At 65.2% G+C, this 56759-nt stretch carries 49 protein-coding genes and 3 tRNA genes (2 of these 52 cut by a window edge); 11 read left to right on the forward strand and 41 right to left on the reverse strand.

The genetic code is table 11. The features are described 5' to 3' along the window. A protein-coding gene (locus ACWYRN_RS01775; protein ID WP_488690869.1) for an ATP-binding protein crosses the window boundary here: on the forward strand, nucleotides 1–27 show its 3' end. 2226 nt of this gene lie to the left of the window's left edge; only the last 27 of its 2253 coding nucleotides appear in the window; the start codon falls outside the window, past its left edge; its stop codon occupies nucleotides 25–27. Nucleotides 28–39: 12 nt separating this feature from the next. Next, on the forward strand, nucleotides 40–495 hold the full coding sequence (locus ACWYRN_RS01780) for a response regulator (RefSeq protein ID WP_488690870.1): 456 nt from the start codon (nucleotides 40–42) through the stop codon (nucleotides 493–495). 10 nt (nucleotides 496–505) lie between these two features. On the opposite strand, the gene ACWYRN_RS01785 is transcribed toward ACWYRN_RS01780, so the two are convergent. After that, nucleotides 506–2158 (reverse strand): response regulator, encoded by a 1653-nt coding sequence (locus tag ACWYRN_RS01785; RefSeq protein WP_488690871.1) that lies wholly within the window; start codon nucleotides 2156–2158, stop codon nucleotides 506–508. A gap of 180 nt (nucleotides 2159–2338) precedes the next feature. Between ACWYRN_RS01785 and ACWYRN_RS01790 the strand changes: the two genes are divergently transcribed. Together ACWYRN_RS01790 and ACWYRN_RS01795 are read left to right on the forward strand one after the other, a co-directional pair. After that, the gene (locus tag ACWYRN_RS01790) at nucleotides 2339–2638 is read left to right on the forward strand and encodes a hypothetical protein (protein WP_488690872.1); all 300 of its coding nucleotides are present in this window, start codon (nucleotides 2339–2341) and stop codon (nucleotides 2636–2638) included. Between the two features lie 80 nt (nucleotides 2639–2718). Continuing rightward, nucleotides 2719–4245: an amidase gene (locus tag ACWYRN_RS01795; RefSeq protein ID WP_488690873.1), complete on the forward strand. Its 1527-nt coding sequence runs from the start codon at nucleotides 2719–2721 to the stop codon at nucleotides 4243–4245. 149 nt (nucleotides 4246–4394) lie between these two features. Here ACWYRN_RS01795 and ACWYRN_RS01800 read toward each other — a convergent pair whose 3' ends face one another. Then, the gene (locus ACWYRN_RS01800) at nucleotides 4395–5489 is read right to left on the reverse strand and encodes a tartrate dehydrogenase (RefSeq protein ID WP_488690874.1); all 1095 of its coding nucleotides are present in this window, start codon (nucleotides 5487–5489) and stop codon (nucleotides 4395–4397) included. Nucleotides 5490–5614: 125 nt separating this feature from the next. Further along, a tRNA-Asn gene (locus tag ACWYRN_RS01805) sits at nucleotides 5615–5690 on the reverse strand. A 145-nt stretch (nucleotides 5691–5835) separates the two neighbouring features. On the opposite strand from ACWYRN_RS01805, the gene purT reads away from it, so the two are divergent. Further along, entirely contained in the window at nucleotides 5836–7050 is a 1215-nt protein-coding gene (purT, locus tag ACWYRN_RS01810; protein ID WP_488690875.1) for a formate-dependent phosphoribosylglycinamide formyltransferase, read from the forward strand. 204 nt (nucleotides 7051–7254) lie between these two features. Continuing rightward, the gene (locus tag ACWYRN_RS01815) at nucleotides 7255–7737 is read left to right on the forward strand and encodes a DUF2721 domain-containing protein (protein WP_488690876.1); all 483 of its coding nucleotides are present in this window, start codon (nucleotides 7255–7257) and stop codon (nucleotides 7735–7737) included. Nucleotides 7738–7821: 84 nt separating this feature from the next. On the opposite strand, the gene ACWYRN_RS01820 is transcribed toward ACWYRN_RS01815, so the two are convergent. From ACWYRN_RS01820 to ACWYRN_RS01830, 3 genes are all read right to left on the reverse strand, one after another. Beyond that, nucleotides 7822–7897, reverse strand: a tRNA-Asn gene (locus tag ACWYRN_RS01820). A gap of 397 nt (nucleotides 7898–8294) precedes the next feature. Beyond that, a tRNA-Asn gene (locus tag ACWYRN_RS01825) sits at nucleotides 8295–8370 on the reverse strand. A gap of 56 nt (nucleotides 8371–8426) precedes the next feature. Next, entirely contained in the window at nucleotides 8427–9638 is a 1212-nt protein-coding gene (locus ACWYRN_RS01830; RefSeq protein WP_488690877.1) for an amino acid aminotransferase, read from the reverse strand. Nucleotides 9639–9742: 104 nt separating this feature from the next. Here ACWYRN_RS01830 and uvrB point away from each other — a divergent pair, with 104 nt between their 5' ends. Next, nucleotides 9743–11851 carry an excinuclease ABC subunit UvrB gene (gene uvrB, locus ACWYRN_RS01835; protein ID WP_488690878.1) on the forward strand — a complete coding sequence of 703 codons (2109 nt, stop codon included), beginning with the start codon at nucleotides 9743–9745 and terminating at the stop codon, nucleotides 11849–11851. A 185-nt stretch (nucleotides 11852–12036) separates the two neighbouring features. On the opposite strand, the gene ACWYRN_RS01840 is transcribed toward uvrB, so the two are convergent. The 21 genes from ACWYRN_RS01840 to ndk form a co-directional block, all read right to left on the reverse strand. After that, a complete protein-coding gene (locus tag ACWYRN_RS01840; protein ID WP_488690879.1) occupies nucleotides 12037–12498 on the reverse strand; it encodes an RES family NAD+ phosphorylase in 462 nt (153 codons plus the stop codon). A 175-nt stretch (nucleotides 12499–12673) separates the two neighbouring features. Beyond that, on the reverse strand, nucleotides 12674–13780 hold the full coding sequence (locus ACWYRN_RS01845) for a trypsin-like serine protease (RefSeq protein WP_488690880.1): 1107 nt from the start codon (nucleotides 13778–13780) through the stop codon (nucleotides 12674–12676). Between the two features lie 188 nt (nucleotides 13781–13968). Then, complete coding sequence (locus ACWYRN_RS01850) at nucleotides 13969–14442, reverse strand: FKBP-type peptidyl-prolyl cis-trans isomerase (protein WP_488690881.1); 474 nt, start codon at nucleotides 14440–14442, stop codon at nucleotides 13969–13971. A gap of 113 nt (nucleotides 14443–14555) precedes the next feature. Next, nucleotides 14556–16613 carry a hybrid sensor histidine kinase/response regulator gene (locus tag ACWYRN_RS01855; RefSeq protein WP_488690882.1) on the reverse strand — a complete coding sequence of 686 codons (2058 nt, stop codon included), beginning with the start codon at nucleotides 16611–16613 and terminating at the stop codon, nucleotides 14556–14558. Beyond that, nucleotides 16610–17206: a MarC family protein gene (locus ACWYRN_RS01860; protein ID WP_488690883.1), complete on the reverse strand. Its 597-nt coding sequence runs from the start codon at nucleotides 17204–17206 to the stop codon at nucleotides 16610–16612. The genes ACWYRN_RS01855 and ACWYRN_RS01860 overlap by 4 nt, the downstream gene beginning before the upstream one ends. 193 nt (nucleotides 17207–17399) lie before the next feature. Beyond that, on the reverse strand, nucleotides 17400–17939 hold the full coding sequence (locus ACWYRN_RS01865; RefSeq protein ID WP_488690884.1) for a phosphoribosyltransferase: 540 nt from the start codon (nucleotides 17937–17939) through the stop codon (nucleotides 17400–17402). A 26-nt stretch (nucleotides 17940–17965) separates the two neighbouring features. After that, nucleotides 17966–19282: an adenylosuccinate synthase gene (locus tag ACWYRN_RS01870; protein WP_229438671.1), complete on the reverse strand. Its 1317-nt coding sequence runs from the start codon at nucleotides 19280–19282 to the stop codon at nucleotides 17966–17968. 3 nt (nucleotides 19283–19285) lie between these two features. Continuing rightward, on the reverse strand, nucleotides 19286–20440 hold the full coding sequence (locus ACWYRN_RS01875; protein ID WP_488690885.1) for an ATP phosphoribosyltransferase regulatory subunit: 1155 nt from the start codon (nucleotides 20438–20440) through the stop codon (nucleotides 19286–19288). A gap of 392 nt (nucleotides 20441–20832) precedes the next feature. Further along, nucleotides 20833–21705: a protease modulator HflC gene (hflC, locus tag ACWYRN_RS01880; protein ID WP_488690886.1), complete on the reverse strand. Its 873-nt coding sequence runs from the start codon at nucleotides 21703–21705 to the stop codon at nucleotides 20833–20835. Next, nucleotides 21705–23003 (reverse strand): FtsH protease activity modulator HflK, encoded by a 1299-nt coding sequence (gene hflK / locus ACWYRN_RS01885; RefSeq protein WP_229438674.1) that lies wholly within the window; start codon nucleotides 23001–23003, stop codon nucleotides 21705–21707. Before hflK ends, hflC begins: the two co-directional genes overlap by 1 nt. Before the next feature lie 5 nt (nucleotides 23004–23008). Beyond that, entirely contained in the window at nucleotides 23009–24208 is a 1200-nt protein-coding gene (gene hflX / locus ACWYRN_RS01890) for a GTPase HflX (RefSeq protein WP_488692760.1), read from the reverse strand. A 32-nt stretch (nucleotides 24209–24240) separates the two neighbouring features. Next, on the reverse strand, nucleotides 24241–24477 hold the full coding sequence (hfq, locus tag ACWYRN_RS01895; RefSeq protein WP_026354376.1) for an RNA chaperone Hfq: 237 nt from the start codon (nucleotides 24475–24477) through the stop codon (nucleotides 24241–24243). 200 nt (nucleotides 24478–24677) lie between these two features. Continuing rightward, nucleotides 24678–26021: a ribosome biogenesis GTPase Der gene (gene der, locus ACWYRN_RS01900; RefSeq protein WP_488690887.1), complete on the reverse strand. Its 1344-nt coding sequence runs from the start codon at nucleotides 26019–26021 to the stop codon at nucleotides 24678–24680. A 9-nt stretch (nucleotides 26022–26030) separates the two neighbouring features. Beyond that, the gene (bamB, locus tag ACWYRN_RS01905; protein WP_488690888.1) at nucleotides 26031–27185 is read right to left on the reverse strand and encodes an outer membrane protein assembly factor BamB; all 1155 of its coding nucleotides are present in this window, start codon (nucleotides 27183–27185) and stop codon (nucleotides 26031–26033) included. 98 nt (nucleotides 27186–27283) lie between these two features. Next, complete coding sequence (locus tag ACWYRN_RS01910) at nucleotides 27284–27940, reverse strand: YfgM family protein (RefSeq protein WP_488690889.1); 657 nt, start codon at nucleotides 27938–27940, stop codon at nucleotides 27284–27286. A 50-nt stretch (nucleotides 27941–27990) separates the two neighbouring features. After that, complete coding sequence (gene hisS / locus ACWYRN_RS01915) at nucleotides 27991–29328, reverse strand: histidine--tRNA ligase (RefSeq protein ID WP_488690890.1); 1338 nt, start codon at nucleotides 29326–29328, stop codon at nucleotides 27991–27993. A gap of 157 nt (nucleotides 29329–29485) precedes the next feature. Then, entirely contained in the window at nucleotides 29486–30751 is a 1266-nt protein-coding gene (ispG, locus tag ACWYRN_RS01920; RefSeq protein ID WP_488690891.1) for a flavodoxin-dependent (E)-4-hydroxy-3-methylbut-2-enyl-diphosphate synthase, read from the reverse strand. A 37-nt stretch (nucleotides 30752–30788) separates the two neighbouring features. Further along, nucleotides 30789–31775 (reverse strand): RodZ domain-containing protein, encoded by a 987-nt coding sequence (locus ACWYRN_RS01925; RefSeq protein ID WP_488690892.1) that lies wholly within the window; start codon nucleotides 31773–31775, stop codon nucleotides 30789–30791. Nucleotides 31776–31782: 7 nt separating this feature from the next. Beyond that, a complete protein-coding gene (gene pilW / locus ACWYRN_RS01930) occupies nucleotides 31783–32589 on the reverse strand; it encodes a type IV pilus biogenesis/stability protein PilW (protein ID WP_488690893.1) in 807 nt (268 codons plus the stop codon). Between the two features lie 23 nt (nucleotides 32590–32612). Continuing rightward, entirely contained in the window at nucleotides 32613–33782 is a 1170-nt protein-coding gene (gene rlmN, locus ACWYRN_RS01935; protein WP_229438682.1) for a dual-specificity RNA methyltransferase RlmN, read from the reverse strand. Between the two features lie 88 nt (nucleotides 33783–33870). Then, nucleotides 33871–34284 carry a nucleoside-diphosphate kinase gene (gene ndk, locus ACWYRN_RS01940; RefSeq protein WP_229438683.1) on the reverse strand — a complete coding sequence of 138 codons (414 nt, stop codon included), beginning with the start codon at nucleotides 34282–34284 and terminating at the stop codon, nucleotides 33871–33873. 269 nt (nucleotides 34285–34553) lie between these two features. On the opposite strand from ndk, the gene ACWYRN_RS01945 reads away from it, so the two are divergent. Next, nucleotides 34554–35240, forward strand: coding sequence for a Bax inhibitor-1/YccA family protein (locus ACWYRN_RS01945; RefSeq protein ID WP_488690894.1), 687 nt, complete (start codon nucleotides 34554–34556; stop codon nucleotides 35238–35240). A 134-nt stretch (nucleotides 35241–35374) separates the two neighbouring features. Next, nucleotides 35375–38023, forward strand: a complete 2649-nt coding sequence (locus ACWYRN_RS01950) for a hybrid sensor histidine kinase/response regulator (RefSeq protein WP_488690895.1) — start codon at nucleotides 35375–35377, stop codon at nucleotides 38021–38023. A 131-nt stretch (nucleotides 38024–38154) separates the two neighbouring features. Here the strand turns inward: ACWYRN_RS01950 and rlmD are convergent, their stop codons facing one another. The 7 genes from rlmD to ACWYRN_RS01985 form a co-directional block, all read right to left on the reverse strand. After that, on the reverse strand, nucleotides 38155–39519 hold the full coding sequence (rlmD, locus tag ACWYRN_RS01955) for a 23S rRNA (uracil(1939)-C(5))-methyltransferase RlmD (protein WP_488690896.1): 1365 nt from the start codon (nucleotides 39517–39519) through the stop codon (nucleotides 38155–38157). Between the two features lie 165 nt (nucleotides 39520–39684). Next, nucleotides 39685–40737, reverse strand: coding sequence for an RNA polymerase sigma factor RpoS (gene rpoS / locus ACWYRN_RS01960; RefSeq protein ID WP_488690897.1), 1053 nt, complete (start codon nucleotides 40735–40737; stop codon nucleotides 39685–39687). A 9-nt stretch (nucleotides 40738–40746) separates the two neighbouring features. Next, nucleotides 40747–41679 carry a peptidoglycan DD-metalloendopeptidase family protein gene (locus ACWYRN_RS01965; RefSeq protein WP_488690898.1) on the reverse strand — a complete coding sequence of 311 codons (933 nt, stop codon included), beginning with the start codon at nucleotides 41677–41679 and terminating at the stop codon, nucleotides 40747–40749. A 33-nt stretch (nucleotides 41680–41712) separates the two neighbouring features. Further along, complete coding sequence (locus ACWYRN_RS01970; RefSeq protein WP_488690899.1) at nucleotides 41713–42606, reverse strand: protein-L-isoaspartate(D-aspartate) O-methyltransferase; 894 nt, start codon at nucleotides 42604–42606, stop codon at nucleotides 41713–41715. After that, on the reverse strand, nucleotides 42603–43376 hold the full coding sequence (gene surE, locus ACWYRN_RS01975; RefSeq protein ID WP_488692761.1) for a 5'/3'-nucleotidase SurE: 774 nt from the start codon (nucleotides 43374–43376) through the stop codon (nucleotides 42603–42605). Before surE ends, ACWYRN_RS01970 begins: the two co-directional genes overlap by 4 nt. A gap of 145 nt (nucleotides 43377–43521) precedes the next feature. Continuing rightward, nucleotides 43522–46293, reverse strand: a complete 2772-nt coding sequence (locus tag ACWYRN_RS01980) for a tetratricopeptide repeat protein (RefSeq protein WP_488690900.1) — start codon at nucleotides 46291–46293, stop codon at nucleotides 43522–43524. An 8-nt stretch (nucleotides 46294–46301) separates the two neighbouring features. Continuing rightward, the gene (locus ACWYRN_RS01985; protein WP_305825439.1) at nucleotides 46302–46910 is read right to left on the reverse strand and encodes a toll/interleukin-1 receptor domain-containing protein; all 609 of its coding nucleotides are present in this window, start codon (nucleotides 46908–46910) and stop codon (nucleotides 46302–46304) included. 180 nt (nucleotides 46911–47090) lie between these two features. Here ACWYRN_RS01985 and ACWYRN_RS01990 point away from each other — a divergent pair, with 180 nt between their 5' ends. Then, nucleotides 47091–48065 (forward strand): NADPH:quinone oxidoreductase family protein, encoded by a 975-nt coding sequence (locus ACWYRN_RS01990; protein WP_229438692.1) that lies wholly within the window; start codon nucleotides 47091–47093, stop codon nucleotides 48063–48065. 237 nt (nucleotides 48066–48302) lie between these two features. Here the strand turns inward: ACWYRN_RS01990 and yoaA are convergent, their stop codons facing one another. Together yoaA and ACWYRN_RS02000 are read right to left on the reverse strand one after the other, a co-directional pair. Then, a complete protein-coding gene (gene yoaA / locus ACWYRN_RS01995; protein ID WP_488690901.1) occupies nucleotides 48303–50345 on the reverse strand; it encodes a DNA repair helicase YoaA in 2043 nt (680 codons plus the stop codon). Between the two features lie 27 nt (nucleotides 50346–50372). Beyond that, the gene (locus tag ACWYRN_RS02000) at nucleotides 50373–50573 is read right to left on the reverse strand and encodes a YdcH family protein (protein ID WP_056333185.1); all 201 of its coding nucleotides are present in this window, start codon (nucleotides 50571–50573) and stop codon (nucleotides 50373–50375) included. A gap of 171 nt (nucleotides 50574–50744) precedes the next feature. Between ACWYRN_RS02000 and ACWYRN_RS02005 the strand changes: the two genes are divergently transcribed. Further along, nucleotides 50745–51509, forward strand: coding sequence for a PP2C family protein-serine/threonine phosphatase (locus tag ACWYRN_RS02005; protein WP_488690902.1), 765 nt, complete (start codon nucleotides 50745–50747; stop codon nucleotides 51507–51509). A 184-nt stretch (nucleotides 51510–51693) separates the two neighbouring features. Here the strand turns inward: ACWYRN_RS02005 and ACWYRN_RS02010 are convergent, their stop codons facing one another. From ACWYRN_RS02010 to odhB, 5 genes are all read right to left on the reverse strand, one after another. Then, nucleotides 51694–52356 (reverse strand): hypothetical protein, encoded by a 663-nt coding sequence (locus tag ACWYRN_RS02010; protein WP_488690903.1) that lies wholly within the window; start codon nucleotides 52354–52356, stop codon nucleotides 51694–51696. Nucleotides 52357–52403: 47 nt separating this feature from the next. Next, nucleotides 52404–53501, reverse strand: coding sequence for a cell division protein ZapE (gene zapE / locus ACWYRN_RS02015; protein WP_488690904.1), 1098 nt, complete (start codon nucleotides 53499–53501; stop codon nucleotides 52404–52406). A 189-nt stretch (nucleotides 53502–53690) separates the two neighbouring features. Next, a complete protein-coding gene (lpdA, locus tag ACWYRN_RS02020; RefSeq protein WP_488690905.1) occupies nucleotides 53691–55124 on the reverse strand; it encodes a dihydrolipoyl dehydrogenase in 1434 nt (477 codons plus the stop codon). Between the two features lie 14 nt (nucleotides 55125–55138). Continuing rightward, nucleotides 55139–55522, reverse strand: a complete 384-nt coding sequence (locus tag ACWYRN_RS02025; protein ID WP_488690906.1) for a PspC domain-containing protein — start codon at nucleotides 55520–55522, stop codon at nucleotides 55139–55141. Nucleotides 55523–55589: 67 nt separating this feature from the next. Continuing rightward, on the reverse strand, nucleotides 55590–56759 hold the 3' portion of the coding sequence (odhB, locus tag ACWYRN_RS02030) for a 2-oxoglutarate dehydrogenase complex dihydrolipoyllysine-residue succinyltransferase (RefSeq protein WP_229438699.1). Its footprint extends 99 nt past the window's final position; the window shows 1170 of its 1269 coding nt (coding positions 100–1269); its start codon lies off the right edge, out of view — the gene reads right to left on this strand; the stop codon is at nucleotides 55590–55592.

The raw sequence follows: 56759 nt of genomic DNA on the forward strand, positions 1-56759 counted from the left end.
ATCCCGCGCAAACTTGCATTACCTTAAAGACATACCATCATGCTAAAACCCATCCTGCTGGTCGAAGACAATCCGCACGACCTCGAACTGACCCTGGTGGCGCTGGCGAAAAGCCAGCTCGCCAACGAAGTCGTGGTGGTGCGCGATGGCGCCGAGGCGCTCGACTACCTGCTGCGCCGCGGCGAATTCGCCGAGCGCCCCGAAGGCAACCCGGCCGTCACCCTGCTCGACCTGAAACTGCCGAAGGTCGATGGCCTGGAAGTGCTGGCCGAAATCCGCAAGACCGGCGCGCTGAAAAGCATGCCGGTCGTGATGCTGACCTCGTCAAAAGAAGAACAGGACCTGGTGCGCAGCTACGAACTGGGCGTGAACGCCTACGTGGTGAAGCCGGTCGACTTCAAGGAATTCGTGCGCGCGATCGCCGACCTGGGGATTTTCTGGGCGGTGCTGAACGAACCGCCGCCGGGCTCGCACCGCTACGTGCGCCCGGCCTGAGCCGGGCGGCTCAGGAAGCCCGCGCGCCGGCGGCGACTGCGCCGGCGCTCCTGCCCGCGCCGCGACCTGGATTACGGCGCAGCAAATGACGGATGCGCGCGCTGAGCGCGTCCGGATGATATGGTTTCTGCAACAGGTGCACCGAAGCATTCAGCTTCCCCTCGTGCGCCAGCACCCCTTCCGCATAACCCGAGGTATACAAGATCTGCGCGTCCGGCAGGTGGCGGCGCAGCACTTCGCCCAGCTGCAGGCTGCTCACCGGCCCCGGCATGATCACATCGGAAAACACCAGGTCGATGTGGCGCCCGGTTTCGATCAGCGCCACCGCCGCGGCGGCATCGCCTGCCTCCAGCACGTCGTAGCCGAGCGCGGACAGGATCGCGCAGGTGGAACTGCGCACGTCGGCCTCGTCCTCCACCACCAGGATGGTTTCCAGGCCGCCACATAGCGGCTGGTGCTCGGCCGGCGCGGCGACCACCGCGTCGGTCTTGCTGCGTGGAAGGTAGATGCGCACGCTGGTGCCCTGGCCGACCTCGCTGCGCATCAGGATCTCGCCGCCCGACTGCTTCACGAAACCGTAGGCCATCGACAGCCCCAGGCCCGTGCCCTGCCCCACCGGCTTGGTGGTGAAGAAGGGTTCGAAGGCGCGCTGCAGCACTTCGGGCGGCATGCCCTTGCCGGTGTCGGCGATCTCGATCATCACGTAGTCGCCGCCCGGCACCTCGGGCGGCACGGCGCCGTCGGTGCGCACGTTGAGGGCGCGAATGGTGAGCGTGCCGTTGCCGTCCATCGCGTCGCGCGCATTGATGGCCAGGTTCAGCAATACGTTATTGAGCTGGTTCGGATCGGCCAGGGTGCTGCCCAGCGCGGCGTCGATCTCGGTGACGATGCGCGCGCCGGGGCCGATCACGCGGCGCATCATGTCGTCCATCTCGCGCAGCAAATGGCCGGGGTTGAGCACCACCGCCTGCAGCGGCTGGCGCCGCGCGAATGCCAGCAGGTGCGAAGACAGCTTGGCGCCGCGCTCGACGCCGGACAGCGCCATTTCCACGCGGGTGCGGCCGGCATCGTTCAGGCCGCCGACCAGTTTCAGCAGCTGCAGGTTGCCGCCGATGATCTGCAGCACGTTGTTGAAGTCGTGGGCGACGCCGCCGGTGAGCTGGCCGATGGCTTCCATCTTCTGCGCCTGGTTCAGGGCCATCTGGCTGGCGGCCAGCTCTTCCTGGCTGCGCCGCAGCGACACGAAGGCCTGGTCGCGCTCGCGCCGGGCGACGCAGGCGGCGCTGTGGTACTGCACGCGCGCCACCAGCTCGCGCGCGTCGGGCCACTTGACCATGTAGTCGTTGGCGCCGGCGGCAAAGGCGCGCGCCTTGATCTCGGGATCGTCTTCGGACGAGAGCAGGATGATGGGAACGTGTTCGGTTTCCGGATTGGCGCGCATCAGGCGGGTGAATTCGAAACCGTCGATCTCGGGCATGCGCAGATCGACCAGCACCACGGTGCAGCCGATCTCGGCCGCCAGGCCGACGGCGCGGCGCGCATCCGACTCGTAGCGCAGCACGTGCCTGACGCAGGTACGCAGTCCATGCTCGATGATCTGCTGGGCGAACGGCTCGTCGTCGATCAGGAGAATGGAGCAGCTACTGGTTTCGTCTTCAATCATCCGTACGACCTTATCAGCTTTCAGGGTCCTGTTTTCTTGTTGCTTTTCGTGAAGCATTAATTTTACACCAAGGGGCCTGCCCCGGCTCATCAGAATCGACAATTGTGCGGCGCACCCTTGTATGCGGCTTTTTCGCCAATACATTGTATTGACTATGTTTTTTGGATTCCCGGAGAACGCATGACAGAGCCGGTATGCCCCTTATGTCCTCTATGCGGCCGCGAACTGGGCACGGTCAACATCGACCGCCATCACCTCGTGCCGAAGAGCCTGAAGGGCAAGGAGCAGTTCCCGATCCATAAGATCTGCCATCGGAAAATCCATTCGGCATTTACCGAGCGCGAGCTGCTGCGCAGCTACCATACCTGGGATGCCTTGCGCGGCCATGACGAGATCCGCGCCTTCATCGAGTGGGTCGCGCGCAAGCCGCCTGAGTTCTATACACGCACCTTTACATCGAACGCCAAGAAGCGCAAGTAAGAAATTTCTCCTTATATTCAACTTGGCAATAAATTTGACGAATTTATTGCATAATGGATAGAACCCTTGAGGAACTGTCCATGCATTTCACCGAATACCTGCAATTCGACGCCAGCGCGCTGGCCCAGGCCGTTGCGCGCGGCGAAGTGAGTCCGGGCGAACTGCTGCGCCTGGCGCTCGAGCGCAACGCCGAGGTTCATGGCCGCATCAACGCGGTGTGCCGCCTGCTGGAAGCCCAGGCGCACGCGCAACTGGCACGTCCCCTGGGCGGGCCGCTGGCGGGCGTGCCCTTCCTGATCAAGGATGGCGTGCAGGACTATGCCGGCGTGCCGACCAGCTTCGGCAGCCGCGCGATGCGCAACTATGTACCAACCGAGCACGCGGCCGTGGTGCGACGCTACCTCGATGCCGGCCTGGTCGTGTTCGGCAAGACCAACCTGCCCGAATTCGCACTGAAGGCGGTCACCGATCCGCAGCTTTACGGGCGCAGCAGCAATCCCTGGAACCTGGACCGCACGCCGGGCGGATCGAGCGGCGGCGCGGCGGCGGCCGTGGCGGCCGGCATCGTGCCCATGGCAGCCGGCAACGACGGCGGCGGCTCGATCCGCATCCCGGCTGCCTGCTGCGGCCTGTTCGGGCTACGGCCCTCGCGCGGGCGGGTCTCGAGCGGGCCGGCGATCGGCGAAGTCTGGTTCGGCGCATCGAGCGAAGGCGTGCTCTCGCGCAGCGTGCGCGACTCGGCGCTGGCGCTCGACATCCTGCAGGGCGCCGAGCCGGGCGATCCCTTCGTCATCGCGCCGCCGGCGGGATCCTACGTCGAGCTGATGCGGCGCGATCCGGGCAGGCTGCGCATCGGCTTCAGCACCGCGTCGCCGATCGGCACGCCGGTCCACCCGGAAGCGGTGGCGGCCGTGCGGCGCGCCGTGCAGCTGCTGCGCGGCCTCGGGCACGAGGTCGAGGAAGCGGCGCCCGAGATCGACGGCCAGGCGCTGGCGCAAAGCTACCTGCACGTGTATTTCGGCCAGGTGCCGGCGATGGTGGCGCGCGCCCGGGCACTCGGCGCCAGTGCGCGCGACGTGGAGCTGATGAGCCGCTTGCTGGCGGCGCTGGGCGGCGCGGTATCCGGCGCGCGCCTGACGGCGCAGCTGGCCCAGTGGAACGCATTCGGTCGCGGCCTGGCACGCTTTCATGCGCGCTACGACATGCTACTGACGCCGACGCTGGCTGCGCCGCCCTTGCTGCATGGCGCGGGCGACCCGCCGCGCGGCGAACGCATCGTACTCGACCTACTGGAGCGCAGCGGCGTGCTGGGGATCGTGGCGCGGCTTGGCTTGCTGGAAGGGACAGTGAACCGGCTTGCGCGCGACAGTTTGCGCTTCGTGCCGTTCACGCAGCTGGCCAATTTAACGGGCACGCCGGCCATGTCGGTGCCGCTGTACTGGACCACCGACGGTCTGCCGCTAGGGGTGCAGTTCGTGGGGCGGTTCGGGGCCGAGGACCAGCTGCTGCAGCTGGCGCACCAGCTGGAAGGGGCGGCGCCGTGGTTCGACAGGTTGTCGCCACTGGCGCGGGAGGGAAGCGCCAGGCCGGAGTCCGCAACAACCTGATATGGCGCAACCCGTAGGGTGGGCTCTTGAGCCCACGCGGTCTCATCGCATGATGGAATGCGGCGCGTGAAAACGGATGCGCACCGCGCGGCTCCGTATTGCAATTCGACCCGCAACGGTGCCATACCGCGTGGGCACAGGTGCCCACCCTACAAACCCACCAATTTGGCGATTGCGTCACCCACTTCAACGGTGGTCGCCTTGCCACCCAAATCCCCCGTCCGCGGCCCGCTGCGCAGCACTTCCTCGATCGCCCCGACAATCGCATCGTGCGCCTCGCGCAAACCCGTCGGCGCATCCGGCGCATCGGCCAGGAAGCCGAGCATCATCGCCCCCGACCAGATCATCGCGATCGGATTCGCAATCCCCTTGCCCGCGATATCCGGCGCCGAGCCATGCACCGGCTCGAACAGCGACGGGAAGGTGCGCTCCGGATTCAGGTTACCCGACGGCGCCAGGCCAATGGTGCCGGTGCAGGCCGGCCCCAGGTCCGACAGGATGTCGCCGAACAGGTTCGAGGCCACCACCACGTCGAAGCGCTGCGGCTGCAGCACGAAGCGCGCGGTGAGGATGTCGATGTGCTGCTTGTCGACCGTCACCTCCGGGTAGGCCGCGCCCACCGCATCGGCGCGCCCGTCCCACCAGGGCATGCTGATCGCGATGCCGTTCGACTTGGTCGCCACCGTCAGGTGCTTGCGCGCACGCGACTGCGCCAGCTCGTAGGCGTACTTCAGCACGCGGTCGGCGCCGTGGCGCGAGAACACCGATTCCTGGATCACCACTTCGCGCTCGGTGCCCGGGAACATGATGCCGCCCAGGTTGGTGTACTCGCCCTCGGTGTTTTCACGCACCACATAAAAGTCGATGTCGCCCGGCTTCCGGTTCGCCAGCGGGCAAGGCACGCCCTCGAACAAACGCACCGGGCGCAGGTTGATGTACTGGTCGAATTCGCGGCGGAACTTCAGCAGCGAACCCCAGAGCGAGATATGGTCGGGCACCGTAGCGGGCCAGCCGACCGCGCCGAAATAGATCGCGTCCATGCTTGATAACTGCGCCTTCCAGTCGGGCGGCATCATGTCGCCGGTCTGCAGGTAGTAGTCGCAGCTAGCCCATTCGAACTGCGTGAATTCGAGCGTGATGCCGAAGCGCTGCGCGGCCGCTTCCAGGACTTTCAGGCCTTCCGGCAGGACTTCCTTGCCGATACCGTCGCCGGCGATGGCGGCGATCTTGAAACTGCGTGTCATGTGAGACTTCCCTTCGGTAGAAAGGATGATCGTAGCAGTCTTTCCATGCCCTCGCAGACGAGCGGCCGATCCGGCAGGCGCAAACGAAAAAGGCCGCATCTTTCGATGCGGCCTCTTCAGTATTCTGGCTCCCCGACCTGGACTCGAACCAGGGACCTGCGGATTAACAGTCCGTCGCTCTACCGACTGAGCTATCAGGGAATTGAGGCAATATTATAGCCGGCCATTTCCAGTTTGACCAGTCCCGTACGAATATTCCAATCTTGCCCGGTTTGCACCTGCTGCACGGACCTTTGCTATAGTCCCACCACCTTGGCCACCGGCGCCAGCTCTTCAATACAAAACCATGACGACTTCCCGCATTCTCGGCACTCCCCTCTCCCCTTCCGCCACGCGCGTGATGCTGCTCGGCTCCGGCGAACTCGGCAAGGAAGTGATCATCGCGCTGCAGCGCCTCGGCGTCGAAGTGATCGCGGTCGACCGCTACCCGAACGCGCCCGGCCACCAGGTCGCGCACCGCGCCCACGTGATCGACATGACGGACGGCGACGCCCTGGCCGCCCTCATCGCGCAGGAGCAGCCCGACCTCGTGATCCCCGAGATCGAGGCGATCGCCACCGACAAACTGGCCGAACTCGAAGCAGCCGGCGCCATCACCTGCATTCCCACGGCGCGCGCCGCCCAGCTGACCATGAACCGCGAAGGCATCCGCCGCCTCGCCGCCGAGGAACTGGGCCTGGCCACCTCGCCCTACCGCTTCGCCAGCAGCCTGGCCGAGCTGGAGACGGCCTGCGCCGCCGTCGGCTTCCCCTGCGTGGTGAAGCCGGTGATGTCTTCGTCCGGCAAGGGCCAGTCCAAGCTCGACAGCGCGGCCGACGTGCACGCCGCCTGGGACTATGCCGCCGCCGGCGGACGGGTCGACAGCGGCCGCGTGATTGCCGAAGGCTTCATCGACTTCGACTACGAGATCACCCTGCTGACGGTGCGCTCGCTGGGCACCGATGGCCAGGTCGAGACGGCGTTCTGCGAACCGATCGGCCACAAGCAGGTGCAGGGCGACTATGTCGAATCCTGGCAGCCGCATCCGATGAGCGCGCTGGCATTGGCGCGTTCGCGCGAGATCGCGGCGAAGGTCACCGGCAACCTCGGCGGCCTGGGCGTGTTCGGCGTCGAACTGTTCGTGAAGGGCGACATGGTGTGGTTCTCGGAAGTGAGCCCGCGCCCGCACGACACCGGCATGGTGACCATGGCAACGCAAGTGCAGAGCGAGTTCGAGCTGCATGCCAAGGCGGTGCTGGGCCTGCCGGTCGACACCACCCTGCGCGCCCCGGGCGCCTCGGCCGTCATCTACGGCCAGCTCGACGAAAAAGGCATCGCCTTCGAAGGCGTGGCGGACGCACTGCGCGTGCCAGGCGCGGATATTCGCCTGTTCGGCAAGCCCGAGTCGTTTGCGCGGCGGCGCATGGGCGTGGCGCTGGCGACTGCGGGCGACATCGACACGGCGCGCGAACGCGCACGCGAGGCGGCGGGCAAGGTCAAGCCGGTCAGCAACAAGAAGTAAGAACCAGGGCGCATTCCTTCCGGCGCTGGCAAAGCTGGCGCCGCCTACATCCACCCGGCCTGGACATACATCCCAAGCGCACGGAATCCGATTCCGCCAGAGCGCACAGGCCGACAAGCTTGTAGGCGCAATCCTGATATCGGGCACCGTCCGCATGCGATGTAATAGTCGTGACCGATAACAGGATAGCGACAGGGTGGGAACGTGGACTTCAAGTGGAAGAAAATAATGGAAGCGGTGGGACCAGCGGCGGCGCTGGCGTTTGCCGCATGGCTGCTCCAGCACATGCTCGAACAGCGCTATTGCGCCGCCCGCGCGCGCTACCGCGACCTGGTCGACGCATTACGCGTGGGCACGCAAGGAAAGCGCCGCGAAGTCATCAGGGAAGAAATCGACATGTGCCACAGGCGCGCCATGGTCATGCTGCACGCAACGCGTATCGGCATGGCGGCGGCAATCCTGCTGCTGCTTTCCCTCATCATCAGCGCACTCGACACCGCACTCAAGGCAGACTGGCTGAAAATCCTGGGCGCACCGGGCATCATGTTCGGGCTGGTGCTGGCACTTCCCGCCGCGCTGTTCGTGATCCTGGAAAACGTGCTGCGCAAGAAACCGGGCCATGCCGCACTGGCCGGCGCTGCAGCGCTCGACAGCCAGCTGCAGGCGGGTGGCCATCCTCATGGATGATGCCGCCCACGATGCGGCAAGCAGCTTCGCACGGGACTGAAATGAAAAAAGGCCGCATCGTTCGATGCGGCCTTCTTCGTATTCTGGCTCCCCGACCTGGACTCGAACCAGGGACCTGCGGATTAACAGTCCGTCGCTCTACCGACTGAGCTATCAGGGAATTGATGGATCGAATTATAACTGCTCAGCAGCATTCCGCAAAGGGCTGCAAACTGAATCGTGCGGGAGCGACGAAGCATCGGCCCCTTTACGTCAGGCCTGCGGCTGCAACCGTACGGTGGGCACCCTGTGCCCACGCGGAACTTTGAACAGAGTTAGCTCACGAAGAGATCGAAACCGACGCGTTACCGGAACGCTTCTGAGGCGCAGTCGAAACGCATCACACGCAGTCCAAATAAGGCCAACATGATGCCGGCTTTCGCGTGGGTAGTGGGGCTGGCTAAATGCCAGCACCACAAAGTGCCCACCGTACGGTTGATGTTCCGGGCCAGAAGGCAGAATACCTCGACACAAACAAAAAAAGGAGTGCCGATCACTCGACACTCCTTTTCATATTCTGGCTCCCCGACCTGGACTCGAACCAGGGACCTGCGGATTAACAGTCCGTCGCTCTACCGACTGAGCTATCAGGGAATTGTGCTGCTCTTCAACTCAAACCAAGCTGCTTTCAAGTCCGAAGAGCCAAGATTTTAGAGGACTTTGGCGATTGCGTCAACGACGAGATCGATATTCTTCGAATTCAGCGCGGCAACGCAGATGCGGCCGGTGTCCACGGCGTAGATCGATTCCTCGCGCAGCTTGCCGACCTGCTCCTTGGTCAGGCCCGAATACGAGAACATGCCCACCTGCTCGCGCACGAAACCGAAGTCGCGGCCCGGCGCCTTGTTGGCCAGCTTTTGCACCAGCTCCTCGCGCATTGCCTTGATGCGCACGCGCATGCCGGCCAGCTCGTCTTCCCACAATTGGCGCAGTTCCGGCGTGGACAGCACGGTCGCCACCACCTTGCCGCCGTGGATAGGCGGGTTCGAGTAGTTGGTGCGCACCACGCGCTTCAGCTGCGACAGCAAACGCGCTGCTTCTTCCGAAGACGAGGCCACCACCGACAACGCCCCGACGCGCTCGCCGTACAGCGAGAACGACTTCGAGAACGAGTTCGACACCAGCAGCGGGCCGCCGGCTTCCACGAAGCGGCGCACCACGGCGCCGTCTTCCGCGATGCCTGCGCCAAAGCCCTGGTAGGCCATGTCGAGGAAGGGAACCAGGCCGCCTTCGGTCACGGCGGAGATTACCTGGCCCCACTGCTCCTGCGTCAGGTCGGCGCCGGTCGGGTTATGGCAGCAGGCGTGCAGGACGACGATGGAACCGGCATCCATCTTGCGCAGCGAGGCCAGCAGGCCGTCGAAATCGACGCCGTGGGTGGCCGGGTCGTAATAGGTGTAGTTGTTGACGATGAAACCGGCCGACTCGAACAGCGCGCGGTGGTTTTCCCAGCTCGGGTCGCTGATGAAGACTTCCGCTTCCGGCGCAAAACGCTTGAGGAAATCGGCGCCGATTTTCAGGGCGCCGGTGCCGCCGATGGCTTGCACGGTAATCGCGCGCTTCTCTTGAATTACGGCGCTGTCGGCCCCAAATACAAGCTCCTGCACCGCCTTGTCGTACGCGGCCAGGCCTTCGATCGGCAGGTAGGTACGCGGCGCTTGCTGCTCCATCAACTTCGCTTCCGCCTGCTGCACGCACTGCAGCAGGGGCACCTTGCCATTGTCGTCGTAATACACCCCGACACCCAGGTTGATCTTGGCCGGATTGGTGTCGGCGTTGAATGCTTCGGTAATGCCCAGGATCGGGTCGCGCGGGGCCATGTCGATGGCGCCGAAGAGGCTGGCGGAGGCTGTGGAAGTCATCGTGATAAACTGAATTGTCGGTGGGTTCGCAGCGGTTGTAGAGATAGCGGCACGGATGCTGCAGTGCCGCAAGCGAATTCCCATTCTAGCAAAGGTCTGAGAACATGGCAGATAAATCCAGTAACCTCGCCATCGCAGCCGGTCCCGAACCGACTGTGATCACCTACCCGAATTCGCCCTTCAAGCTGCACCAGCCCTTCCCGCCGGCAGGCGACCAGCCCACGGCGATCGAAGGCCTGGTCGAAGGCATCGAGGACGGCCTGATGTACCAGACCCTGCTCGGGGTCACGGGTTCCGGCAAAACCTATACGATGGCCAACGTGATTGCCAAGGCTGGCCGTCCGGCGATCGTGTTCGCGCCGAACAAGACCCTGGCGGCCCAGCTGTATTCGGAGTTCCGCGAATTCTTCCCGCAGAACGCGGTCGAGTATTTCGTGTCCTACTACGATTACTACCAGCCGGAAGCCTACGTGCCGCAGCGCGACCTGTTCATCGAAAAGGACTCGTCGATCAACGAGCACATCGAGCAGATGCGCCTGTCGTGCACCAAGTCGCTGATGGAACGGCGCGACGTGATCATCGTCGCCACCGTGTCGGCGATCTACGGTATCGGTAATCCGAACGAATACCACAAGATGATCCTCACGCTGCGCCACAAGGATAAAGTGGCCCAGCGCGACATCATCGCGCGCCTGATCCAGATGCAGTATTCGCGCAACGAGATGGACTTCGGCCGCGGCACCTTCCGCGTGCGCGGCGATACCATCGACATCTTCCCGGCGGAACACGCGGAACTCGCGATCCGGGTCGAGATGTTCGACGACGAAATCGAATCGCTCCAATTGTTCGACCCGCTCACCGGCCGCGTGCGCCAGAAGATCCCGCGCTTTACCGTGTATCCGGGTTCGCACTACGTCACGCCGCGCTCGACCGTGCTGCGTGCGATCGAGTCGATCAAGGCCGAGCTGAAGGACCGCCTGGAAGAATTCCGCCAGCAAAACAAGCTGATCGAGGAACAGCGCCTGGAGCAGCGGACCCGCTTCGACCTCGAAATGATGGCCGAGATCGGTTTCACGAAAGGTATCGAGAACTACTCGCGCCACCTGTCCGGCGCCATGCCGGGCGAGCCGCCGCCGACCCTGGTCGATTACCTGCCGAAGGACGCGATCATGTTCATGGACGAGTCGCACGTGCTGGTAGGGCAATTGTCCGCCATGTACAACGGCGACCGTTCGCGCAAGACGAACCTGGTCGACTACGGCTTCCGCCTGCCGTCGGCGCTGGACAACCGGCCGCTGAAGTTCGAGGAATTCGAAGGCAAGATGCGTCAGACCATTTTTGTTTCCGCCACGCCCGCCGAGTACGAGAAGGCGCATGCCGACAACGTGGTCGAGCAGGTGGTGCGCCCGACCGGCCTGGTCGACCCGGTGCTGATCGTGCGCCCTGCCCTGTCGCAGGTCGACGACCTGATGAGCGAGATCAACGACCGCATCAAGAAGGACGAGCGGGTGCTGGTGACCACGCTGACCAAGCGCATGGCCGAGCAATTGACCGAGTATCTGTCGGACCATGGCATCAAGGTGCGCTACCTGCACAGCGACATCGAGACGGTCGAGCGCGTGGAGATCCTGCGCGATTTGCGCCTGGGTACCTTCGACGTGCTGATCGGGATTAACCTGCTGCGCGAGGGCCTGGACTTGCCGGAAGTGTCGCTGGTGGCGGTGCTCGACGCCGACAAGGAAGGTTTCCTGCGTTCCGAGCGCTCGCTGATCCAGACCATCGGCCGTGCGGCGCGTAACCTGAACGGCGTGGCGATTTTGTACGCGGACCATGTCACCGATTCGATGCGCCGCGCCATCGACGAAACCGAACGCCGCCGCGCCAAGCAGATCGCCTTCAACGAAGCCAACGGCATCACGCCAAAGGGTGTGCAGAAGAAGATCAAGGAGCTGATCGACGGCGTCTACAGCAACGCCGCGCAGAAGGCCATGGTCGAGGGCGTGCACGAGGATGCGGCGACGGCCAAGGTGGAATCGATGAGCGAGAAGCAGATCAGCAAAGAGATCAAGCGCCTCGAGAAGCTCATGGTCGACCACGCCAAGAACCTCGAGTTCGAAAAAGCGGCCCAGGTGCGCGACCAGTTGCATGTGCTCAAGCAGCAGGCGTTCGGGGCGCCAGGGGCGGACAACGTCGTTTCTATGTTGGGCAAGTAAGACGAACGGCGCCGGTGGCGCCGTTTTTTGGCTTCAATGCTTTCGCCTCGCTTCAAGCGATGAGACAGCGTGGACTCGGGAGCCTTTCGTGGCCCGGTCCACCCTACAACATCGGTTTTCGTAGGGTGGACTCCCGAGTCCACGCTGTCTCACCGGCTGATCAACCGCACCGTCGCTTTGACCGGTTACCGCTTGAACATCCTCGGATCAAACCTGAACGACCGCGCCACGCTCAGCTTCACCCCCTCGTACGCATGGTGCGCCGGATTGATCACCAGGTTCACGCCCTCCCCCACGATCACCGACGGCACACGCATGTAAAGGTATTCCCGCTTCTTCAGGAAGGCCGTCCCGAACGCGGTCGCGCTGCCGCCATCCTCGAGCGCATCCCAGCCCTCCGGCAAGTCTTCCGCCTTCACATCCAGCCCCAGCCCGGGATCGTCCGGCAAGTCGATCGCCACCAGCACCAGCGGCTGCTCGTCGATTTCCTCGGTGTGCACGAACTTCTCCAGCACCGCCAGCTCTACCGTCATCGCCGCGTACAGTGCCGGTTGCCCCTCGCTGTGCCAATGCCCGCCGCTTGCGCGCGCCCCCTTGCATTCGCGGTCGAGCGCCGCCTTTTCGATTGCAATTCGCCAAGTTCTCATGGGTACTGTCGTATAGCCAAGTAACGGCTTCAGCATACAACGAGCCCGGCACGCCGCCGAGCACGTATGCAAGGAGGAACATACCCTGCCGAACCGACCATAAAACAAGAGCGGCCCGCAGGCCGCTCTCGTTTTATGCTCTTGCTTCAGGTTCCGGCAAACGCGCCGGACCGGATTATTTCTGCTTGCGGCGGCGTGCTGCGCCACCCAGCATCAGCGCGCCCAGGCCCAGCAGTGCAACGCTGGTTGGTTCCGGCACCAGGGTGATCTTGCCGCCGGTTGCGGTGTACAGGAAGTCCTTGTAGCCGCCCATGATGATGCCGCCGAAGTAGGTACCGAATTGGCCTTCGCCGTACGGCAAGTTGGTGAAGCGGCCGCTGAAGGTGTTGTTCGCCACCAGCATCAGTTCGCCGTACATTTCGATGAACGATGGGCCGCCCGAGTCGCCGCCGCCGATGCCCGATTCGCGGTCGTTCGGCAGGATCGGGGTGCAGACGCCGAAGAAGTCGCAGAAGGTGTCGCGGCCGTCGCCGTCGAAGTCGGCGTAGTAGACTTCCTGGTTGCCGCCTTCAAAGTCCTGCTCGTCGTCCAGTTCGATCAGGTCGACGACGTTTTCGCCGCTGCGCTTGATCGAGAACGATGGGCTGATGTAGTAGCCGTTGGTGCCATCGCCCGAGGTGCCGTAGCCGACCATGGTGATGTGGGTGCCGGCGTTGATCGGGTTGACGGCGACCTTGTAGATCTTGGCGCTGTCCGGTGCATCCTGGCCCAGGGTGATCACGGCGACGTCATCGTTCACGCAGCCGCGGGTGCCGTCCGGGCAGTTATTGAAGCCCTGGTAGTCCTTGTGTACGGCAACTTGCGTCGCGGTGATGATATTGGCGGCAGGGTTGGTGTTGTAGTTGCCGTTGCTGTTGAACAGCACGCGCACGTCGGTGCCCGGCTTTTTCAGGTCGACGTAGGTACCGTTGCCCGTGGTATCGACGCAGTGGCCGGCCGAGACCACCTGGCGCTTGCCCACCAGGGCGCCCGAGCAGATGTAAGATTCGCCGTCGTAACGGATGTTAATGCTGACCACGCCCGAGAACTTCGACGACGGGACGTTCGGATCGACGTGTGCACCCGGGGTGTCCGGCAAGGCGCCCGAAGTGATAGCTGGGGTCACGATCGAGCCAGGCCTGGCGGCGATCGAACCTGCGTGGGCCGCGCCCATGCCAAACATGAAGCCGGCTGCAACCATACCACCAGCGATTTTCTTGAACGACAGATTCCGATTCAGCATTTGTTTTCCTTTTAGTTGACTAGATCTTCTCTTACGGTCGGTCCCAACTCACCGTGTATAAACTGTTTAGCAGAAACTATGCCAGAAGGAAAATAATTCATGGATTCAATATGTTAGCCACCTAACATATCGAAATTGTATCCTGAATGTAAAAATTTCCGACACTCATTATTGAGTGCCGGAAGCGTTTATTTACTGTCTTTCACGTCGACCAGTTCGACGTCGAAGATCAGGTTGGCATTTGGCGGAATCGGACCCGAACCGCGGGCGCCGTAGCCCAGCGGCGACGGGATGATCAGGGTACGCTTGCCGCCGACCTTCATGCCGACCACGCCCTCGTCCCAGCCCTTGATGACCGCGCCCATGCCGAGCGGGAAGGTGAATGGCGCGCCGCCCACCGAGGTGTCGAACTGCGGGCCATGGCCCTGCGGCACCTTGGGCGAGTACAGCCAGCCGGTGTACTTGACGGTGACGGTGTTGCCGCTGGCGGCCTGTTTGCCTTTGCCGACGACGGTGTCGATCTTCTGCAACTGCATGGGCGCCGGGGCGTCGGCCTTGGGTGCCGCGGGCGTCGCGGGCGCCGCCGCGAGGGCCGGTGCGGCGGCCAGGGCGCTGGCGGACAGGGCCAGGGCCAGGCCCAGCACGCGAATGGATGAAGTCATGTGGATTGCCTTTGTAGGGATGGTCTGCACAATTGCTCGGTCAGTCGCCGTCTTGCCTGCTGGCATGGGCGACCGTGTGGGCAGTATTCCCTACTCAGGGGTTTCGCACAAGCTCAGCGTTTTGCCTCCTGAACCTGGGCCAGGATCTCGGTTACCCGGCCGAGGTCGGCGGGTTTCACGAGGTGGTGGTTGAACCCGGCCTCTTCGGCCTGGCGCAGGTCTTCGGGCTGGCCATAGCCGGTCAGGGCCACCAGCACGGTGCCGGCCAGCTCGGGAATGGCGCGCAGCTGGCGCGCCAGCGCATAGCCGTCGGTATCCGGCAAGCCTATGTCGAGCAGCATCACCTGCGGCGGCTCGCGACGTGCCCGCGCCAGGGCGCCGCGGCCGTCGTACTCGACCGACACCGCATGTCCCAGCACTTCCAGCACCGAGCCGAGCAGCTCGGCGGCGTCGCGGTTGTCGTCGACCACCAGCACCCGCAGTTGCGCCTGCTGCTGCGTCTGCTGCGCCTCTTCTGGCGGAGCGGCGGCAGGCTCTCCGGCGTCGCCCATCAGGCGCGGCACGCAGATCTCGAACTCGCTGCCGCCGCCCACGGCCGCGCGCGCATCGACCGTGCCGCCATGCAGCATGATCAGGCTCTTCACGAGGGCCAGGCCGATGCCGAGCCCGCCCTGGGAACGGTCCGGGGTGCGCTCGGCCTGGGTGAACAGGTCGAAGATGTAGGGCAGGACGTCGGGCTCGATGCCGATGCCGTTGTCGGTGACGGTGACCGTCACGCGGTCGCCGTGGGCGGTCACGCGCAGGGCGATCTGCCCGCCCGCGGGCGTGTACTTGGCGGCATTGTTCAGGATATTCGACAGCACCTGCACCAGGCGCGTGCGGTCGCCCAGCACCTGTACCGGCTCGCCCGAGAGCTCCATTGTCAGCGCATGGCGCCTGGCCTCGATCAGCGGGCGCACCTGCTCGAGGGCGCCGGCCACGACCTCGTTCACGTCCAGCTCTTCCTTCTCCAGCGTGACCAGGCCGCGGGTGACGCGCGACACGTCCAGCAAGTCGTTCACCAGGCTGGTCATGTGCTCGGCCTGGCGCGCGATGATCTCGCTGGCGTTGCGCACGCCCTTCGCGTCCAGCGTCCCCATCTTCAGCAGGTGGGCGGCGGTAGTGATCGGCGCCAGCGGGTTGCGCAGCTCGTGCGCCAGCATCGCCAGGAACTGGTCCTTCTGGCGGTTCGCGGCGCGCAGTTCGTCTTCGATCTGCTTGCGCGGGGTAACGTCGCTGCCTTCCACGAAAATGCCGACCACGGTGCCGAAGGGGTCGCGGATCGGTTGGTAGACGAAGTCGACGTACAGCTGTTCGGGCGGCGCGCCCGGCGCACGCACCAGCGTCAACGGCACGGCGTGGCCGACGAAAGGCTCGCCACTGGTGTACACCTGGTCGAGCAGCTCGAAGAAGCCCTGCCCTTCGACTTCCGGCAAGGCTTCGCGCGCCGTCTTGCCGACCAGGTTGCCGCGTCCGATCAATTCGAGATAACTTTTGTTGGTAATCTCAAACACATGTTGAGGACCGCGCAGCACGGCGATGATGCCCGGCGCCTGCTCGAACAGCGTCACCAGGCGCTCGTTTTCTTCCTGGCGGTAGCGCTCGCCCAGTACCTGCTCGGTGGCTTCGACGCAGGCGCAGTACACGCCGCCCACCGCGCCGCTGTCGTCGCGCACGGCCGAATACGAGAAGGTGAACCAGGTCTGCTCGTCGTAGCCGTGGCGGTTCATCAGGAGCGGCAGCTTTTCCCACCAGGTGCCCTCGCCCTGCAGCGCACGCTCGACGATGGGGGCGATGTCGTCCCAGATTTCGCCCCATATCTGTTTGAACGGCGCACCCAGCGAGGCCGGGTGCTTGTCGCCGAGAATTTCGCTATAGGCATCGTTGTACAGGAAGCCGAGCTGTTCGCCCCAGGCCACGAACATCGGGAACTTCGAGTTGAGCATCAGCGCCACCACCGTGCGCAAGGCCTGCGGCCAGCCGGACGGGTGGCCGAGCGTCGAGCGCGACCAGTCGTGGGCGCGCATCATGGCCCCTGTTTCGCCGCCACCGCTGAGGAACATCAGGTCGCGCGCGTCCGGCGCGGCATCCGGTGCAGCGGCGGGCATGAAGGGGGTGCGTGGGTCGCTCATAGGGTCTGGACAAATTCGCGTATGCCGCCGAGCAGCATCTCGACCGACATCGCCGTCAGGATCAGGCCCATCAGGCGCTCGAAGGCGGTCATCACTTGCGGCCCCAGCTTTTGCTGCAGGCGCTCGGCGCTCAGGAACACCGCCAGCCAGACCACGCCCACGGCCGCCAGGGCCGCCACGTGGACCATGGTTTCCGACACCGTCTCCGAGCTGAACAGCAGCACCGTGGCCAGCGCCGAGGGGCCGGCCAGGGCGGGAATTGCCAGCGGCACGATGAAGGGTTCGCCGTGCTCGCTATGACCGAGCACACCGTCCGGATGCGGGAAGATCATGCGGATCGCGATGATCAGCAGGATGACAGCGCCACCGATGCGCAATGCGATCGGGCTCAGGTGCAGGGCCGCCAGGAAATGCTGGCCGAAGAACATGAACACCAGCAGCAGGAGGAAGGCAATCGCGCATTCGCGCACCACGATGCGTGGGCGGCGGTGCAGCGGTGTGTCTTTCAGAGCGGTGGCGAACAAGGGAACGTTGCCGAACGGGTCAGTGACGAGGATGAGGAGGATGAAGGTCTGGAAGAAGCTCTGGGTCATGTTTGTTATTGTTTGTGACGTTCCGGGTGACGCGGTCGAGGCTTTCGTAACAATCTTAACCGATCTGCACCGAGGATATTACCTTGATAACGTGCGGTAACGAATGGGGCAAGAAAAAAGCCAGGGCATCCTGCGACACCCTGGCTCTCTGTCATGCGCAATGACATGGCGGCCCGAGAGCTGCCTCCTGCGATTACTTTTCGAACTTCTTCAGCCACGCCGACAATTGGTGCGGACGCAGGCCGTCGTAGTCTTCGAACGGCTGGTGGATCCACGGGTTGTGCGGCAGGTCTTCCAGGTGGTAGTCCGGCTTGAAGGCCGAGGTGCCCTTTACCCAGATCACGGCCGACTTCACCTCGGTGACGTCTGCGTAGTTGTCGGTCAGGTGCTGGCGTACTTTCTGCAGGGTGACGCCGGAGTCGGCCAGGTCGTCGACCAGCAGGATCTTGCCTTGCAGCGGGCCCTTGGTCATCGTCATGTACTTGGCGATGTCCAGGTTGCCCTGCTTGGTGCCGGCTTCTTCGCGGTAGGAGCTGGTCGACAGGATCGCCAGCGGCACGTCGAAGATGCGCGAGATCACGTCGCCCGGACGCACGCCGCCGCGCGCCAGGCACAGCACCATGTCGAACTTCCAGTTCGATTCATAGACTTGCAGGGCCAGGCGCTCGACCAGGCGGTTGTACTCGTCCCAGGAGACCCACAGGTCCTTGTCGGTCGATGCAGGAGTATTCATTTTTTGATCCTATTTTTATATGGTGCTTACGAAGCAAACGGATGGCGCAGGACGATGGTTTCTTCGCGGTCCGGACCGGTCGAGACCATGTCGACCGGGATGCCGACCAGTTCTTCGATGCGCTTGATGTAGGCGCGGGCATTCGCCGGCAGCTCGTCCATCGATTTCGCGCCGACGGTCGATTCAGTCCAGCCCGGCATTTCTTCGTAGACCGGCTCGCACAGGGCGGCTTCTTCGGCGCCGACCGGGAAGATGTCGACGTCGCGGCCGTTGATCTTGTAACCCGTGCAGAGCTTGAGGGACTCGATACCATCCAGCACGTCCAGCTTGGTCAGGCACATGCCCGACACGCCGTTGATCTGGACCGAGCGGCGCAGCAGCGCGGCGTCGAACCAGCCGCAACGGCGCGCACGGCCGGTCACGGTGCCGAACTCGTGGCCCACGCGCGACAGGTGCTCGCCGACGCCTTCAGCGGTCGACAGTTCCGACGGGAACGGACCCGAACCGACGCGGGTGGTGTAGGCTTTCGTGATGCCCATGATGTAGTGCAGCATGCCAGGACCGACGCCGGCGCCGGCAGCGGCATTGCCGGCCACGCAGTTCGACGAGGTAACGAACGGATAGGTGCCGTGGTCGACGTCGAGCAGCGAACCTTGCGCGCCTTCGAACAGCAGGTGGCCGCCGGCCTTGTGCGCGGCGTACAGTGCCGACGACACGTCGCCAACCATCGGACGCAGGCGCGGCACCAGGGCCATCGCGTCGTCGAAGGTCTTCTGGAAGTCGATCGCTTCGCCGCCCAGGTAGTTCACCAACACGAAGTTGTGGTATTCCAGGTTTTCCTTCAGCTTCTCGGCGAAGCGCTCTTCGTTGAGCATGTCGGCGATGCGGATGGCGCGGCGCGCGACCTTGTCTTCGTAGGCCGGGCCGATGCCCTTGCCGGTGGTGCCGATCTTGTTCTCGCCGCGCTTGGCTTCGCGTGCCTTGTCGATGGCGACGTGGTAAGGCAGGATGACCGGGCAGGCTTCCGAGATTTTCAGGCGCGAGGCGACTTCGAGGCCGGCGGCTTCGAGCTTGTCGATTTCGCGCATCACGTCCGGCACCGAGACGACGACGCCGTTGCCGATGTAGCAGGCCACGCCTTCGCGCATGATGCCCGACGGGATCAATTGCAGTGCGGTTTTCTGGCCCTTGATGACCAGGGTATGGCCGGCGTTATGGCCGCCCTGGAAACGAACGACGCCGGCCGCATGGTCGGTCAGCCAGTCGACGATTTTGCCCTTGCCTTCATCGCCCCACTGGGTGCCGATGACGACGACGTTCTTTGCCACGGTAGTATTTGACATCACTTAACCTAAGTTTTTGAGAATCCAATTTCCATCTTCGAGGACGAGCACGCGGTCGCACTCGAACTCGTCCTGAACATTATCGTGACCCGGCATGGACTGGATCACGACTTCGCCTGCCTTGCGCAGGTCAGCGATTTTTTCGCGCAGCTCCGGCGCGTTGCCCCAGGGGGCGCGGATCGAATGCTTGCGCTCGGCCGTCGGCAGCAGGCGCGCGAGTTCGCGCAAATCCAGCGAGAAGCCGGTGGCCGGACGCGCGCGGCCGAATGCTTCGCCCACGTGGTCGTAACGGCCGCCGCGCGCCACCGCGTTCGGCAGGCCCGGCACATACAGCGCGAACATGGCGCCGCTTTCGTACTGGTAGCCGCGCAAATCGGCCAGGTCGATCGCGACCTCGGCGCGGCCAATGGCGCCAGCGGCCAGCGCCGCCAGTTCGGCCAGGGCGCGGGTGATGCCGGGCAGCGCCGGCAAGACCTCTTTCGCGCGCGCCAGCACCTCGACGTCGCCGTACAGGTTCGGCAGCGCGAGCAGTGCGTCGCGGGTGGCGGGTGCGTAGGCGCGGGTCAGCTCGGCCAGGCCGGGCACGTCTTTCGCGCGCAGCAGCGCGGTGATCTGGGCTTCGTCTTTTTTCGCGGCCGCGTCTTCTGCCAGCAGCGCGCGCAGCACGCCGACGTGGGCCATGTCGAGGCGCACGTCAAGGAAGCCGGCCAGGGCGACCGACGCCAGCGCCAGTTCCTGGATCTCGGCGTCGGCTTCCAGGCCGGCGTGGCCGTAGATCTCGGCGCCGATCTGGATCGGCTCGCGCGTGGCGTGCAGGCCCGACGGACGGGTGTGCAGCACGCTGCCGGCATAGCACAGGCGCGTGACCGAATTACGGTTCAGCAGGTGCGCATCGATGCGGGCGACTTGCGTGGTCATGTCGGCGCGCAGGCCGAGCAGGCGGCCGGACAACTGGTCGATCAGCTTGAAGGTGCGCAGGTCGGTATCCTGGCCGGCGCCGGCGAGCAGCGACTCGACGTATTCGAGCATCGGCGGCATCACCAGTTCGTAACCGTACAGGCGGAAGGTGTCGAGCATCGTGCGGCGCAGATCTTCGATCTTGCGCGCTTCGGACGGCAAGACGTCGGCGATATTCTCGGGCAGAAGCCAGTTCGGCATGGGCAACAGCTAGTGGATTGTTAAGAATGAGGCAATATGGCGCGCTCGAACGTGCGAAGTCAGCGCCGAATCGGCAATTTTACCCGAAAATGCGGCGGGGCTGGCGGTTGATGTTGCTCGATGGGCTTGCGAAGCCTGCGATGTGTTGGCGGATGAGCTAGTCGAGGTGGCTACCGTACGGTGGGCACTCCGTGCCCACGCGAATGCGTGCGTCCCGTTGACGCATTTGGAGCCGCTACCTTGGCTCAATCGCGGGCGGATGCAATAGCGTCGCGTTGGCGCGTCGTTCCGCGTGGGCACGGAGTGCCCACCGTACGGGAAGCCATAGCGCTATGCAGCGGCCACGAAAAAAAACGCCGCGGAGTACGCGGCGTTTTTTTGAGACTGATGGCTTACTTGCTACCCGGATTCTTGAAATACTTGAAGTACTCCGAATTCGAATCGATCACCATCACATCGCCCTGCGCCTTGAAGCTGGCACGATAAGCTTCGAGCGAGCGGTAGAACTTGTAGAACTCCGGATTCTTGCCAAACGCTTCGGCATAGATCGCCGAGGCTTTCGCATCGCCCTCGCCCTTGATCTTCTCGGCTTCGCGGAAGGCTTCGGCCAGGATCACGGTGCGCTGGCGGTCTGCATCGGCGCGGATCTTTTCGCTTTCGGCAGAACCGGTCGAACGCAATTCATTGGCCACGCGAACCCGCTCGGCGCGCATGCGGTCGTAGACCGAGTTGTTGATCTGGTCGATGTAGTCCACGCGCTTCAGGCGTACGTCGACAATGCCGACGCCGATCTGCTTGGCCTCGGCCACGACCTTGTCGCGCACCGCATCCATCACGCGGCCGCGCTCGCCGGAAATCACGTCGCGCACGGTGCGCTTGGTGATCTCGTCGTTCAGGGCCGCCTTGACGATCTGCGACATGCGGTTGCGCGCGGCGCGCTCGTCGCCGTTGAAGCTGACGTAGTACAGGCGCGGCTCGACGATGCGCCATTTCACGAAAGCGTCGACCAGGATGTTCTTCTTCTCGGACGTGATGAAGCGGTCGGCATCCGGCGTATCCAGGGTCAGGATGCGCTTGTCGAGATAGATCACGTTCTGGAACGGTGGCGGCAGCTTGAAGTGCAGGCCCGGCTCGGCGATCACTTCACGCACTTCACCGAGGGCGAAAACGATCGCGAAGCGGCGCTGGTCGACCACGAACACGGTCGAGGACAGCAGCATCAGGGCAATGAAGCCCGCCACGAAAATGGTTACGAGGCGGCTCATCAACGGCTCTCCCTGTCACGTGAAGTATCGCGGCTGCGCGAGTCGCGCTGGCGCACCGCTTCGATGTTTTGCATGACTTCCTGCGAAGTCGACGAGGTTTCCTGCGTGGTCTGCGGCTGCACCGGACCCGAGTGCGCGCGGCCGACATTCGCGTCGTTCGCGGCCACCTGGGCCACCAGCTTGTCCAGCGGCAGGTACAGCAGGTTGGAGCCCGACTTGGCGTCGACCATCACCTTCGTGGTGTTGCTGAAGATCGATTGCATGGTGTCGAGGTACATGCGGTCACGGGTCACGCCCGGGGCCTTGGCGTACTCGGCCACCACCTGGTTGAAGCGCGAAGCGTTACCGGTCGCGTTTTCGATGACCATCGAGCGGTAGGCGGAAGCGTCTTCCAGCAGGCGGTTGGCGGCGCCGCGGGCACGCGGGATCACGTCGTTGGCATAGGCCTGGCCTTCGTTGCCGGCGCGTGCGCGGTCCTGGCCGGCTTTCACGGCATCATCAAAAGCGCTCTGCACCTGCTCCGGCGGCTGCACGTTCTGCATGGTGACGTTGGTGATCAACACGCCCAGCTTGTAGCGGTCGACGATGGCCTGCATCATGGTGTGCACGTCGACGGCCACCTTTTCGCGGCCTTCGTACAGCACGAAGTCCATCTTGCTCTTGCCCACCACTTCGCGCACCGCCGTTTCGGCGATCTGGTGCACGCTGGTGTCCTGGTCGCGGTTGTTGAAGACCCAGGCAACCGGGTCCTTCAGGGTGTACTGCACCGCGAACTGGATATCGATGATGTTTTCGTCGTCGGTCAGCATCAGCGCTTCGGCCGGCTGCTTGTTGCGCACGTTGTCGCGGTAGCCGATTTCGGCGGTGCGCACCTGCGAGACGTTGACGGTTTCGTGGGCCTGGATCGGGGCCGGCCAGCGCCAGTTGAAGCCGGCGCCGGTGGTATGGCTCAGGCGGCCGAAGGTGGTGACCACGCCGACCTGGCCTTCCTGGACGATAAAGGCGCCGCTGGCGAGCCAGATCAGCACGACGATGAAACCGATCACGGTGGCCGTGATGCCGGCGCCCCGCCCTTCCGAGCGGTACGGCCCGCCGGCGTCGCCGCCGTTGTTGCCGCGCCCGCCGAACAGGCGGTTCAGGCGCGCATTGAAGTCGCGCCACATCTGGTCGAGATCGGGCGGACCTTCACCCGGACGGCGGCCCTCCTGGGCCTTGGGGTCGCGCTTGGGATTGTTGCCCCAGCGTGGATCGTTCAGCGACAGTTTGACGCCGAAACGTTTAAGTAAGGAAACGAGCATAGGCTTTATTGGGGCCCGACAGGGGTGGAGGTTGGAATACGGTCGCCGAGGTCGTCGTCGGAATCGTCGGGGGAGTCATCGTCGGATGCATTCGGCACGGCATCGTCCTGCTCTTCGTTTTCAGGGCTCGAACCGCGCGCGGAGCCTGCCGCCTCGACGATGGCATCGCGCAGCAAATCGAGGCCGGCGCCACTGCGGGCGCTGATAAAAACGCGGCTGATTTTATCATATTCATCACGTTCGACCCCGGGCTGGAGGTCGGCCGCATCAATCTTGTTCCACACAAGGATTTGCGGAATATGGTCGGCGCCGATTTCGCGCAGGACGTCGTTGACCTGCTCGATCTGCTCCATGCGCACCGGCGAGGAACCGTCGACCACGTGCAGCAGCAGGTCGGCGTGGATGGTTTCTTCCAGGGTGGCGCGGAAAGCGGCCACCAGCTGGTGCGGCAGTTCGCGCACGAAGCCGACGGTGTCGGAAATCACCACGCTGCCGACCTCGTCGTTGAGGTAGAGGCGGCGGCTGGTGGTATCGAGCGTGGCGAACAACTGGTTTGCCACATACACGCCGGCCTTGGTGAGCGTATTGAACAGGGTCGACTTGCCGGCATTCGTGTAGCCGACGAGCGAGACCGAGAAGGTCTGGTTGCGGCCGCGCTGGCGGCGCTGGGTCTCGTGCTGCTTGCGCAACTTGACCAGCCGGGCACGCAGGGCCTTGACGCGTTCGCCGATCAGGCGGCGGTCGGTCTCGAGCTGGGTTTCGCCGGGACCGCGCAGGCCGATACCGCCCTTCTGGCGTTCCAGGTGGGTCCAGCCGCGGATCAGGCGCGTGGCCAGGTGCTGCAGCTGGGCCAGCTCCACTTGCAGCTTACCCTCGTGGCTCTTGGCGCGCTGGGCGAAGATGTCGAGGATCAGGCTGGTGCGGTCGATGACGCGGCGGTTCAGGCGGCGTTCGAGGTTACGCTGCTGGGCAGGCGACAGGGCGTGGTTGAAGATGACGATGTCGGCATTGTCGACGGTCGCCGCCTGGGCGATTTCGTCGGCCTTGCCGCTGCCGACAAAATAGGCAGGATCGGGGGCGGAGCGTTTTGCGGTGATCGTGGTGATCGGCTCCGCGCCGGCCGAGCGCGCCAACAAGGCGAGCTCTTCGAGACTGGCGCTGAAGTCGACAGCGCCAAAATCGATGCCGACCAGCGCGGCGCGCATGGTACTTGTACCGAGGGCGTCAGCCATCGGCCTTACTCAGCTTCGGAATCGAGGTTGAGATTGACGGCGCGAGCCGGCACGACGGTGGAAATGGCATGCTTATAGACCATTTGGGTGACGGTGTTGCGGAGCAGGACGACGTACTGGTCGAAGGACTCGATGTGGCCCTGCAGTTTGATCCCGTTGACCAGGTAGATCGAGACAGGGACGTGCTCTTTGCGCAAGGCATTGAGGAATGGGTCTTGTAACAGTTGCCCTTTGTTGCTCATAACAGCTCCGTAATGTTGTTGTAGTTTAAAAATTGGAGGCTAATGCCGCCTTTTCAAGTGGACGGGGCAAGATTCAGCTGTGCGAACGATGGCCTGCAGTTACTGTAACCTGTTTTACCCTTTTTTGTCGTACTGCTAGGCTTAAGAAAACATTAAACCCAGCAATACGTCCGCATGGAAAGGCGATTATCCGGAAAGGATTATCCTTCGCGCTTATCGAAAGGATTTTTACCGCTGCGCAGTTCGATGCGCAGTGGCGTGCCGATCAGGCTGAAGGTGTCGCGGAAGTGCTTTTCCAGGTAGCGTTTATACGGTTCCGTCACGCCATCGAGGGCATTGCCGTGGATGACGATGACCGGCGGATTCTGGCCGCCCTGGTGGGCGTAGCGCATCTTCGGACGGGTGCCGCCCTTGCGCTTCGGTTCCTGCTTCTCGATCGCTTCTTGCAGCGCGCGGGTCAGGCGCGGGGTCGACAGGTTCGCCGTGGCCGCCGCGTAGGCCGCATCGACCGATTTCATCAGCTGCGACACGCCGCTGCCCTTCAGCGCCGAGATGAACTTCATGTCGGCAAAGCCGAGGAAGTCGAGCTTGCGGTCGATGTCGTTCTTCACCTGGTCGCGCTGGTCGCTGGTCAAACCATCCCACTTGTTGACGGCCACCACCAGCGCCCTGCCCGACTCCAGGATGAAGCCGGCGATGTGCGCATCCTGCTCGGAGATGTCTTGCTGGGCATCGAGCATCAGCACGACCACGTTCGCTTCCGACACCGATTGCAGGGTCTTCACGACCGAAAACTTCTCGATGGCTTCGAACACCTTGCCACGGCGGCGGATACCGGCGGTGTCGATCAGGGTGTACTGCTTGCCGTCGCGCTCGAACGGCACTTCGATCGAGTCGCGGGTGGTGCCCGGCATGTCGAAGGCGATCACGCGCTGCTCGCCGACCAGGGTGTTGATCAGGGTCGACTTGCCGACGTTCGGACGGCCGACCAGGGCGATCTTCACGCCGCGGTCCGCCGGCTCCAGTTCTTCCTCGTCGCTTGGGCGCTGGGCAAAGGCCATGTCGAGCGCTTCGTTGACCAGGTCGGTCACGCCGTCGCCGTGGGCCGCGGAGATCACATACGGATCGCCCATGCCCAGCTCGTAGAACTCGGCGGTGACCGAGGTGTACTTCATGCCCTCGGACTTGTTAATGACGAGCATGACCTGGCGTCCGGACTTGCGCAGGAAGTCGGTAATGGTCTTGTCGTGCGGGGTCAGGCCCTGGCGGCCGTCGACGATGAAGACGACGATGTCGGCTTCGGCCACGGCCTGCTTCGTCTGCAGGGCCATCTCGTGCATGATGCCTTCCTTGGCCACCGGCTCGAAACCGCCGGTATCGATGACCAGGAAGGGCCGCTCGCCGATACGCCCCTCGCCGTAGTGGCGGTCGCGCGTCAGGCCAGGGAGGTCGGCCACCAGCGCGTCGCGCGAACGGGTCAGGCGGTTGAAGAGGGTCGACTTTCCGACGTTCGGGCGACCAACGAGTGCAATTACCGGCTTCATGTATTTATTCTATTCGACCGCGATGGCGGCCACAGTTCCATTTTGTGTTTGAAAAATCAGGTTACTTCCGGCCACCAGGGGCGTGCCGCTGACGGCGCCGCCGTCGAGGGCCAGACGCGCCAGCATGCTGCCTTCTTCGCGCGACAGGAAGTGGATGTAACCCTGGTAGTCGCCGACCGCGACCGCGCGGCCGTAGGACAGCGGAGTCGACAGGCCGCGGAAGGCCAGCTTGTCGTTCTTCCAGACGCTGGCGCCGCTGTCGCGGGCGAACGCATGGACGGCGCCCTTGTCGTCGGCGGCGAAGACGAAGCGCTGGTCCACGGCCACGCCCACTTCCGAGGACAGGTCGCGGTTCCAGCGCGGCGAACCCGAGGCCAGCTCGAAGCAGGCCACGCGGCCCTGGTAGGACACGGCGCAGACGTCGGATTCGAAGATCACCGGGGCGCCGCCGATGTCGGTCACGCGTTCGAGTTCGGTGGCGCCGCGGGCGACGCCGACTTCGACTTCCCAGCGCGGTGCGCCGGTGGCCAGCAGGAAGGAAGTGAGCTTGCCGGCCGGCTGGGCCACGACCACGTCTTTTTCGTACACCACCATGCCCGGCGCATTGCGCAGGGTCAGCGGCGGCGACGGACGCTGCACGGTCCATTTCTTTTCGCCGGTGGCGGCGTCGATGCCGACCACGCGGTTGTCGATCGAGCGCGCCACGACCATGCCCTGGCCGACGGCCGGTGCGGACAGGATCTCGCTCGACAGCTGGGTCTTCCAGAGCGCCTTGCCGTCCATGTCGAAGGCCATCAGCACGCCCTTGGCGGCGCCGACGACGATCACGTTGCCGTCGGTGCCGACGCCGGCGGTCAGGTCCGAGCCGGCCTTGATGCGCCACATCGGGCGGCCGTCGGCCGCCTCGACGCGGGCGATGTTGCCCTCGGCGCTGGCCACGACCAGGGTGTTGCCGGCCAGCGCAGGCGAGAACTGGTAGCCCTTGGCCTTGCCGATGTCGAGCTTCCATGCGGTGCGCACGGCCATCGACGCCTTCAGTTCTTCCAGCTTGGCCGGCTCGTTGGTCTTGTCCTTCGAGGAGAAGGGATTGAGCGAACTCAAGGTCGAGCAGCCCGTCATCAGGGCCAGGACACCGACACCAACCAGCTTACGGGTAATACGCATATTCTTTTAGCCTTGTTCTTAGTCTGAAGTCTGAACTGTATAAAGCCGCAAAGCCCGCCCCCGCCAGGAAGGCGGACGCGGGCCGTATCCGACGACGATTACGCTGCTGCCTTCGGCGCTTCCGGAGCGGTGCCGCCGATGGCTTCGAGCTTGATGCGCACCAGCTGGCTGCCCGGATGCTTCGGCCCCATGGCGGCCAGGGCGGCAACGTAGGCATTGCGCGCGTCGGCGATCTTGTTCTGCGCGACCAGCACGTCGCCCTTGCGATCCTGCACTTCGGCGGCGAATTGCGGCAGGAACTTTTCGTTCAGCAGCTTCATGGCGCCGTCGTAGTTCTTTTCGTCCAGCAGCACGCCGGCCAGGCGCAGCTTCGCAACCGACTGGTACTCGTCGTTGCCATTGTCGACCACCCATTGCAGCTGGGTCCTGGCGGTCTTCAGGTCGTTCGCCTCGAAGGCGGCCTTGGCGGCGGCCAGGGCGCTCATCTGTGCGTAGGCGGTGCGCTTGAACTTGTCCTGGATGTCGGCGGCGATGCGCTGGGCCTTGGCGTTGTCGTTGGCGATGACGGCCTCGGTCAGGGTGTCGTACAGGGCCGAGGCTTCGACCGACGACTTGCGCTGATGCTGGTTCCAGAAGTTATAGGCGGCGAAAGAGCCGAGCGCGATGATCAGCACCCAGGTGATCAGGTTGCCGTACTTGGACCAGAAAGCCTTGAAAGTGGCTATCTGTTCTTGTTCTTCGAGGTCGTATGCCATGGTCGTTCGTCTGTCTGATAGTTATCGATGGATGACTGCTTCGCTACTGCTTACGGGTGGTAATGCACGTGATCGTGGTCGTGGTCATGCTCGCCGATGATGGCGTCGACCACGTGGTCGACCACGGCGTCGAAGGCGACGCTGGCCTGCTGCTGCTCGCCGGCTGCCCCGCGCAGCGACTTCACGGCTGCCACGTTGTTGGCCACTTCGTCTTCGCCGAGGATGACGGCAAAGGCGGCGCCGCTGGCGTCGGCCTTCTTCATCTGGCTCTTGAAGCTGCCCGCACCCGCCGGCGTTGCGCAATGTAGCACAACATCCAGGCCGGCATCGCGGAATCGTTCGGCCAGGATGAAGGCCTGCACCTGCGCTTCTTCGCCCTGGTGCACCATGTAGACGTCGCACTGGCTCGGCGTGGCCGGCTCGCCCAGGCCTTTCATCAGCTCGACGATGCGCTCGATGCCCATCGCGAAACCGACGCCCGGCGTATGCTTGCCGCCGAAGGTTTCGATCAGCGGATCGTAGCGTCCGCCCGCGCAGATCGTGCCCTGCGAGCCCAGCTCGTCGGTGACCCACTCGAAAACGGTGCGGTTGTAGTAATCGAGGCCGCGCACCAGGCGCGGGTTCACGGTGTACTGGACGTTGTTACGGTCGAGCAGTTTTTTCACGCCGTTGAAGTGGGCCAGCGATTCTTCGCCAAGATACGACAGCAGTTGCGGCGCGCCGTTCACCATCTCCTGCATGGCCGGGTTCTTGGTGTCGAGGATGCGCAGCGGGTTGCTGTGCAGGCGGCGCTGGGCTTCGGCGTCGAGCACGTTGCTGTGCTGTTCGAAGTAGGCGATCAAATCGGCGCGGTGGCGGTTACGCTCGTCGGCATTGCCGATCGAGTTCAGTTCCAGGCGCACGTTCTGCAGGCCGAGGTCATCCCACAGGCGGCGGCACAACATGATCAGTTCCGCATCGATGTCCGGGCCGGCAAAGCCGACGGCTTCGGCGCCGAACTGGAAGAACTGGCGGTAGCGGCCGCGCTGCGGACGTTCGTGGCGGAACATCGGGCCCTTGTACCAGAGACGCTTCGGGCCTTCGTAGACCAGGTTGTGCTCGATGACGGCGCGCACCACGCCGGCCGTGCCTTCAGGACGCAGGGTCAGCTGGTCGCCGTTCATCGAGTCTTCGAAGGAATACATTTCCTTTTCGACGATGTCGGTCACGGCGCCGATCGCGCGCGCGAACAGGCGGGTTTCCTCGACGATCGGGGTGACGATCTTCTGGTAGCCGTAGCTTTTCAGGATCGTTTCGGCGGTGTTCTCGAACAGTTCCCACAGCGGTGCGTCGGCTGGGAGGATGTCGTTCATGCCTTTGATGGCATTGATTTTTTCTGGTTTGGACATGTTATTTTGCTCTGCTATCCGCGCTACCGCGGTGGGTTCTGCTTTTGTAGGGTGGGCTCTTGAGCCCACGCGGTACGGCATGCGATCTGTCGAACCGCCTCACATGGTGCGGTATTCAACAGTACGACCGCGTGGACACAGGTGTCCACCCTACGTTTTAGCCAACGATTTCGGTTTGTTTGCCGTAATTCTTTTTCACGTAATCCAGCACGATGGTCTGGAACTCATCGACGATCCGCTCGCCGCGCAGCGTGGCAACCTTCTGCCCATCGACGAACACCGGCGCCGCCGGCGATTCGCCGGTGCCCGGCAAACTGATGCCGATGTTCGCGTGCTTCGATTCGCCCGGCCCGTTGACGATGCAGCCCATCACGGCCACGTTCATCGCTTCCACGCCCGGATACAGCTTCTTCCATTCCGGCATCGAGTCGCGCAGGAAGGTCTGGATGTTGTCGGCCAATTCCTGGAACACGGTCGAGGTGGTACGGCCGCAGCCCGGGCAGGCGATCACCATCGGCGTGAACTTGCGCAGGCCCATGGTCTGCAGGATTTCCTGCGACACCACGACTTCCTTCGTGCGGTCGCCGCCCGGTTCCGGCGTCAGCGACACGCGGATGGTGTCGCCGATGCCTTCCTGCAGCAGCACGGACAAGGCCGCGGTCGAGGCGACGATGCCCTTGCTGCCCATGCCGGCCTCGGTCAGGCCCAGGTGCAGCGGGTAGTCGCAGCGGCGCGCCAGTTCGCGGTACACCGCGATCAGGTCCTGCACCGCCGACACCTTGCACGACAAAATGATCTTGTCCTTCGCCAGGCCGACTTCCTCGGCGCGCACGGCGTTCTCGATGGCCGAGGTGATCAGGGCTTCGTACATCACGGCCTGGGCGCTGAACGGGTTCGCGCGCGCGGCGTTCGCATCCATGATGCGCGCCAGCAGGCTTTGATCCAGGCTGCCCCAGTTGACGCCGATGCGCACCGGCTTGTCGTGCTTGATCGCGACTTCGATCATCTGGGCGAACTGGGTGTCGCGCTTGGCGCCCTGCCCCACGTTGCCGGGATTGATGCGGTACTTCGACAGCGCGGCCGCGCATTCCGGGAAGTCGCGCAGCAGGATGTGGCCGTTATAGTGGAAGTCCCCCACGAGGGGGACATCCACCTCCATCCTGTCGAGCTGTTCGCGGATCGCCGGCACGGCGGCGGCGGCTTCCGGCTTGTCGACGGTCAGGCGCACCATCTCGGAACCGGCGCGCGCCAGCTCCTTGATCTGGATGGCGGTGCCGATCACGTCGGCGGTGTCGGTGTTGGTCATCGACTGCACCACCACCGGGGCGTCGCCACCGATCCAGACCTTGCGCGCGCCGTGCTGGACCAGCACGCGGCGGCTGGCGCGGCGCGCCATCGGACCGGAAGGAATAGGCAAATTCATGGCGTTCATGCTGTGTTCCCGATTATCTGTTCAGTACTTATTTGATCGTAACGCGCGAAATCGTCTTGCCCGGCACCTGCGGCAGCGCGACGGCGGCGCCGCGCAGCGTGGCCGTGACGGCGCTCGGATTGCCGACCACCAGGGTTGCCGTGCCCGGCACCTCGACAGTCTCGGTGCTGCCGGCCTTGACCAGGCGCGAAATCAGCGCGCGGCCACCTTGCGGACGCACTTCGATCCAGGAATCCTCGCGCACGCTCAGCACCAGGGTGTTGGCGCCCGCGGCCGCGACAGGAGCGGCGGCGCCAGGCGCCGTGACGACTGCCGCAGGCGCATTCGCGGCCGGCGCGGTCGCGGCAGGCGCCGCCGGTACATTCGCTGCGGGCGGCGTGGCGGCATTCCCGGCCGGCGCGGTTGCCGGTGCAGTCGCGGGCGTATTCGCCGGCGCTGCGCCGTTCGCATCGCCCGGCGCCGGCACCGAGATCAGCGGCACGGCCGGGTCGTGGGCCGGGGCGACAGGACCGACGGCGCCGTCGGCCGGCACGGTCGGTACGGCGTCGGCCGTGGCATCGCTGCCAGGCAGCTTGATCAGGCCGAAATTCCAGGCGGCGCCGGCGGCGGCAGCCACCACGACGACGGCGGCGATCCAGCCCAGCGGCAGGCTGGAGCGCTTGCCATGGGTCGGGAAGCGCGAATGCGAGAACGAGGTCGGACGCTCGCGGCGCGCGGCGGCGTCAGTGTCCGCGACAACCGGTTCGTCGATCTTGACCATCGCCACCAGCGGCGCCGGGTCGAGGCGCACGATCTTGGCGTAGGCGCGCACGAAGCCGCGCGTCACGGCGGGGCTGGGCAGTGCGGCATAGTCGCCGGCCTCGATCGCCACCACCTGGCGCACCGCCAGCTTGAGCTGTTCAGCTACCTGCTCGACGCTCCAGCCCATCGCTTCGCGCTGTGCGGCGAGGGTGGCGCCAGGATGGCTGTGGTGGTTGGCCGGCGTGGCGCCCTGGTCTGCGCGCTCTGAAGTCATTGTCGTCTCACTCATCGAATGCCCCGCGCTCGTACGCCGCGAATTCGGGCGAGCCCGGGAAGCGCCGCCGCAGCTGCGCCAGCAGGCTGGCTTCGTTCGCGCGTTCGCCGGTCTTGCGGCCGACCCGGATGGCCAGCCACAAGGCGTCGGCGGACAGGGTGTCGAGGGTCGACACGTCCGTCAGGCGGTGTATGAAAAAACCGGCGCGTTCGTAGTCGCGCCGCTCGTAGTACACCCGCGCCAGGCCGGCGCTGGTGGCCGGCAGGTTCGGGTTGTAACGCAGCGCATTGAGCAGGTAGCGCTCGGCCGCGTCGATATTATTTGTCTTCAGGCTGCACTGCCCGGCGTTCACCATGGCGCTCACCGGCGTGCGGTAGGCGGGATTCGCGATCGCGGCCTCGAAATGGCGCATCGCCTCGGCCGGGCGGTTGGCGCGCTGGCACAGGAAGGTGCCGTAGTTGTTGGCGAGCTCGGGATTGCGCGGCGCGAGGCGCAGCGCGTGCTGGTAGTTTTCTTCCGCGAGCGGCAATTCGTTCATCGCGGTGTAGATCAGGGCCCGTACGCCATAGGCGTCGGCATAGTCGCCGTTGGCGGCGATCGCCTTCTTGATCTCGTCGAGGGCGATCTCGTACTTGCCGTCCTGGTAGTACTCGACCGCCAGCTGCAGGCGGATCGCAGCGCGCTTCTCGGCCTGGGTCTGGTCGGAGGCGGTTTTCAGTTCCGTCGTGGAGCCGCCATTGCTTGTATTTGCACAGGCCGTCAGCAGGCACAGGGCAAGCGCAGCCGCCATGCGGATGCCCCCTGCCCTGTTCATGCCCGCGCCTGCCTGTGCGCCGATCAAGAAGGAATCTCCACGATGCGGCCGAAGTCGGCGCCGAACTTCTTCTGGTACTCGGCCATCTTTTCCATGCGCTCGGCCACGCGGGTGCGGTCCTTGACCTCGCCGGCCAGCTGGCCGCAGGCGGCGTCGATGTCGTCGCCGCGCGTCTTGCGCACGGTGGTCACGATGCCGGCGTTCATCAGCACTTCGGCAAAGGCCTTGATGCGCGGGTTCTTCGAGCGGAACAGGCCGGATTCCGGGAAAGGATTGAACGGAATCAGGTTGAACTTGCAGTTCACGCCGACTTCCGGATCGTTGACCAGGGCGATCAGTTCGCGCGCATGCTCGTCGCTGTCGTTGAAGTTATCGAGCATGCAGTACTCGAAGGTGATGAAGTCGCGCGGTGCGAATTCCAGGTAGCGCTTGCAGGCGGCCAGCAGTTCGCGCAGCGGATACTTCTTGTTCAACGGCACCAGGATGTCGCGCAGCGCGTCGTTCGAGGCGTGCAGCGACACGGCCAGGGCCACGGGCACGTCTTGCGCCAGCTTGTCGATGTTCGGCACCACGCCCGAGGTCGACAGGGTCACGCGGCGGCGCGACAGGCCGTAGGCGTTATCGTCGAGCATCAGCTTGAGCGCGGTGGCGGTCGGCTCGTAGTTCAGCAACGGCTCGCCCATGCCCATCATGACCACGTTGGTGATCTGGCGTTCGCCTTTCGGGCCGGGCTCGATGCCCTTGGTGCGGCGCAGCTCGAACTCGGCCATCCACAACTGGCCGATGATCTCGGCCACGGTCAGGTTGCGGTTGAAGCCCTGCTTGCCGGTCGAGCAGAAGCGGCAGTTGACGGCGCAGCCGGCCTGGGTGGAGATGCACAGCGTGCCGCGGTTTTCTTCCGGGATGAACACGGTTTCCACGGCGTTGCCGTTGCCGACGTCGACCAGCCACTTGCGGGTGCCGTCGCTCGAGGTGTTGTCGCTGATGATGGCCGGCGAGCGCACCTCGGCGCGGGTTTTCAGTTTTTCGCGCAGCGACTTGGCGAGGTCCGTCATGTCGTCGAAATTGCTGGCGCCGAACTGGTGTATCCAGCGTTGCAACTGCTTTGCGCGGAACGGCTTCTCACCCAATTCAGCGCAGTAAGCGACGAGTTGCGCGGGATCGAAGTCCAGCAGGTTGGTGAGAGTCGTCATGGTGTTCTGGTGTACTGTATGAAAAATAAAACGAACCCCGCTCGCCGGGCCTGAGGCATGGGCGAGCGGTGCTTGGTGCCGACAGCGATTACTTCAGTTCTGGGAAGAAGTAAGCGATTTCGACTTGTGCGGCTTCGACAGCATCCGAACCGTGCACGGCGTTGGCATCGATCGAATCGGCGAAGTCGGCGCGGATGGTGCCTTTTTCAGCTTTCTTCGGATCGGTCGCGCCCATCAGGTCGCGGTGTGCCAGGACGGCGTTCTCGCCTTCCAGAACCTGGATCATGACTGGACCCGAGACCATGAAGGTGACCAGGTCGTTGAAGAAGCCGCGCTCCTTGTGGGCAGCGTAGAAGCCTTCAGCCTGCTCGCGCGACAGCTGGGTCATACGGGCTGCGACGATCTTCAGGCCAGCGTTTTCGAAACGGCTATAGATTTGGCCGATCACGTTTTTTGCAACTGCGTCTGGTTTGATGATCGACAGGGTGCGTTCGATTGCCATGTAAAAACTCCAATAAAAAGAAAGGTTTAAATCGAGAAGTTGAGAACTCAATCAACCTTTGATTTTACCATACATGCGTCCATATAACCCAGAATGCGGCGGGGTGGGTCAAAGTGGCGGAATCGCGTTGGAAAAATGCCCGGTCGAGCGAGGCCGGTAGCTTGCGGTACGGAACTTATGAATAACTTAAACCGGCGGCCTGTCCATACTCTGCATGGCCACCGCATGCTATGCTGGCACCGAATTATCCTACCAACGGAGGCACACCCATGAACCCTATCCTGCAAAAGCAACCCGCGTACGACGTGGCGGTCGGCCAGGTCACGCGCAACAAGGTCCTGCGCAACACCTTCTGGCTGCTGGCCCTGTCGATGATCCCGACCGTGCTCGGCGCCTTCGTCGGCGTCACGATGCAGCTGCCGATGCTCGGCGGCGCGATGGGCTTCATCATCTTCCTGGCGGTTGCCTTCGGCTTCATGTTTGCCATCGAAAAGACCAAGGATTCCGCGGTCGGCGTGTTCGTCCTGCTGGGCTTCACCTTCTTCATGGGCCTGATGCTGACCCCGCTGCTGCGCCACACCCTGGGCTACAGCAACGGCGGCACCCTGATCATGACCGCCTTCGGCGGCACCGCCTGCGTGCTGGCCGTGATGGCAAGCATCGCCACCACCACCAAGCGCGATTTCTCGGGCATGGGCAGCTGGCTGATGGCCGGCGTGGTCGTGCTGCTGCTGGCGGGCTTCGCCAACATCTTCCTGCAGATCCCGGCGCTGACCATCGTGTTCTCGGTGCTGGCCGTGGCGATCTTCTCGGCCTTCATCCTGTATGACGTGCAGCGCATCGTCAACGGCGGCGAAACCAACTACATCAGCGCGACCCTGGCGATCTACCTCGACGTGTACAACGTCTTCACCAGCCTGCTGCGCCTGCTCGGTATCGCCGGCGGCGACGACTGATCTTTACGCTGAAACACAACAAGCCGGCCCGCGTGGCCGGCTTTTTTTCGCCCATTGCACATAAAAACAATTGCGCTCGGGCACGTAACTGACGTTGTCACGTATGATCGGTGCTTTCCATCATACCAACACGCATGGACGCCGCCCGCCTTTCCTACGACCTGCTGGCCAGCCCCGGCGCCATCCGTGCGGGCTACGCCGCGCGCGACTGGTCGAACAGCCCGGCCGGCCATCCGCACACCTGGGGCCCGGTACTGCGCAGCGCGGTCGGCATGATCCTCGATTCGCGTTTCCCGATCTTCATCGCCTGGGGCCCGCAGCTGGTCATGCTCTACAACGAGGCCTACGTCGAGCTGCTGGAAGCCAAGCACCCGGCCGCGCTCGGCACGCCGCTGCGCACGGTCTGGCCGGAACTCTGGAACGGCGTGCAGCCCTTGGTCGAGCAGGCAATTGCCGGCAAGCCAACCTATGGCGAGGACGTGCCGCGCATGATCCTGCGCGACGGCCAGCCTTTCGAGGCCTGCTTCACCCTCGCCTATTCGCCGCTGCGCGACGAGACCGGCGCCATCGGCGGCGCCCTGTGCGTGATCAACGAAACCACGGCCCGGGTCGCGCTCGAGCGGCGCCAGGCCCTGCAGTTGCAGCTGGCCGACCGCCTGGGCGGCCTGCTCGATACCGACCAGATCGCCGAGGTCGCCAACGAAGCGCTCGGCCAGTACCTGGGCGCCGCGAACATCTTCCACGGTGTGAACGACGACACGCGCGGCAGCTTCCGCATCCGCGCCCACTGGACTCCGCAGGGCAGCGGCGACCTGGTCGGGCGAGAAGCCCTGCATGCAGACTTCGGCCCCGAGGTCATGGCCGACCTGCGCGCCGGCCGTGCGCTGGTGGTCGAGGACGTCAGGACCGATCCGCGCACCGCCCCCTTCCTGGCGACCTATGAAGGGCTCGGCATCGTGTCGCTGCTGGTGCAGCCTTATGCGCGCAACGGCCGCCTGCTCGCCGGCCTGAACGTGCTCGACCATCGTCCGCGGCGCTGGACGACGGAGGAATGCAAGCTCGCTTCCGACATCGGCGAACGGGTCTGGAACGCCATCGAACGCGCCGACAGCGCACGCGCCCTGCGCACGGCCGTGGCGCGCCAGTCCTCGCTGCTGGCGATCTTCGAATTCCAGCTCGGCCTGGCTGACTTGCTGCGCCGCCTCGACGACGCCGACGCCATCCTGCGCGAGACCAGCGCCCTGCTCGGCCGCTTCCTGAAGGCCAGCCGGGTCGTCTACGGCGAGTACGACGCCGAGCGCCGCCAGGTGACGTTCCAGGCCAACTACGTCGATGGCGTCGACGCGCTCCACGGCAGCATGGCTACCGGGGACTTCGGCAGCAATTTCGCCACGCTGGAACGCGGCGAAACCTGGGTGGCCGACGACCTGGAGCACGATCCGCGCACCGGCGCACCCGCAACCTGGCCGGCCTATCGCGCACTCGACGTGCGCGCCGGCGTCGCCGTGCCGCTCAGCCGCAACGGCGCCCTGATCGCTTGCCTGTTCGTCAGCCAGGCCACGGCGCGGGCCTGGAGCGAGGACGAGCTGCGCGTCATCGGCGACGTCGCCGAGCGCGTCTGGAGCGCCATCGAGCGGGTACGCGCCGAGGAAGCCCTGCGCGCCGCCGACCGCCGCAAGGACGAGTTCCTGGCGATGCTGGCGCATGAGCTGCGCAACCCGCTGGCGCCGATCGCGGCGGCGGCCCAGCTGCTGAATCTCGATCCGCAGGACAGCGCCCGGGTCGCGCGCACCAGCGGCATCATCAAGCGCCAGGTGGCGCACATGACCGGCCTGATCGACGATTTGCTCGACGTCTCGCGCGTCACGCGCGGCCTCGCGGTGCTGGAACGCGCGCCGGTGGACCTGAAGGCGGTGGTGGCCGATGCCGCCGAACAGGTGCGCCCGCTGGTCGAGGCGCGCCGCCACGAGCTGACCCTGCAACTGGCGCCGGGGCCGGCCTTTGTCGAGGGTGACCACAAGCGCCTGGTGCAGGTGCTGGCCAACCTGCTGAACAACGCCGCCAAGTACACGCCCGAAGGCGGATGCCTGGGTCTGGCGATGGCCGTGGATGCGGGCCAGGCGACGATTGCCGTGACCGACAACGGCATCGGCATCGCGCCCGATTTGCTGCCGACCGTGTTCGATTTGTTCTCGCAGGCCGAGCGCACGCCGGACCGCTCCCAGGGCGGGCTCGGACTGGGGCTGGCGTTGGTGAAGAGCCTGGTCGCGCTGCATGGCGGCAGCGTCACGGCGGCCAGCGCCGGGCGCGACTGCGGCAGCCGGTTCACGCTGCGCCTGCCGCGCATCGCGGCGCCCGTCGCGTCCCCGGCCGCTCCGGCCGGGATGGCGGGCGACATCGCTGGCGCCGGCTTGCGGGTGCTGGTGGTGGATGACAACGTCGATGCGGCCAATACCATGGCGATGCTGCTGGAAGCGGCCGGCTACCGCGTGACGGTGGCGCACGATCCGCAGGAAGCCTTGACGCGGGCGCAGGCGGATGCCTTCGACGCCTGCCTGCTCGACATCGGGCTGCCGGGAATGGATGGGCACGAACTGGCGAGACGGCTGCGTGCCTTGCCTGCCACTGCCAGTGCGCTATTACTGGCGGTGACCGGGTATGGACAACCGGAAGCGACGCAGGCCGGCACGTCGGCGTTCGACGCCTACCTGCTCAAGCCGGCCGACCCTGTTCAGCTGTTTGCCTTACTCGTGCAACGTGCCAACTCCGACGGCAGATTGTAGGGTGGACGGATCGTCATCCAGGCCCCCAGCCTGAATGACTCCACGCGTTCAAGCGACATCATCAAAGCCATCACGTTCACCATGCGAACGTTCGTTGAACGCGTGGACGGCAAAGCCGTCCACCCTACTACTCAACAGCCTTGGCCTTGGATTTCCGCCAGCTCGAACACGCCGATCGACTCGACGTGCGAGGTGTGCGGGAACATGTTCACCACGCCCGCCTTTTTCATCACGTAGCCGGCGCGGTGCACCAGGATGCCGGCGTCGCGCGCCAGCGTCGACGGGCTGCACGACACGTACACGATGCGCTGCGGCAGGTAATCCGTGCGGCCGCTTTCGCGCAGTTCGGCCAGGGCCAGTGCCAGCGCGATCGCGCCGTCGCGCGGCGGGTCGATCAGCATGCGGTCGAAACGGCCGAGCTGCACCAGGTCGTCCGGCGCCACCTCGAACAGGTTGCGCGTGTAGAAGGTGGTCTTCGCGTCCAGGCCGTTGGCCTTGGCGTTTTCCAGCGCGCGCGTGGTGAGCACGGTGCTGCCTTCGATGCCGACCACTTCGCGCGCCTGGGTCGCCAGCGGCAGCGTGAAGTTGCCCAGGCCGCAGAACAGATCGGCCACGCGGTCTTGCGGCTGCACTTCCAGCAGGGTCAGCGCCTTGTGCACCAGGGCGCGGTTGATCTGGTGGTTCACCTGGGTGAAGTCGGTCGGCTTGAACGGCATGCGCACGCCGAACTCGGGCAGCGTGTAGTACAACTCGCGGTCGAGCGGGTAGAACGGATACACGGTGTCCGGCCCCTTCGGCTGCAGCCACCACTGGATGCCCCATTCGTCGGCGAATGCCTTTACCAACTCCTCGTCCTTGGCGCTGAGCGGCGCCATGATGCGCAGCACCAGGGCCGTGGTTTCCTCGCCGACGGCCACTTCGATCTGCGGCATCTGGTTGTAGATCGACAGCGAGCCGACCAGTTCGCGCAGCGGCATCAGCATGCCGCCCAGGTGCGGCGGCAGGATGTGGCAGTAGCGGATGTCGGCCACATACGACGAGGCGCGCTCGTGGAAGCCGACCAGCACCGTGCCCTTCTTCTCGACGTGGCGCACCGACAGGCGCGCGCGGAAGCGGTAGCCCCAGGTCGGGCCGTACATCGGGCGCATGATGTTCTCGGCCTTCACCTTCGACAGGTGCCAGAGGTTGTCTTCCAGCGTGCGCTGCTTGATCGCGACCTGGGCGCTCGGCTCGAGGTGCTGCATCGAGCAACCGCCGCAATAGCCGAAATGCTCGCAGCGCGGCTCGACGCGCATCGACGAGGCCTTTTGCAGCGTGACCATGCGGCCCGCTTCCCAGTTTTTCTTCTTGCGCTTGACCTCATAGCTGACGCGCTCGCCCGGCAGCGCATCTTCGACGAAGATCACCTTGCCCGGGGTCCCGTCCTCGTTCTCGAGGTGACCGACGCCGCGCGCATCCGCGTCCAGCGATTTAATATCGATAAAAATTTCTTGCATGGATAAAAATGAGGTAACGCGAATCGGAGGGACGTACGGTGGGCACTCCGTGCCCACGCGGAACGATGAACATTGTTGGCGGATCAAACGGCAAACCGTTGGCCCCGTTATGCCCCGCGGCCGACGATCAACGATCGAATACCACGGACAAAAAAACCCGCCGCATCATAACAAGGAATCGCGCACGACGCCACGTGCCGCCATCGCCCGCTTCAGCTTCACCAGCGCTTCCTGCTGGATCTGCCTCACCCTTTCTCGCGTCACGCCCATCTCTTCCGCCAGGGTTTCCAGCGTGGCCGGATCGTCGTTGTCCAGCCCGAAGCGCCGCATCACCACCACCCGCTGCTTCTCGGGCAGGCGCGTCAACCAGTCGCGCACCAGCAGGGTCATCTCGTGCTGCTCGGCGCGCGCATCCGGGCTGTCGTCGTTTTCCCCGGGCAGCATGTCCATCAGGCTGGACCCCGGATCGTTGTCGAGCGGCGCATCGAGCGAGGCGGCATGTTCCGACAGCGCCAAAATGTCCTGCACTTCTTCGGGCGGGCGCCCGAGCAGGCTGGCGATGTCCTCGACGCTGGCGTCCTTGCCGTCGTGGTGCTGGGCTTCGAGGTGGTACTTGGCGCGCAGCACGGCGTTCAGCTCGCGCACCATGTGCACCGGCAGGCGCACGGTGCGCGCCTGGTTCATGATGGCGCGCTCGATGCTCTGGCGTATCCACCAGGTGGCGTAGGTGGAAAAGCGGAAACCGCGCTCGGGCTCGAACTTGTCGATGGCGCGCATCAGGCCGATGTTGCCTTCCTCGATCAGATCGAGCAGCACCACGCCGCGGTTGATGTAGTGCTTGGCGATCGAGACCACGAGCCGCAGGTTATGCTCGATCATGGTCTGGCGCGCGCCGAAGTCGCCGTCCTTGGCCAGGGTGGCGAAGTGCGCCTCCTGCGTGGCCGTCAGCAGCGGGCGCGTGCCGATCTGGTTCAGGTAATGCTGGGTGGTGTCGGTGGAGAGCTCGGCGGCCAGCACCGTCTTCAGTTCGTCGACGCCGTCGGGCTCGGCGCCGGCGCCGGGCAGCACCGGGGCGCCGTCGCCCCCATCGGCCACCCCTTCCGGCGCGTCCCCGGGATAGCTGCAGGCGCCGCCCGCGCGAGACGCGCCGTCCCCCTCCAGCTCGTCAGGCAGATCGTCCGATACGTCTTGATCCCGGGAGTGCGGCGGCAGCGTCATTGGCCCTCTCTAGCGGCTGGGCAGGAACCTCGACGGATCGACCGGCTTGCCCTGCTGGCGAATCTCGAAATGCAGCTTTACGGTGTCGGCATCGGAATCGCCCATTTCGGCAATGACCTGGCCCTTGGCCACGTTATCGCCTTCCTTGACGACGATGGCGCGGTTGTGGGCGTAGGCCGACAGCAAGCTGTTGCTGTGTTTGACGATGACGAGGTTACCATAACCCCGGATGCCACTGCCAGCGTACATTACTTTGCCGGCGCCGGCAGCCATGACTTGCTGTCCGGCGCGGCCGGCGATGTCGATGCCCTTGTTCTTGCCTTCGTCAAAGGTGGCGATGATGCGCCCGTCCGACGGCCACATCCAGCTCAGCTTCTCGTCGTCGGTGGCGGTGACGGTGGCGCCGACGCGCGAACCGGTCACCGCGACGGCAGTCGCACCTGCGCCGGCGTTCACGACATTTTCCGCCTTGTCGCCGCGCTGGGCCTCGGCCACGTTGTCTTCGCTGTACGGTTTCTTGTCGGCGCGCGGCGTGGTCTTGCGCGGCGGCTGGGAACGGCTCTCTGGCGGCATCGGCACCGGCTGGGTCACGGTGCCGTTGCCGGCCACGCGTTCGCTGCCGGGCGGGTTCACGCGCAGTACCTGGCCGACCTTGATGTCGTCCGGGTTGGCCAGGTTGTTCCAGGCGACGAGGTCGCGGTAGCTCTGGCCATTGTCGAGGGCGATGCGCAGCAGGGTGTCGCCGCGGCGCACGGTGTAGTAGCCGCGCGCGTCCTGGCGCGGCTCCTCGGCGCGCGGGGCCGGCGCCGGACGGCTATGCGGTTGGGACACGGGACGCTCGACGACCGGCGCGCGGCGGGTGGCGGTATTGCAGCCGGCCAGCAGGCCGAGCATGAGGGTCAACAGGAGTAAAGGGTGACGGGTACGGATGCTTTGTTTCATTCTTTTCTAATACCTATTACAGACTGGCAGCGCTCAAACGGTGCCGGGGCGCAAGGGGACGAAATGGCAGGATTCCAGCGTCTCGCTGGCCCATTCGGACTTGCCGGTACGGGTGATCCGCTCGAGGCGCTGGACCTGGCCCCCGACCGGGGCCACCAGGCATGCGCCGATGGCAAGCTGCTCGAGCAGTGCGCGCGGCACTTCCAGGCCGGCCGCCGCCAGGATGATCCCGTCGAAGGGCGCGACCTGCGCGAGCCCGAGCATACCATCTCCGTAGTGCAAGCGGAGATTGGATATGCGCAGCGGCCGCAGGTTGGCCTTGGCCAATTCGTGCAGCGGCTTGATGCGCTCGATCGAATACACTTCCTTTGCCACCCGCGACAACACCGCGGCCTGGTAGCCGCAGCCGGTGCCGATTTCGAGCACGCGGCCGAGCGGGGCATCGGCGCCGGACTTGCCGGCGCGCATAGCCTCGATCATACGCGCAACGATATAAGGCTGGGAAATAGTTTGATTGTGCCCGATCGGCAGCGAGGCGTCGATATAGGCCTGGCTCGACAGCGCCGGCTCGATGAACAGGTGGCGCGGCACCGCCTCCAGGGCCGCCAGCACGGCGCCGTCCTTGACGCCCTGGGCGGCGACCCGCGCCACCATGGCGCGCCGGATCGCTTCGGTGGCCATCAAATCCGAACGCTGGGCCGCGGGGGCGCTTTGCGTTGCCTGCGGCGCATAGCCGGGCGGCTTGGGTCCGGGCGGCGGTGCCTTGGGCGGCTGGGCCGCGCCGCCGAGTGCGCGCGCGGCGTTCTGGGTGGCGGTCTGGGGCGTGGCCACCGGCGCCGGCGCGCCCGGCTTGCGCGCGCCCCCGGTTACCGAGGACAGCGGCAAGGGAAAGCGTTTGCCTTCCGGGGCGCCGGACCGGTCTGTCATGGCCGCCCCTCGCCGGGTGCACTCCCCGCTTCGTCCGCCAGGGCATGGGCCAGCAATTCCAGTTGCGGCCGGTGGGTGAGATCGATCTGCAGCGGCGTCACCGAGATCCTGCCTTGCGCCGTGGCGTGGAAATCGGTGCCTTCGCCGGCGTCGCGGCAGGCGCCGGGCGCGCCGATCCAGAAGATTTCGCGCCCGCGCGGGTCCTGCGAGCGGATCACCGGCTCGGCCTGGTGGCGGCGGCCGAGCCGGGTCGGCGTCAGCGGACCGAGCTGCTCGTAGGGCAGGTTCGGGATATTCACGTTCAGCAGGAAGGGCGCGGGCAGCATCTCGAAGCGGCGCAGCACCACGTCGCGCGCGGCGCGGGCGGCGGCATCGATGTGGGCCCAGCCCGAATGCACCTGGGAAAACGCGATGGCCGGGATGCCGAACAGGAAAGCCTCGGTGGCGGCGGCCACGGTGCCCGAATACAGGGTGTCGTCGCCCATGTTCTGGCCATTGTTGATGCCGGAAACGACCAGGTCGGGCGGCGCTTCCTGCATGCCGGTCAGGGCGATGTGCACGCAGTCGGTCGGCGTGCCATTGACAAAATAGAAACCGTTCGCGGCCTTGGTGACGGACAGCGGACGGTCGAGCGAAAGCGAGTTGGACGCACCGGAGCGGTTGCTGTCGGGCGCGACAACGATGATCTCCGCCACCGCAGCCAGGGCGTCGGCGAGGGCGTTGATGCCGGGGGCGAGGTAGCCGTCGTCGTTACTGATTAGGATTCGCATCACGCGATTTTACCTGAAGCAACTGCCGTATCGCGCACCGTCGGTACATAATTTCTGGCTCCCGGGGAGAGCCCGCAGGAGCGCCGTTGTCGCCGGACGACGCCCCGCCACCCCTTGCAAATCCGGCAACATCAAGCGGGAAGCACTAGCGCAAAGCCATCGAACGTCCGCCCGCCGCCTCGATCAGGGCCCCTTCGAGCGACGCCACCTCGTCTTCGGTAAACGCGAGCAGGGCATCCTTGTCGCCGTCCTCGAGGTAGACCTGCTTGATCAGGGTCACCCCGCGCCGCCGCAGCGCCTGCGCCACGCCGGGCCGCAGGATCGTTTCGCGCAGGCTGTCGGCCAGGGCGCGCGCTTCGCGTCTGCGGCGCGTGTCGGCCAGCCTTTGCAGTTGCGACAATGTGTGGTCGAGATGTTCGTGCGGCGCCTGCGCGGCCTCGTGCCCGCCGGCGCCGCCACGCGTGCCGTCGCGCCCTCCTTCGTGCGCAAGGCCGGCGTGCGCGAGCGCGGCACGCGCCACGGCGCCGTTGCCGGGCGCTGCCAGCCCGCCGGCGCGCGGCGCGCCATGGCCGCCCGGGCCGGCGGCGCCCGGATCGCGCACGCTGCGCGCGGCGCCGGCGTCAGGGCCGAAGCCCGGGCCGGCGGCATCGTGCGGCCCCGCCGACATGGCGCGGATGTTGAGCAGGCGGCTGCTGCCCTCTTCCACGCTGGCCTCGAGGCGCCGCGCCGCCTGGCTGTCGCCCTGGCTCGACAGGGTCCTGGCCAGCATCTGCTTGCTGCGCAGGGTTTCGTGGTCGTCGCTGCCGTGCAGGCGCTCGTGCAGGTTCACCACGTGCTGCTGCAGGCGCCGCGCTTCCTCCAGCTCGCCCTGCTCCGACAGCGTCGAGGCCAGGCGCAACAGGATGCTCAGGGTGTCGGGATGCTCGGAGCCGAGCCGGCGCTCGCGCGCCGTGGCGAGCGCCTGCTGCATCTCGCGCACCGCAACCAGGTCGCCCTGGGCGGCGAAGATCTCGGCCAGCGCCTCGCGCGCCTGCAGGGTGGCGGCGGCGTCAGGCCCGGCCTGGCGCTCGCGCACCCGCACCACGCCTTCCTGCAGCTTGCGCGCATTGCCGAGGTCGCCCATGTCGCGCAGCAGCGTTGCCAGCTGCTGGGTACAGCGCAGCGTGTCCTCGTGCTCGGTGCCGAGGATGCGCTGGCGCCCTTCCAGCACGCGCTCGTAGACCATGCGCGCGCGCGAATATTCTCCCTGGCGCGCCAGGGTGCGCGCCTGCCCGGCCAGGGCGTCGAGGGTGGCGATGTGGCCCGGGCCGTAGAGCCGCTCGCAGGCCTCGACCACGGATGCGTGCAGCGCCAGCGCGCGCGGGAATTCCTCGACCTGGGCCAGGGTGGCGGCCAGGCCTGAGCGCGCGGCCAGGGTCTCGGCATGCTCTTCGCCGGCGCCGAGCACGCAGTGTTCGAGCAGCAGTTCGTACTGGGAGCGGGCGTCGCGCAGGCGGCCCGTCTCGCGCAGCAGCGACGCCAGCGCCGAGCGGCTGGCGCGGGTGTCGGGGTGGGTGTCGCCGAACAGGCGCTGGCGCAGCGCGGTGCTCTCTTCGAAGCATTCCTGGGCCTGGGCCATCCGCCCCTGGGCACGCTGCAGCTCGCCCAGGCCCAGCAGGTCGCGCGCCAGCGGCGCCGCGTTCGGGTCGGGGGCGCCCGGGCCCGGCAGGCCTGCGCCCTGCCCGCCGGCGGCCAGCGCCCTGCGGCTGGCGCCGATGGCATCAAGCAGCGCCAGCTCGGCGCGCGACTGCCAGGGGAAATGCCCCCCCTCCAGCCAGCCCAGCAGGGCCGCCACGCTGCGCGCCGGCGCATGGCAATCGGCATCGCGCCCGGCGCCCGCGGCGAAGGGTTCGCCCGGCGCGCCGGGCGCCATCGAAGCCGCCGCGGCCACCGAGGCCAGCAGCGGCACCTCGTCGAGGTAGCTGTCGAGCGAAAGCTGGGACAGGCCGTAGCAGTTGCGCAGCAATTGTTCGAGCGCCGGCTGGTAGCCCCCGATGCCGCGCTGCGGGTCGCCGCGCCGCCACAAGGCGCGGCGCTCGGCGTCGGCGCCTTCGGGGATGCAGGGCAGCGGGTAGACCAGCAGCGGGCGCTGCTCGTCCTCGTGGCTGCAGCGGTACTCGACGGCGCGCGTCACCACGCCGGCCAGTCCTTCGAGGCTGCGACCGCCCGGCGTGAACAGCCCGACCAGGCGCCCCGGCAGCAGCGTGGTGCAGACGCTGACGGCGGCCGAGCGCCCGCCACGCGCATCGACCAGCACGTGGCGGAAGTGGCGCGCCAGGTGCGCGGCAAAGGCGCGGTACAGCGCCGGGCAGGCTGCGAACAGGCCGTCCCAGTCCATGCGGTCGGCGCGCTCGCCGTAGCTGTCGTCGAAGCGGCCGGCGCGCATCAGGTACAGCGAGCGGCTCTGGTCGACCCGTTCGACGTAGGCTTCCCAGTCGATCGCTTCCAGCACCAGGCGCGCCCTTTCCTCGTGGTCGAGGTCGGCGCCGGCGCGGCCCAGCGACTGCAGCTGTTCGCGGCAGGCCTCGAAGTATTCGAGGAGTCCGGGCCGGGCCGCGTCAGGCCGGGCGCCGGGACCCATGCCGGGGCGCAGGTCGCTGCGCGCGCCGGGGTGCGTGTCGAGCCGCATGCCGGGCCGGACCTCGGGCCGCGGGTCGGCGAAACGCTCGTCGCACGCCGGGAAATAATGGTGCAGGCCGGGCGCCTCGGTATCCCAGTCGATCATCAGCACCGGCACCGTGGCGTTCTGCCCGGCCGCCAATTGGACGGCGGCATGCGCCAGCGCGGCGCTGCGCGCGGCGCCATGCTCGAAGGAGTAGAAGGTGGTGACTTCGCCGGGCCGGGGAATCGGCGGCAGCGTCAGGCGGTTGATTTCCATGTAGCTCCTCATTTTTTCGGGAAAGTGAGATCCGGGATGGCGCGCCACTCGGGTGGGACATCGGGGAGCACGAATTGGTTGCAATCATGACCAGGCGGCGTATGGCGCTTCTGGTACTGGTAATGGGTGGCGATGCGCTTGACCATCTTGTTGATGTCGGGGAGGAAATCGGGATTCGATTTCAGGTCGGCGGTCGCCATGGTGAAATGCGAGAAGTCGACGTAGAAGCTGGACGACGCGATCTGCGGCGGCAGCCGGTCGGGGTGCTGGGTCATGATGACCGGGATGATCAGGTGGCTGGGCAGCGTGTACCAGGTGCTGCGCTCGGCCTCGATGAGGCGCATGGCCGCGTATTCGCGGCGCGTGTAGGCATGCGCCTCGTACTTGGGCGTGTAGATGAGGATCATGCAGACGCTTTCGCACATGGCGCGCGCGATCCTGCCGTCGAGGTCGTCGCCGCCGCCGAGCTGTTCGGTGTCGACGAAGAGTTCTTCTTCGTTGTCGAAATACGGTTCGAGATAGCATTGCAGCGCGTCGACCAGCGCGGCCTTGAAATGCTGCATCAAGCCGTGGCGCCCATGGGCGTAACTGAAGAAGCAGCCGTACCGGATTGCCATTCGATTCCCCTGTTCAATACGCCCGCGGCGCGCACGCGCATCCACCACTCTAGCGCCGCATACCCCCGTCGCTTTGCGTGCGAACAAACCTGCCCGGAGCAGGCCCGGGCCAACACCGGATCGTTCACTGAGGCATAATTGGCAAGATTCGCGACCATCAACACAACAACAGGAGATGCAATGAAAGCGATCGTATGCAAGGACTGGGGCCCGCCCGACAGCCTGGAACTGCAGGACCTGCCCGACCTCGTGCCGCAAGCCGGCGAAGTCGTGGTCGAGGTGCGCGCGGCCGGGGTCAACTTCCCCGACGTGCTGACCGTGCAGGGCAAGTACCAGTACCGTCCCGAACTGCCCTTCACGCCGGGCAACGAGTTCGCCGGCACCGTGCGCGCGGTGGGCGAAGGCGTGAGCCACTTCAAGGCCGGCGACCGGGTGATCGGCTTTGCCCGCAGCGGCGCCTTTGCCGAGCAGGTGCGCGCCCCGGCCGACGTCTTGATGCCGATGCCGCCCGACATGGACTTCGACATCGCCGCGGCGATCACCCTCACCTATGGCACCTCGCACCATGCGGTGGTCGACCGCGCCCAGCTGAAGGCCGGCGAAACCATGCTGGTGCTGGGCGCGGCCGGCGGTGTCGGCCTGGCGGCCATCGAGATCGGCAAGGCCCTCGGTGCGCGCGTCATCGCGGCGGCATCGAGTGCCGAGAAGCTGGAAGTCTGCCGCGCGCATGGCGCGGACGTGCTGATCGATTATTCGAAAGAAGACCTGCGCGAGGCACTGAAGGCGGCGACCGGGGGCAAGGGTCCGGACGTGATCTACGATCCGGTCGGCGGGCCGTACACCGAGCCGGCGTTGCGCTCGATCGCCTGGCGCGGGCGGCACCTGGTGATCGGCTTTGCGGCGGGCGAGATTCCCAAGCTGCCGTGGAATCTGATGCTGCTGAAGGGTGCGTCGGTGGTCGGCGTGTTCTGGGGCGAGTTCGCAAAGCGCGAGCCGAAGGCAAACGTGGCCGCGATGCGCGAGATGCTGGGCTGGATGGCCGAAGGAAAACTCAAGCCGCTGGTGTCGCAGCGCTATGCGCTGGCCGAGACGGCGCAGGCCTTGAACGACATGGCCGATCGGAAGGTGACCGGCAAGGTCGTGATCGTCCCGTAATTGGTAGGGTGGACGGCTCCGCCGTCCACGCGTTCAACCGGCGCTTGATATTGTGGGGGGTCTTTGATGCCGGGGGCATCAACAACATGCCCACGCATGAACGTCATTCATTGTTGGCTTCTACCGGGATCGTCCACTGCTCACGCTTTACGCGTGGGCACAGGAGCGCCCACCCTACTTATTTAAACGCTGGCTGAACGCGTGGACGGGGAACCCGTCCACCCTACGAATCGACGACTATTCGGCGTCCGGCTTGAAGAACCTGATCACGTCTTCCTGCACGCGCGTACGCTTGAACGGCGGCAGGCTCTGCCAGATGCGCCGGCCATACGGCCTGCTGATCAAACGCGGATCGCAAATCATCAACACCCCGCGGTCATCGACGTCGCGGATCAGGCGCCCGGCGCCCTGCTTCAGCGTAATGATCGCTTCCGGCAACTGGTGGTGCATGAAGCCGTTCAGCCCCTGCTTTTCCATCACCTCGATGCGCGCCGCCAGCACCGGATCGTCGGGCGGAGCAAACGGCAGCTTGTCGATGATCACCAACGACAGCGCATCGCCGCGCACGTCCACGCCTTCCCAGAAACTCTGGCTGCCGACCAGCACCGCATTGCCCGCGTTGCGGAAGGAATCGAGCAGTTCGGTGCGCCCACGCTCGCCCTGCACGAACAGCGGGAAGTCGAGCCCGCGCTCGGCAAACTCGGTGCGCAGGCGTTCGGCCACCCGGTTCACGGCGCGGATCGTGGTGCACAGGAAGAAGGTGCGCCCGCCGGCCGCCTCGATGACCGGCAGCGCGTGGTCGACCACGGCATCGGTGTAGCCCATCGAGTTCGGTTCCGGCAAACCGGTCGGCACGTACAGCACGCCCTGCTCGCCGTAGTTGAACGGGCTCGGCCAGGTGCGCGCCGGTTCGCCGGTCAAGCCCATCTGGTCGGAGAAGTGTTTGAAGTCGTTCTTCACCGCCAGCGTTGCCGAGGTAAAAATCCAGCTGCGCGGATTACCCTCGCGCTGGTTCTGGAAGATCGGCGCGATCGACAACGGCGTCTTGTGCAGCTGCAGCGAGGAATTGAAAGCCTCGACCCAGAGCACGGCCTGTTCGGCCTCAGCACCCTTGGCCTTCGGGTCTGCCTTCCAGGCATCGTAGGCGGCTTTCAGCTCGACCGCGCGCACGCGGCAGGCTTCCAGGGTTTCGGCACGCTCGGCCTGCTCTTCGAGCACGTCGATCAGGCCATCGAGTTCTTCCTTGAGCTTGACCAGCGCCGGGAAGAAGGCGGAGGTCGGCAACACCTGGGGCAGCGACAAACGGGTGCTGCCTTCCGGGAAGGTCAGGCGCAGATCGCGCGCGGCCTTTTCGACCACGGTGACGATCTTGGCCCAGTCCGGACCGCGCGCATGCGCCAGGCCTTCGGCCAGCACGTCGCGGCACAGTTCCAGCACCTGCGAGGTCGACACCGACTGGCCGAAGAACAGGGTCGCGGTATCGGGCAGCTGGTGCGCTTCGTCGAAGATGATGGTGTTGGCCGACGGCAGCAGTTCGGCCACGCCGGTGTCCTTCAGGGCGACGTCGGCGAAGAACAGGTGGTGGTTGACCACGACCACGTCCGCCTGCTGGGCTTCGCGGCGTGCCTTCATGACGAAGCAGTCCTGGTAATACTGGCACTCGGCGCCCATGCAGGTGTCGCGCGTGGACGTGACCAGGTTCCAGACCGAGGCGTTTTCCGGCACCTTGGCCAGTTCCGCCTTGTCGCCGGAACTGCTCATCTTGATGAAGCGCGAGATTTCGCGCAGGTGGCCGACGTCGTCGCGCGAGGTCAGGCGCCCGTTCTGCAGCGTGCGCTCCAGGTGGAAATGGCAGAGGTAGTTCGAGCGGCCCTTCAGCAGCGCCACCGATACGGGGGCCTTCAGGGCTTTGCGGATGGTCGGAATATCGCGCAGGAACAATTGATCCTGCAAGTTCTTGGTCCCGGTCGAGACGATGGTCTTGCCGCCCCACAGCAGCGCGGGCACGAGGTAGGCAAAGGTCTTGCCGGTGCCGGTGCCGGCCTCGGCCATGAGCACTTGCTGGCCGTCGATGGCGGCGGCGATGGCTTTCGCCATTTCGGTTTGCGACTGGCGCGGCTTGAAGGTGCCGACAGCGGGCGCGAGCGGGCCGCCGACGCCGAACAGGCGGTCGATTTCTTCGTCGTACTTGCCGACCGGAGCGGCAGGCGCATCATCGGGAACGGCAGAGGACGAAACAACGGCGTCGGCAACGCCGGGCACAGGGAGGTGATCGGTCAAAATAGGCGTTTCAAGGAAGTGTAGGCCTCAGGCCGGCACATCCGGCACGAGTTGCATTTTCAGCAAGGTGATATGGTCTTTCAGCTGCAGTTTACGCTTTTTGAGGCGGCGCAATTGTAACTGGTCCGCGTGGCCATCCGCTGTCAGCATCGCGATGACCGCGTCGAGGTCACGGTGTTCCACGTCGAGTTCGATAATGCGGCGCTGGATGTCTTGGACATCGGTCATGATGGCGGTTCCAAACAGGTTTTTCAACAGGCGGGGCGGCGGCGGGACTGCGGGCTGGCGTTGCACCGGATGAAGCTTGCAACACGGAGGCTTCTCGGTGCATAGTTTAATCTACGGCGACGTTGCCGCCAACAAAGATTGGCCGTCCAGCCACGGAAAGCATCAAAGTTTATGAATCTCTTCAAGATCGAAGCGGGAACTGCGCAACACATCGGGAACCGCCCGCGGCAGAACGACCGGGTCGCCATCCTGACCGGCGCCCGCGCGCCCGGCTATGTGCTGGCCGTGCTGTCCGACGGCATCAACGGCGTCGGCGGGGCCGAGCAGGTGCTGCACACGGCGCGCCAGGTGTTCGACAATTTCAAGCCCGCCGAGGGCCCGAACCCGGAGCGCCTGGCCCAGCTGCTGCGCGACATCGTGCACGAGACCCACATGGTGATCAAGATGAATGCGGTCACCACCGGCGAGGAAGCGCACGCCAGCTTCGTCGGCCTGTTGCTGTCACCGCACGGAGAGGCGGTGTGGGCGCACGTGGGCGATTCGCGCCTGTACCGCTTCGAGGATGGGCAGTGCGTGCTGCGTACCGGCGATGCGGCGTATATCGAGCACCTCGTGGCCGACCGGCTGCCGCTGGAATCGGCGCGCAACCACCGGCGCTCGAAGCTGTTGCTGAATGTGCTGGGGAACAGCCGCAAGGAGCCGTTCGTGACGGTTGGCATGCACACGGGAGCGGCGGCCGGGGATCAGTTTTTGCTATGCACGGATGGCTTGTGGCATTTCTTCACGGATGCCGAGCTCGGCGCCGCGATCGTGCGGGCGACCCCGCGCGAAGCGTCGGAACGGCTGATCAACAAGGCGGCCGAACGCTCGCAGGGCAAGTGGGGGAATTGCTCGATGGCCATCATCAAGTTGACAGCGCCGAACGGAGAGCAATAACGTAGGGTGGGCACTTTGTGGTGCCGGCATTTAGCCGGCCCCACTGCCCACGCGGAAGCCGGCATGGTGTTGGCGTCACAAACGGCATTGCGTTAGCGCCCGTTCCGAACACGATTGGGTCGGGATAGGCACGAAAAAGGCCGGTGGGCACGAGTGCCCACCCTACGAACGGCGACGCCGTGATTTATTGAGCGGGCGCCGGCTGCTGCCCCGCCGCCTTCTCCTGCTCCGCCTTCACACGCTTGGCTTCGCGCTCGGCCTTGCGCTGGGCGACCAGGCGCTGGCGTTCTTCGGACTTACGGCGCCGTTCTTCATACGCCGCGGCGTTCGCGGCGCGCTTCGGTGCATCGGCCGCTTCCTTCGCGGCATCTTCCTGGGCTTTCTGGTCATGGCGCGCCATGCGGCCGGCGACCGGCGACGGACGTGGCGGCGGCACGGCGGTCGGCACCTTCGGCGCGGCTGGTGGCTGGGTGGCGGCGCGCGCTTCCTCTTCCCGGTAGCGGGCCTCGGCCTCGGCCATCTGGCGGTCGCGTTGCTCGACCTTGAACTTGCGCTTGAAGTGCTCGGCGTCGATCTCGATCGCGCGCTGCACGGCCTCGGCGCTGCGGCGGCGTTCCTTGGCTTCGTCCAGGCAGTTATTCACGAAGAATTTGTCGTAGCAGACGGCTTCGCGCGCGGCGTAATTGGCGGCGATGGCGGCGCGTTCGGCGGCCACGGCGGCCAGGCGCTCGTCGGCCTGGGCCACCGAAGTGGTCGGCGAGGACGGCGCCGGCGGCAGCGCCTGGCGCTCGCTGGCGCAGGCGGCCAGCAGGGCCAGGACCAGGGTGGCGGCGGCGCTGCGCAACATGGACTGTGCTTTGTTTGTCATCTTGTTCCCGATGGTGTTCTGTGTGGTCAGGCGATGGCGTCGGCCGCGCCGCGCCGTTCGGCGAGCATGTACTCGCGCGACTGCATCTCAATGATACGCGAGACCGTGCGGTGGAATTCATTTGCCAGCATGCCCTGGGTGTAGAGCTCTTCCGGCTCGCCCGCGGCCGACATCACCAGCTTGACCTTGTGGTCGTAGAACACGTCGATCAGCCAGGTGAAGCGGCGCGCCTCCGACGACTGGCCGGCCGACATCTTCGGAATCGCGGACAGGATCACGGTGTGGAAGCGCGTGGCCAGTTCCAGGTAATCGTTCTGCGAGCGCGGGCCGCCGCACAGGGTGGCGAAGTCGAACCAGATCACCCCGCCGGCGCGGCGCAGGGCGCGGATCTCGCGGTTCTCGATGTGGACGATGGGGCTTTCGTCGGCGGTGTCGGCCACCTTGGCGTAGGCGTCGCGCAGGGCGTGGTCCGAGGCGGCGTTCAGCGGCGTGTAATAAGCCTGCACCTGTTCCAAGGCGCGCTTGCGGTAGTCGTTGCCGGCGTCGACGTTCAGGATGTCGAGCTTCTCCTTCAGCAGCGCGATGGTCGGCAGCATTCGGTCGCGGTGCAGGCCGTCCGGGTACAGGGTGGACGGCTCGTAGTTCGAGGTCATCACGAAGCTGACGCCGTTCGCGAACAGGGCTGAGAGCAGGTTGTACAGGATCATCGCGTCGGCGATGTCGGAGACGTGGAATTCGTCGAAGCAGATCAGGCGGTATTTTTTCGCGATGCGCTTGGCGACTTCGTCGAGCGGGTTGGCGACGCCTTTCAGTTCATCCAGTTGGCCGTGCACGGCGCGCATGAATTCGTGGAAGTGCAGGCGCGTCTTGCGCACCACCGGCACCACGGAATAAAAGGAGTCCATCAGGAAGGACTTGCCGCGCCCTACCCCGCCCCACATGTAGACGCCCTTCGGCACGTCGGGACGGTTGATCAGGCGCTTGAAAGCGGACGACCGCTGGGCCTTGTACTGGACCCAGTCGTCGTACGCCTGCTGGAGACGGTCGACCGCCGCCTGCTGGGCAGGATCGGACTTGAAGCCGCGCTCGGTCAGGGCGTGCTGGTAATACTCTTGGACGTTCATGTAATGCAATCGTAAAAACGTAGGGTGGACGGCTCTGCCGTCCACGCGTCCGACACACGTTCGCAAGCCAGATAGCGGGCCGGCAGACGTGAGGTGAACGCATGGACGGGGAACCCGTCCACCCTACGGTCCAGAGAACGATGCCGGCGGCAGGAGTACGTTCCCCCGTTCCGCGGCACCATAACCCGATTAGAAGTTCAGCGAACGCTTGTCGACAGCCAGCGCGGCTTCCTTGACGGCTTCCGACAGCGACGGGTGCGCGTGGCAGATGCGGGCGATGTCTTCCGACGAGGCCTTGAATTCCATCGCGACGACGGCTTCCGAGATCAGTTCCGAAGCGACCGGGCCCACGATGTGCACGCCCAGGATTTCGTCGGTGGTGGCGTCGGCCAGGAATTTCACCATGCCCGAGGTGTCGCCCAGCGCGCGTGCACGGCCGTTGGCCATGAACGGGAAGGTGCCGGCTTTATAGGCCACGCCTTCGGCCTTCAATTGCTGCTCGGTCTTGCCGACCCACGCGATTTCCGGCGAGGTGTAGATGACCCAAGGGATGGTGTTGAAGTTGACGTGGCCGTGCTGGCCGGCGATGCGCTCGGCAACCGCAACGCCCTCTTCTTCCGCCTTGTGCGCCAGCATCGGGCCGCGCACGACGTCGCCCACCGCCCACACGCCCGGCAGGCTGGTGCGGCATTCGTCGTCGACGACCACGAAGCCGCGCTCGTCCAGCTGCAGGCCGACGGCTTCGCCGTTCAGGCCATTCGTGTTCGGCACGCGGCCGATCGAGATGATCAGGCGGTCGAAGGTGGCGGTCTGCTCGGCGCCGGTGCTGTCAGCGTAAGCCACGGTGACGTTGTTCTCGCCCTTGGTGATCGCGCCGATCTTGCAGCCCAGGTTGATCTTCAGGCCCTGCTTGGTGAACAGCTTGTGCGCTTCCTTGGCGATCTGCTCGTCGACGGCGCCCAGGAAGGTCGGCAGGCCTTCGAGCACGGTGACGTCCGCGCCCACGCGGCGCCACACCGAGCCCATTTCCAGGCCGATGACGCCGGCGCCGATCACGCCGAGTTTCGACGGCACGGCTTCGATCGCCAGCGCGCCTTCGTTCGACAGGATCAGTTTCTCGTCGAATTCCGCGCCTGGCAGCTGGCGTGCGTTCGAACCGGTGGCGACGATCACGTTCTTCGCGGTCAGGGTGGCCGTGGTCGGGCCGCTGACGTTGATGGTGTAGCCTTCGTCGGCCTTGCCGCCGAACGAACCCAGGCCGTGGAAGAACGAGACCTTGTTCTTCTTGAACAGGAACAGGATGCCGTCGTTGTTCTGCTTGACGATGGTGTCCTTACGCTTGAGCATCTGCGGCAGGTTCAGTTCCAGGCCCGAGACGTTGATGCCGTGCTCGGCGAAGGCGTGGCCGGCGTGCTCGAAGTGTTCCGACGATTGCAGCAGCGCTTTCGACGGGATGCAGCCGACGTTGGTGCAGGTGCCGCCTGGTGCAGGCTTGCCTGCGGCGTTGCTCCATGCATCGATGCAGGCGGTCTTGAAGCCCAGCTGGGCTGCGCGGATGGCAGCGATATAGCCGCCAGGACCGCCGCCGATGACGACGACGTCGAATTGATTCTCGTTACTCATGAATAGATCCTTATTTATTCTTCTGGGACAAAAATCCACATCAGCAGATAGACGAGCGCCCCGAACCCCGATGTGACGAGGGCGAACAGGACAAAGACAAGCCGCCAGACCCAGGTTTCCAGGCCCAGTACGCCGTTCAGGCCGCCGCAGACGCCGCCGAGCCAGCGGTCGCGCCGCGAACGGCGCAGCGCGCGCAACTGGGCTTCGAAGGCATTCGCACCGGCCTCGAATTGGGCGCCTACACCCGGTCCGGTGTTCGAGCCGTGATTCGGCCGATCCTTGTGCAGGTTGACCCGCTCGCCGGCCAGCACTTTCGCCTTGGCCTGTTCGAATTCGGCGTCGCTCAGCGCGCCGGCCTGGTGCAGTTCGTGCAAACGCCGGATTTCATCGGAGATCATGGCATTTCCCTACTGTGATGTGGAAGAAGGCGCCCCACCTGTGCCGGGGGACGCCCTTGCCTTCAAATTACAGGTCGAGCAGCAGGCGTGCCGGATCTTCCAGCGCGTCCTTCATGGCGACCAGGCCCAGCACGGCTTCGCGGCCGTCGATGATGCGGTGGTCATACGACATCGCCAGGTAGTTCATCGGGCGGATGACGATCTGGCCGTTTTCGACGACAGCGCGGTCCTTGGTCGCGTGCACGCCCAGGATGGCCGACTGCGGCGGGTTGATGATCGGGGTCGACAGCATCGAGCCGAAGGTGCCGCCGTTCGAGATCGAGAAGGTGCCGCCGGACAGATCGTCCAGGGTCAGCTTGCCTTCCTTGGCCTTGGCGCCGAATTCGCCGATCTTCTTCTCGATCTCGGCGATCGACATCTGGTCGGCGTTGCGCAGGATCGGCACCACCAGGCCGCGCGGCGAACCGACGGCGATACCGATGTCGAAGTAGCCGTGGTAGACGATGTCGTTACCGTCGACCGAGGCGTTCAGGATCGGGTACTTCTTGAGTGCGGCAACGGCGGCCTTGACGAAGAAGGACATGAAGCCCAGCTTGACGCCGTGCTCTTTTTCGAACTTGTCCTTGTACTTGGCGCGCAGGTCCATCACAGGCGCCATGTTGACTTCGTTGAAGGTGGTCAGGATCGCGTTGGTCGACTGCGATTGCAGCAGGCGCTCGGCGATACGGGCGCGCAGGCGGCTCATCGGCACGCGCTCTTCCGGACGGTCACCCAGGGCGACAGGGGCCGGTGCCGACACTTGCTGCAGTGCTGGCTTGGCGGCTGCTGGTGCAGGCGCGGCGGCTGGAGCGGCTGGCTTGTTGGCAACAGCGCTCAGGGCGTCGCCCTTGGTCACGCGGCCGTCGCGGCCGGTGCCGGTGGCATCCGATGCGCTCATGTTGTTGTCGGCCAGGATCTTGGCGGCGGCCGGCATGGCGACGTCGCCTTTCGAGCCGGTGCTGGCGGCTGCAGGCGCAGCGGCCGGAGCCTGGATCGATGCGCCTGGGGCAGCCGAAGGAATCGCCTTCACTTCCAGCGGGCTGGTCTGTGCCGAAGCTTCGGTGTCGATGATGGCGATGACTTCGCCGGCGACGACGGTCGCGCCGTCGGCCTTCAGCAGTTGCACGATCACGCCGGCGCCAGGGGCTGGCAGTTCCAGGACCACCTTGTCGGTTTCGATGTCGATCATGTTCTCGTC

It is taken from the genome of Massilia sp. BAP21, assembly GCF_057801335.1.

Bases quoted from the DNA above. Each gene is read 5' to 3' on its own strand.
- purT (WP_488690875.1), top strand. From the start codon at position 5,836: ATGACGACTTCCCGCATTCTCGGCACTCCCCTCTCCCCTTCCGCCACG.
- ACWYRN_RS01910 (WP_488690889.1), bottom strand. From the start codon at position 27,940: ATGGCATACGACCTCGAAGAACAAGAACAGATAGCCACTTTCAAGGCT.
- ACWYRN_RS01785 (WP_488690871.1), bottom strand. From the start codon at position 2,158: ATGATTGAAGACGAAACCAGTAGCTGCTCCATTCTCCTGATCGACGAC.
- ispG (WP_488690891.1), bottom strand. From the start codon at position 30,751: ATGAATTTGCCTATTCCTTCCGGTCCGATGGCGCGCCGCGCCAGCCGC.
- ACWYRN_RS01925 (WP_488690892.1), bottom strand. From the start codon at position 31,775: ATGACTTCAGAGCGCGCAGACCAGGGCGCCACGCCGGCCAACCACCAC.
- pilW (WP_488690893.1), bottom strand. From the start codon at position 32,589: ATGAACAGGGCAGGGGGCATCCGCATGGCGGCTGCGCTTGCCCTGTGC.
- ACWYRN_RS01780 (WP_488690870.1), top strand. From the start codon at position 40: ATGCTAAAACCCATCCTGCTGGTCGAAGACAATCCGCACGACCTCGAA.
- ACWYRN_RS02000 (WP_056333185.1), bottom strand. From the start codon at position 50,573: ATGACCGATGTCCAAGACATCCAGCGCCGCATTATCGAACTCGACGTG.
- der (WP_488690887.1), bottom strand. From the start codon at position 26,021: ATGAAGCCGGTAATTGCACTCGTTGGTCGCCCGAACGTCGGAAAGTCG.
- ndk (WP_229438683.1), bottom strand. From the start codon at position 34,284: ATGGCAATCGAACGCACCCTGTCGATCATCAAACCAGACGCAGTTGCA.
- bamB (WP_488690888.1), bottom strand. From the start codon at position 27,185: ATGCGTATTACCCGTAAGCTGGTTGGTGTCGGTGTCCTGGCCCTGATG.
- rlmN (WP_229438682.1), bottom strand. From the start codon at position 33,782: ATGACGACTCTCACCAACCTGCTGGACTTCGATCCCGCGCAACTCGTC.
- ACWYRN_RS01950 (WP_488690895.1), top strand. From the start codon at position 35,375: ATGGACGCCGCCCGCCTTTCCTACGACCTGCTGGCCAGCCCCGGCGCC.
- ACWYRN_RS01965 (WP_488690898.1), bottom strand. From the start codon at position 41,679: ATGAAACAAAGCATCCGTACCCGTCACCCTTTACTCCTGTTGACCCTC.
- hflK (WP_229438674.1), bottom strand. From the start codon at position 23,003: ATGCTCGTTTCCTTACTTAAACGTTTCGGCGTCAAACTGTCGCTGAAC.
- ACWYRN_RS01870 (WP_229438671.1), bottom strand. From the start codon at position 19,282: ATGTCAAATACTACCGTGGCAAAGAACGTCGTCGTCATCGGCACCCAG.
- hflX (WP_488692760.1), bottom strand. From the start codon at position 24,208: ATGCGCGCCGCGCTGGTCGGCATCGATTTTGGCGCTGTCGACTTCAGC.
- ACWYRN_RS01860 (WP_488690883.1), bottom strand. From the start codon at position 17,206: ATGACCCAGAGCTTCTTCCAGACCTTCATCCTCCTCATCCTCGTCACT.
- hisS (WP_488690890.1), bottom strand. From the start codon at position 29,328: ATGTCCAAACCAGAAAAAATCAATGCCATCAAAGGCATGAACGACATC.
- ACWYRN_RS01875 (WP_488690885.1), bottom strand. From the start codon at position 20,440: ATGCCGAACTGGCTTCTGCCCGAGAATATCGCCGACGTCTTGCCGTCC.
- ACWYRN_RS01800 (WP_488690874.1), bottom strand. From the start codon at position 5,489: ATGACACGCAGTTTCAAGATCGCCGCCATCGCCGGCGACGGTATCGGC.
- hflC (WP_488690886.1), bottom strand. From the start codon at position 21,705: ATGAGCCGCCTCGTAACCATTTTCGTGGCGGGCTTCATTGCCCTGATG.
- ACWYRN_RS01790 (WP_488690872.1), top strand. From the start codon at position 2,339: ATGACAGAGCCGGTATGCCCCTTATGTCCTCTATGCGGCCGCGAACTG.
- ACWYRN_RS02005 (WP_488690902.1), top strand. From the start codon at position 50,745: ATGAATCTCTTCAAGATCGAAGCGGGAACTGCGCAACACATCGGGAAC.
- ACWYRN_RS01840 (WP_488690879.1), bottom strand. From the start codon at position 12,498: ATGAGAACTTGGCGAATTGCAATCGAAAAGGCGGCGCTCGACCGCGAA.
- ACWYRN_RS01990 (WP_229438692.1), top strand. From the start codon at position 47,091: ATGAAAGCGATCGTATGCAAGGACTGGGGCCCGCCCGACAGCCTGGAA.
- rlmD (WP_488690896.1), bottom strand. From the start codon at position 39,519: ATGCAAGAAATTTTTATCGATATTAAATCGCTGGACGCGGATGCGCGC.
- ACWYRN_RS01970 (WP_488690899.1), bottom strand. From the start codon at position 42,606: ATGACAGACCGGTCCGGCGCCCCGGAAGGCAAACGCTTTCCCTTGCCG.
- ACWYRN_RS02025 (WP_488690906.1), bottom strand. From the start codon at position 55,522: ATGATCTCCGATGAAATCCGGCGTTTGCACGAACTGCACCAGGCCGGC.
- ACWYRN_RS01795 (WP_488690873.1), top strand. From the start codon at position 2,719: ATGCATTTCACCGAATACCTGCAATTCGACGCCAGCGCGCTGGCCCAG.
- ACWYRN_RS01845 (WP_488690880.1), bottom strand. From the start codon at position 13,780: ATGCTGAATCGGAATCTGTCGTTCAAGAAAATCGCTGGTGGTATGGTT.
- zapE (WP_488690904.1), bottom strand. From the start codon at position 53,501: ATGAACGTCCAAGAGTATTACCAGCACGCCCTGACCGAGCGCGGCTTC.
- lpdA (WP_488690905.1), bottom strand. From the start codon at position 55,124: ATGAGTAACGAGAATCAATTCGACGTCGTCGTCATCGGCGGCGGTCCT.
- ACWYRN_RS01855 (WP_488690882.1), bottom strand. From the start codon at position 16,613: ATGAGCGACCCACGCACCCCCTTCATGCCCGCCGCTGCACCGGATGCC.
- surE (WP_488692761.1), bottom strand. From the start codon at position 43,376: ATGCGAATCCTAATCAGTAACGACGACGGCTACCTCGCCCCCGGCATC.
- rpoS (WP_488690897.1), bottom strand. From the start codon at position 40,737: ATGACGCTGCCGCCGCACTCCCGGGATCAAGACGTATCGGACGATCTG.
- uvrB (WP_488690878.1), top strand. From the start codon at position 9,743: ATGGCAGATAAATCCAGTAACCTCGCCATCGCAGCCGGTCCCGAACCG.
- ACWYRN_RS01865 (WP_488690884.1), bottom strand. From the start codon at position 17,939: ATGAATACTCCTGCATCGACCGACAAGGACCTGTGGGTCTCCTGGGAC.
- hfq (WP_026354376.1), bottom strand. From the start codon at position 24,477: ATGAGCAACAAAGGGCAACTGTTACAAGACCCATTCCTCAATGCCTTG.
- ACWYRN_RS01945 (WP_488690894.1), top strand. From the start codon at position 34,554: ATGAACCCTATCCTGCAAAAGCAACCCGCGTACGACGTGGCGGTCGGC.
- ACWYRN_RS01980 (WP_488690900.1), bottom strand. From the start codon at position 46,293: ATGGAAATCAACCGCCTGACGCTGCCGCCGATTCCCCGGCCCGGCGAA.
- ACWYRN_RS02010 (WP_488690903.1), bottom strand. From the start codon at position 52,356: ATGTTGCGCAGCGCCGCCGCCACCCTGGTCCTGGCCCTGCTGGCCGCC.
- ACWYRN_RS01985 (WP_305825439.1), bottom strand. From the start codon at position 46,910: ATGGCAATCCGGTACGGCTGCTTCTTCAGTTACGCCCATGGGCGCCAC.
- ACWYRN_RS01850 (WP_488690881.1), bottom strand. From the start codon at position 14,442: ATGACTTCATCCATTCGCGTGCTGGGCCTGGCCCTGGCCCTGTCCGCC.
- ACWYRN_RS01830 (WP_488690877.1), bottom strand. From the start codon at position 9,638: ATGACTTCCACAGCCTCCGCCAGCCTCTTCGGCGCCATCGACATGGCC.